Origin of the sequence: Exiguobacterium sp. s127, from assembly GCF_018618695.1 — a bacterium.
Classification (GTDB): Bacteria; Bacillota; Bacilli; order Exiguobacteriales; family Exiguobacteriaceae; genus Exiguobacterium_A; species Exiguobacterium_A oxidotolerans.
The window spans coordinates 1-54,852 of the sequence record NZ_JACSMO010000009.1; the positions used below are offsets into that span (position 1 = coordinate 1).

Sequence of the window (54,852 nt, forward strand, 5' to 3'; positions counted from 1 at the left end):
ATGCCGAACACGGAAGTTAAGCACTTGAACGCCGAAAGTAGTTGGGGGCTTCCCCCTGTGAGGATAGGACGTTGCCAGGCAATTGAAAAGGACCGATCTGCATCTTGCAGGTCGGTCCTTTTTCTCTTTAACAGACAGGCAATTCGCTACTCATTGTCTGCTAGGACAAAGTCGATAGGAAGGAAAAAAGAAAAAGATTACTATGTTGTCTACATGCTGAATCAAGCTGACAGCTGCTTAATTAAAAGCAAAAAGAGCATTTTCTGAGTTATTTCAAGAAAATATTTAAATAAAATTAATGAATTCCTTGTAATTCACGAAACGACATGTTATATTAATATCTGTCGAAACGTTATATCATCGCGGGGTGGAGCAGTCTGGTAGCTCGTTGGGCTCATAACCCAAAGGTCGTTGGTTCAAATCCAGCCCCCGCAACCAATTTTTAAATAATTCAAATCCGAAACGTTTATCGTCGCGGGGTGGAGCAGTCTGGTAGCTCGTTGGGCTCATAACCCAAAGGTCGTTGGTTCAAATCCAGCCCCCGCAACCAATTTTAAACTTAACTTCAACTTTACTACGAAACGTTCAGCGTTTCGTATTTTTTTTTGTCTTTTTTGTTCGGTACAATAGATACAATAGAGAAAGATGACAAGAGGAGGGACGCAGGATGATAGAACTTGAAATGGCAAATCTAGAAGAGACGACGGCTCTCGCAGTAACACTCGGACACCGTGCCTTCGCGGGGATGGTCATTACATTAGATGGCGATCTTGGAGCGGGAAAAACAGCGTTTACGCAAGGTTTCGCAAAAGGACTTGGTGTGACGCGTAACGTCAACAGTCCGACCTTTACAATCATGAAGGTCTATAATGGTCGTTTGCCGTTATACCATATGGATGTCTACCGTCTAGAGGGATCGGGTGACGACATTGGTCTTGAAGAATACTTGAACGGCGACGGGGTCGCAGTCGTTGAGTGGTCAGAGTTGATTGCAGACGTCTTGCCTCCGGAACGGCTCGTCATCACAATCGAACGGACAGGAGACCATGCACGACGTTTCCGTCTTCAGCCAATCGGTGAGGCGTACATTAAGATATGTGAGGGATTAAGCTTATGAAAATCGTAGCGATCGATACATCAACAAAACAACTTTCTGTTGCGCTGTCGGACGGAACACAAATCATTGCGGAAGCATCGTATGTGACGTCCTTGAACCATGCAACGAAGTTAATGCCGTTACTCGAACGATTGATGCAAGAAGCGAACTGGTCACCTAAAGAATTAACACGCATCGTCGTCGCAGATGGTCCGGGTTCGTATACGGGACTGAGAATCGGAGCGACGACGGCCAAAACACTTGCCTATACACTTGGCATCGAACTGGTTGCCGTCTCGACGCTCGAGCTGATGGCAGCATCAACAGGACGGACGGGACGGGTCGTCGCGATTCAAGATGCACGCCGCGGAACGGGCTTTGTTGGTATGTACGAAAACGGTGAGCGCGTTGGCGACGAACAACACACGACAGTCGCTGACTTTGTTGCGACGTTACCGACAGATACGTTGATGACAGGTGATACGGAAAAATTCGTTAAAGCGCTGCAACCGTTTGAAATCGTTGGGCCTGCGTTTCGGACGCCACGCGCAGGTGTATTGGCTTTACTAGGCGCGACACGTGTCCCGGTCGATGTGCATGCATTTGAACCACGCTATTTACGCCTTGCCGAGGCAGAAGCGAAGTGGATTGAGGCGCAACGTCATGACTGACGCGCGTATTCGTAAAATGACAGTCGCCGATGCACCCGGTGTGCATGCGGTCGAACTGGAGTCCTTTGCGACACCTTGGACGCTCACAGCCTTCATCGCGGAAATGACGCAAAATCCGAATGCCTATTACCTTGTCGCAGAAACGGACGAAATCATTGGCTTTGCCGGACTTTGGCATATCGCGGATGAAGGTCATATCACGAACGTCGCTGTGAAACGTACGGCACGTGGGCTCGGGCTTGGTGAAGGGTTGCTAGAGGAATTGATTGAAGTCGCACGGGAACTCGGTCTGCGGGCAATGACGCTTGAAGTCCGCGTCTCGAATACACCGGCACGTACCTTGTATGAAAAACTCGGTTTTTTATATGCCGGAACACGCAAACGTTACTATCAAGACAATAATGAAGATGCAGCCATCTACTGGTTGGAACTAGAAGGAGACGAGACATGACACAACCATTGATACTTGCTATTGAATCAAGCTGTGATGAGACGGCAGCTGCCGTCGTCCGGGGAGGAACGGACGTCTTATCGAACGTCGTCTCGTCTCAAATCGAGAGCCATAAACGCTTTGGCGGAGTCGTCCCGGAAGTCGCATCACGTCATCACGTCGAGCGGATCACTTATGTCATCGATGATGCTTTGACGGAAGCGAACGTAACGATTGACGACATCGATGCGATTGCGGTTACGGAAGGGCCAGGTCTTGTCGGTGCACTTCTCGTTGGGGTCAGTGCAGCGAAGGCACTCGCTTTCGCGCACGGTAAACCATTGCTCGGCGTCCATCATATCGCCGGACACATCTATGCGAACCGCCTCGTCCAGGAACTCGAATTTCCGCTCGTCTGCCTGATTGCTTCAGGCGGTCATACGGAATTGATTTATATGCCGGAAGATGGTGTGTATGAAGTGATTGGTGAAACACGTGATGACGCAGCAGGCGAGGCATACGACAAAGTCGCACGGACATTGAAATTACCGTATCCCGGTGGACCCCGGATTGACCAATTGGCACAAACAGGACAAGACACATTCCACTTCCCACGGATTTGGCTCGAAAAAGATTCGTATGATTTTAGCTTCAGCGGCTTAAAATCGTCTGTCATCAATGCGGTGCATAATGCAGAGCAACGGGGTGAAGTGATCATCCCGGAAGATTTGGCAGCAAGTTTTCAAGCGAGTGTCGTTGAAGTGCTCGTCGCTAAAGCGATTCGTGCCGTCAAAGAGAAGGGTGGAAAACAACTCTTACTCGCAGGTGGTGTCGCGGCGAACAAAGGGTTACGCCACGGATTGACGGAAGCTTGTCAGCGTGAAGGGATCACCCTCGTCATCCCACCGATGCACTTATGTGGCGATAACGCAGCGATGATCGGAGCCGCCGCGATTCATCCCTATCGGGCGCAACGCCAATCGACACTTGCCATGAATGCAGAACCTGGGCTAGATTTAAAGTAAGGAATACGAGAGACATGGGGGAACCAACATGAAAAAAGTCATTATCGTCGTACTTGGTATACTCGTCGTGGTTGCGATCGGACTACAGATTCGCGAAATCGTCGATGCCTATCAAGTCGCTTACAAAGAGGAACTTGTCCCGGATAAGAAAGCAGTCGAAACGAATACGAAACAAGAACCGTTGTACGAAATCGGTCGTGCTGAAGGAGAGCAAACGCGGATCGAGAAGCTGTATGCGTTTGACCGGACGGTAAACGGTAAACTAAAAAATGTCGTTCTCGTCGACCGGAAGTACGGATTGACGAACAAGGCAAGTGACGATTACTTCACGATCGCACCGGGGAAACCGGCGACCGATGCGGAAAAGGAATCCTTCCAGCCGATGGTCGACCGTCTTGACGCGGAGCAAGTACAAGCAGAAGTCATCTCAAAGCACGAAGTAGTCGCAGTCGAGAACAATAAGAAACGCACATTGACGCTCTATAAAGTTTTTTATAAAGATACAGATCAAAAAGAGTACCTCTTCTTCATCGAAAAAGACGGTGGACTGAAGCTAGATCTCTTTAAAAAAGGATATTCGCGTCTTGCGAATTACTAAAAAACAGCCGATTTTCCTCGATGTAACGGAGGAGTATCGGCTGTCTTTTTAATTAACTTCATTTCCATTCGAGCAAACCGTTCAAGTCGTCATAGATGCTGTCGGGGTCGAGGTTCAGTTCTTCGACCGGTAAGCCGGACCGGTTGATCCAGGCCGTCCGGAAACCGAAGCTCTTCGCTCCGGTGATGTCCCATCCGTTCGAGGACATGAACAAGACTTCCTCGCGTTTCAGACCGAGTGTGTTCAGCGCATGCATATAAGCAGCAGGCGTCGGTTTGTATTGTTTGATGTCATCAACGCTGATGATGTGATCAAACAGTGATCCGAGTCCGGACTGTTCGATTAACGGGTCAAGCATATCGTGGGAGCCGTTTGAAAAGACGGCCAATTGTTTGCCGCTCATCTCTTGTAAGACTGCTTCGACTTCGTCGTAATGCGACAGCTCGAGATAGGCCTCCATTAAGGCAGCAATGTTTTCTTCCGTCACATGCAACTTCAATTGTAAGAGGGCATAACGGAGTGCATCACGCGTCACTTGACTGAACGGAACGTATTGTCCATTCAGTTGACGTAAAAAGGAATATTCAAGTTGTTTTTGACGCCAGACTTGGCTGATGTCTGCGCCATGCTCCGGATAGAGTTCTTCTGCTTTGACTTTAACAGCATGAACGTCAAATAATGTACCATAGACATCAAAGACGAGTGCTTTTATTGATTGTGTCATAGTTATCACCTTTCTATTTTCCATGTTATCTTTTAGTAGTTCCCAAAATCGTGAGCGGCTGAAACGCATATTCAATAAATTGCATCAGGTATAAGAAAATCGATTGTTGGGAATTCTATATATACCGCGTTCATATATGCTCAATGAAATGGAGGAAATTATGTCACGCCAACAAAAAGGAGTACGTCTTGCATTCGTGTTACTCGTCATCATCGGTCTGATTTGGTTCAGTCGATCGTATTTAAATGTTAGTCCGACAGACATCAAGGAATGGATTTTATCGTTCGGGATGTGGGCACCGATTCTTTATATCGTCCTCTATACCGTACGTCCGTTGATTTTCTTTCCGGCGTCTGTCCTGTCAATCACAGGCGGACTCGCCTTCGGCGCCTTGATGGGGACGGTCTATACCGTCATCGGTGCTACACTAGGAGCAGTCGTCGCCTTCTTAGTCGCAAAAAAACTGGGTAAGGGATTTATTAAGAACGGTGCCGGAAAAGTCGATCAAATCCAGCAACAGCTCGAAAAAAATGGGTTCATCTATGTCTTAATTTTTCGGTTGTTGCCGATTTTTAATTTTGACTTGATCAGTTACGCAGCTGGACTCTCGAAAGTTCGTTTATTGCCGTTCTTCTTAGCTACGCTGATCGGAATCATTCCCGGAACGTTCGCCTATAACTTTTTAGGGAGCAGTATCGTCTCGAAAGACCCACGAATCATCATTGGTGCAATCATTGTCTTTTTAATTTTGACAATCGTGCCGTGGTATCTTCAAAAACGCTGGAAAGCGAAAAAGAATCTTGGTTAAGCATTACATCACGGGACTCTTCCGACATCGGAAGAGTCCTCTTGTCTGTATAGCGATTGCTTCTTGAATGCGTTCTTTGTTAAAGCGTTAGTTCATGACAAGCTGTTCGACGTGCTTGAAAAATTCTTGTGCAAATGACCGGCAAGCCTGTTGTTTGTCGGCCGTATCCGGGTCAAATTCAATCTTTAGACCAGGTAAGACGACTTGTGCACCAGCTGACGTCAGAGCTTGTTCAAGCAGATCGACGGCCGCACAATATTTCGGATAATCGCGGTCACCGGAACCAAAGGCAGCAGCCGGAATCGCGATTGAACTGGCAGCGAGCTCATCGACGAAGTCTTCTGCTTCATAGGGGAGATCACCGTCGCCCCACGTGTAAGAACCAAGCAGGACGGCATCATACTGCGCTAAGTCGCTTGGATATAGTTGATCGAGTTCTTCCGTCTGCACCTGGCAGCCGTTTTGCTCGAGTTCTGATTTAAGTAAGTGCATGATGTCTTCCGTGTTGCCAGACATGCTGACGAAACCGATCATGATTTTCATGACGTGACACATCCTTTCATGGTAGGACACGACTTCATTCTAAATGAAAAGGATTCTCAATGCAAAAAAGAATAAAAAAAGACACCACATGCCCAACATGGATGTCTTCTTTTCAGTCAATCTTGTAACTCAGCCCATTCTTCGATCGAACGAATTACAGGCTCAAGCTGACGACCTTTGTCTGTCAAACTGTATTGAATTTTTATCGGACGTTCCGGAATGACGGTCCGGGCTACGATACCTTCCGCCTCAAGTTCCTTCATGCGTTCCGTTAACATACGACCAGAGAGCTCGGGAATCGCATCTTGAATTTCATTGAAACGACAGGTCTTCGTCAAGAGATGACGTAAAATCAAACCCGTCCACTTCTTGCCCAATATTTCAAAGGCATGTTCGACTTTCGGACAAAGGGCCGTCGGAATTAGTGTATTCTCCATCAGCGCTCATCCTTTCTTATATATGTAGTATACCCACTTTGACGCTAAAATACGAATTATTTTACTTATAGTAATAAAAATAACGAAAACAAATCTATTTACTTTTAGTAAGTGATAGTTTAGTATCGATATTAAGTTACTAATAGTAATTAAAAAACATTAAGTAAAAAGAGTTTTATACATGATGGATTTAGGATTATTTCTGATTCGGTTGATTATCGGCTTAACATTTGCGGCACACGGAACACAAAAATTATTTGGATGGTTCGGTGGACATGGTATCGCAGGGACAGGCGGTTGGTTTGAGTCCATCGGGATGAAGCCAGGGAAAACACTTGCACTGATGGCAGGGATTGCTGAACTGGTCGGAGGATTATTATTCGCCGGTGGATTATTCCTGTGGATTGCAGCCCTCCTGATCATCGGTTCGATGATCGTCGCAATCGTCAAAGTGCATGGGACGAATGGTTACTGGGTGACGCAAAACGGGTACGAATACAACATGGCACTGATCGTCATCGCCTTAGGCGTTGCGATGATCGGAGCTGGAGACTATTCACTCGCAGCACTTATCGGGTGATCGAAAAGGACGGTTTTTATGAAATTTGATGCAGCAGACTTAAGTCCAAAAGAAAACTATAAATTGTTGATCGGCAGCATCATTCCACGGCCCATCGCTTTCGTGACGACGAAAGGGGCAGATGGAGTCGTCAATGCGGCGCCATTTTCCTTTTTCACGGTCGCTTCAAGCAACCCGCCGCAACTGGTCATCGCCGTCCAGCAGACGGAGCAAGGGCAAAAGGATACCGCAAAAAACATCTTGCTGAATCAGGAATACGTCATCCATATCGTCAGTGAAGAAATCGTCGAGGCAGTCAATGAAACCGCGGCACCACTCGCATATGGTGAAAGTGAACTCGAACGGACGAATTTGACGTTGGTCGATAGTGATTTGATCGATGTTCCGGCTGTCGCAGAAGCGAAGATCCGCTTTGAATTGAAGCTGACGAATCATCTCGAACTCGAAGGGGCCAACCTCTTGATTGGGGAGATCGTCCGGTATCACGTCGCGGATGAACTCGTCGAGTCGTTCCGGATTGATCCGGATGGTTTAAAAGCGATCGCCCGTCTCGCAGGTAACGACTATGCGAAAGTCGGAGACATCTTTACGATTGCCCGACCGACGAGCTGAAGGCGGATCGACGAGTAGGACTAGTATTTTTTAGAAGCAAAAAGGCACGTCCCGAACGCGGGACGTGCCTTCAGCGTATAGCCAAACTCTTATAAATCACGAAAATTTTACATGAGGATGCTGTCAGTTCACGCTTCCCTGTCTCGCCTCGTCTTCAAAGCGGCAATCTTCCGCGCCGCTACAGCAGAGCTGCAGGGTCGCGACCGATTGCTTTTCGCTTTAAAAGCGATTCGAGACGGATTGCGCTCTAAACCGTCTACAGTCTAAAAAGCGTCACGTTTCGTTGACTCCTACGGGAAAAAGTGCGTTTTTAACGCGACTTGCCAGAAGCAGGCAAGACCCTGCTCGTTGTCCGCTAGGATCAAGGAGCAACGGCTTGCGCCTCGCCCGAGGTAATCAACGAAAACAGACGCTTGATTGTGATAGTACCTTGTCTACAGTCTAAAGGCACGTCCCGAACGCGGGACGTGCCTTTTTATGTCGGACAACTGAAGAAGTTACTCTGCATGGTGACGTTTTTCGTACTGGAAACCATCGAGTAGAAAAAAGAGAATCGCCAGTGCCCAAATCCCGAGACAGCTGATCAAAAAGGCGACGAGCGGTGAAACGGCTCCGTAATAGCTGATGATTAACGGGTCATTCAGTTCAACGAACATCTGGGTCGTCAGCAACGTACAGATTAATCCGGATAAGAGGCTGATGAAGAGACCACTCCACGTCTTAATCACGAGACCAATCATACACGAGATGAGGATGAACAACAGGACGACGGCATTAAAGGCATCCGGCCGGATGAAGGCCGACACGTAGTCGGCATACATCGGAACGAAATAGAGCACCCCGGACAATAACCCTTGAACGAGGTTGATGACATAACTTTTCGAGCGCATTAGTGGAAACTCTCCCATCGTTCCATCAGTTCGAGGAGGTCCGTATCAATCTGATCCCGTTCTGCCGACAGCGCCGTCGCCTTCGGAATATCGTTGAAGACTTCCGGTTCGCAAAGCAGTTGTTCGATTTCAGTTGATCGAGTTTCCAGCCGTTCGATGTCTTGTTCGAGTTGTTCGAGCTGTTGTTTCTTTTTTCGTTCTTCTTTTTGCGCATCTTTGTCGATGCTTTTCGAAGCAGCGACTTTGATTGCTTTTTCTTCCTCTGCTTCGAGGCGGGCGATTTCTTCTTTCTCGGCCTTCTTCTCCATATAGTAAGAGTAGTCGCCGAGATAATCCGTCACACCGTCCGGATTCATCTCGATGACGCGTGTCGCAACCCGGTCGATGAAGTAACGGTCGTGGGAGACGAACAGGAGCGTGCCTTCATAGTCGACAAGCGCGTTCTCAAGCACCATCTTCGAATCAAGATCGAGGTGATTGGTCGGCTCATCGAGAATGAGGACGTTCGTTTTGCGTAATTTTAACTTCGCGAGGGCGAGGCGTCCGCGCTCGCCGCCGGATAATTCATGAACGAGCTTGAAGACATCATCACCACTGAACAGGAATTGACCGAGGACGGACCGGACTTGTTGTTCCCGCATCAACGGCCACTCGTTCCAAATTTCATCGATGACCCGGTTGCGGTCGTTGAGCTCGGCTTGCTCCTGATCGTAGTAACCGACGGAAACGCCGGTCCCGAAACGATGTTCACCGAATAACGGTTTAATCCGGTTGACAAGAACTTTCAGTAACGTCGATTTTCCGATTCCGTTCGGACCAACGAGGGCGAGGGATTCGCCACGTTGTAAGCGGAACGTGATGCCTTTTGAGACGGCTTCTTCATAGCCGACCGCGAGTTGCGTGACTTGTAACACATCGTTCCCACTTTGTTTTTCAATCGGGAACGACAGGACGGTGCTGCGTTCATCCCCATCCGGACGATCAATCCGGTCGACTTTTTCAAGACGTTTGCGGACGCTTTGTGCGCGTTTCGTCGTCGTCGCCCGTGCGATGTTACGCTGGATGAAGTCTTGCATCTTCGCGATGTCTTCCTGTTGCTGTTCGAACTGCTTCATCTCTTGTTCATACAGTGCTGCCTTTTGTTCCAAGTACTTCGTGTAGTTGCCGGTAAACTTCCGGCAGACGTTGCGTGACAGTTCATAAACGACGTTGACGACCTGGTCGAGGAAGTAACGATCGTGGGAGACGATCAAGACCGCTCCACGGTAACCAGCCAGGTAACTTTCGAGCCAAGAGAGTGTATCGATGTCGAGGTGGTTCGTCGGCTCATCAAGAATCAACAGCTCAGGTGCCTGAAGCAACATCTTCGCCAGTGCGAGTCGCGTCCGTTGTCCACCGGATAGCGTCTGGATCCGGCGTGAATAATCGTCCGGATAAAAACGCATCCCGTGCAGGACGGAGCGGATGTTGGCTTCGAACTGATAGCCGCCGGCGTCCGAGAAGTCATGTTGTGCCTGATCGTATGTTTTCAACAGACGGTCGTAAGCAACAGCATCATTCAAGATATGGTCCATCCCCATCTCAATCTCCATCCGACGGAGCGAACGTTCCTGCTCTTGCAGGTGTTCGAACACGGTCAACATTTCATTCCAAATCGTTTCATTCGACTCAAGACCACTGTCCTGGGCGAGGTAACCGATTTTCACTTCCTTACTCTTCATGATCTCACCAGAGTCATGACTGAGCTCTCCGGCGATGATTTTTAAAAGTGTCGATTTTCCGGCACCATTTCGTCCGACGAGCGCAATCCGGTCTCGCTCCTGTACTTCGAGTTTAATATTGTCTAAAATCGGCTCAACACCGAATGATTTTGATAGTTGGTTCACTTGTAAGAGAATCATAAAAACATCCATCCTTCCACCCTTTAGTCTATCATGAAAAAAACGCAGGAGTCCCGTGGAATATATTATTTGTTAGTCTATGTGAAGTGGTTTACAATCAAAGAGAATAGAATTCTTTGCATTGATTTGGGTGCCACGTCAGAACGTGGCCGAAGGGGGAACTGCAGTATGAATGGGCCAGACACAAAAATACCACAAGCGACGGCGAAACGACTGCCGTTATATTATCGTTTCATTCAGAGTCTTTATAACTCAGGCAAGCTGCGCGTCTCTTCAGCAGAGCTCAGTGAAGCGGTCAAAGTCGATTCAGCGACGATCCGCCGCGATTTTTCCTACTTTGGGGCGTTAGGGAAAAAAGGATACGGTTACAACGTACAACATCTATTGACGTTTTTCCGAAAGACACTGAATCAGGATGAAGTCACGAATGTGGCACTTGTCGGGGTCGGACATCTCGGAACGGCGTTTGCAAATTATAACTTTTTAAAGAATAATAGTACTCGGATAGTCGTTGCGTTTGATGCGGACGAAAACAAGGTCGGAACAACGACGCAAGACGTTCCTATCTATCATGTCTCTGACATGAAAGAGCAAATCGAAGCGAACAAGGTTGATGTCGCCATCTTGACGGTCCCATCCCAGTTCGCACAGTCAGTAGCGGATGAGTTAGTTGAGTATGGTGTGACCGGAATCCTGAACTTTACACCGGCGCGGTTGAACGTACCGGCCCATGTTCGGGTCCATCACATCGATTTGTCGATCGAGTTGCAGTCACTAGTTTATTTCATGAAGCATTATTCGCAATCAGCTGAAGGAGTGAAATCATAATGGAAAACCTTATTCCATCAACCATCGCGTTCATCGGACCAGGAAGCATCGCCTTGATCGGTGCCGTCGCCTTGATTATCTTCGGACCGAAAAAGTTACCGGAGCTCGGTCGTGCTGCCGGTCAGACGTTAAAAGAGTTCAAGAGTGCGACACACGGCATCATGGACGATGATAAAGACAACAAGGATGAATCGAAAGAGAAGTGATTAAATTATGGCGATTGATCAAGAACAGAGTGTGACATCGCATCTAGACGAGTTGCGCAAGCGGATCGTCTGGTCACTCATCATCGTCGTCGTCTTGTTCGCCGCGGCCTTTCCGCTCGTCCGACCGCTCGTGCGTTTTCTGCAGTCGGACCTGAAAGAGCTCGGCATCGGATTGAATGCCTTTAATGTGGCCGATCCCCTGATGTTGTACTTGAATTTAGCGTTCATCATCGCGGTCGTCCTGGCTTCACCATTTTGGATGTACCAGCTATGGGCGTTCATCCGACCTGGTTTATTCGAACAGGAACAAAAAGCGACCTTGACGTATATTCCGGTCACGTTTTTCTTATTTTTGTCCGGGATCGCGTTCTCTTATTTTTGGTTACTTCCGTTTCTACTCAAAGTATCGACGGAACTTGGGCAAGAGCTCGGCATCGAGCAAGTCATCGGGGTCGAAAACTATTTCAGTTTCTTAATCCGGCTGACGATTCCGTTCGGTATCTTGTTCCAACTGCCGGTCGTGACGATGTTCTTGACTCGTCTTGGACTCGTGACGCCATTGTTCATGCGGAAAAATCGGAAATATGCGTACTTTGCGCTGTTTGTCATCGCGGCTTTAATCTCACCACCGGATGTGACGTCACATCTGATGATTTCGGTACCGTTGTTCGTCCTCTATGAAATCAGCATCATGATTTCAGCCCGGACGTACAAAAAAGTACTGATTCTTGAGCAACAAGCGGAGCTTGAGAGACAAGCGAATTTGATGCGTGAGTTGAATAAGTAACAGTCTCCTCTCGGTCGTTTCGGCGACGGAGAGGTTTTTGTTTGGAAGCGCTCTTTTTATATTGAAAAAGTGAATCGATATGGTTTATACTGATTACAAGAATATGAGGGGGCTTAGCTCAGCTGGGAGAGCGTTTGGCTGGCAGCCAAAAGGTCGTCGGTTCGAGCCCGATAGTCTCCATATGTACATCACTTGGCATTTGCCGAGTGGTGTTTTTTGTTATAGTGGTGGCGGCAAAACAGAAGCTTACAGCCTGGATGATGTTGATGAACCGATTGAAGTCGTTTTCTGTGTTTATCCTTTTGAGGGAATGGGAAATTTCTTAATAGGTAATCAAGAGGGGGAAGCATTATGAATCCATTTACGACGTTAATTGCCTTCATCGTCGGCTGTCTTGTTCTGTATCTCGGAATCCGTGATAAGAACGGTTGGTTGATTGGTGTGGCACTGATTCCGTTAGCAATTGTTGCGTATAGCGTCATCTATCTCATCATTCAAGTTTCAGCCTAGAAACTCCTTTTTTAAGGAAGTTTCTTTTTTTTTGAAACATAAATGGTAAACTGTAAGTATATGACAGTATAGACAGTTGAAACGAGGGAGGGCATTTCAGGATGGAACAAACGCTCCGAGAGGAACGATTACAGGCGTTGACGGTTGCTTATATCGAAAAAAATCAATTGCAGAATAAGAGTTGGGTCATCGCTGCCTTGATGGCGACAGCAGGAACGTTCACGGAAATCTTCAGCACGACCATGTATTTGAGTCTGTTACCGCTTGTCTTTCTCGTGTTTGATCTCCCGTTTCGACTCGAAAAACGAAAAATCCTGGCGCGCTATCTCTCAAGCGACCAAGTGACGAACCAATCGTTGCTGTGGCTCGGGACTCAATTCGTCCTGTACGGTTCGCTGTACACCGTGATACTTGAGACGAAAGAGATGTCAATCTGGAAAATTGCCCTTTCGATGCTGATCATCCTCGCACCGGTCTATTACGTTACGGACTGGTTGTTTAAAAAGATTGCCCGGTCAGGCGATCCCGACTTCGTCAGTGATAAAGAAATTCATGCGAATGTTAAAGAAGTGGAGGAGTGACAGGGTGAGTACATTGATTGAAAAAAATACACGGTTGAAATTACTCGGACCGCCATTAAAAAGGATTCAGCATCTGGTGCCGGTTCCGGTTCTGCTGCTTGCGCTTGCTGGTTGGTTCATCCCGGGTTTTCGGGAAACAGGGCTGTTCTCCTTATTTGCGATTACGGTATTCTGTTTGGCTAACGCACTTAGAGAAATCATTCGTCTGCGGATTTTAAAGCAACGCCTCGCGAAGGACGTCTATAAAAAGACGGTCTTGAAAGTGGCACGTGTGTCGATGATCGGTTCGTTCATCCCGATCCTTACACTTTATGTGGGGACTGTTTTTCCACAATACGCCGGTATTTCTTTTACGGTCTTTCTTGTGTCGATCATCGTCGCCTATTTGATTGTGTCCCAATTGAACAAACAAGCGAAACAACTGGATCCGGCATTCGTCACGATGCGTGAGATTGAGCGTTACCGTAAGTAAGCGAAACACACAAGAGGAGTGAACGGATGAGAAACACTTTAAGCACGTATCAAAAATGGACAAAAATCAGCCGACAAATCCGGACGTATGTAATTGCGGGCGTATTTTTTGCGGTGCTGTTCTTCTCCGGAAGCGGGCACCTGACGGATTCAGCAGTTGGATTTTTGATTCTTACGCCGTTACTCGCCTATAATGGCATGCAGCGAGTGATCCAATCCGTTCTGTTAGTTCGGTCGAAGGTACAGGCGCGATCAGTCAGTCTAATGTTTGGTGGGATCACTTTACTCGAAGCGGTCTTTATTGCGGGTGCCGCAGTTGTCGCCCCGCACCTTGGACAGTGGGGCTATCTGTTTCCGCTAATGTTGTGGATTTCAGGGATGCTGCAATTTCAAAATTGGACGGACCGGACGGTAACGAAGCTCGATAAAATGGATTTGCTTGAGACACCGGACCGAAAAGGAATCGAACACCGTCATCCGACGGGCGAAGGAATCGGGATGTAACGAGGAGGCAGACGATGGAGAGCATGCAACGCGAGCGGAAAATGGATTATATCCGATTTTCAAAACAGGCACGTTACATTCAAACGGTCTTGTTTGGACTGGTATTGTTTGTATTTCTCTTTTTAACAGACGATTGGCATCTGACAGAATCATCGTTTCAGTATTTTTTGTTAGTCCCTTTGTTGTCCTATCAATGGATCGTCCGATTCCTGAAGTACCGCTATTTCAAGAAGCGGTTTGACGGGCTTGAGGCCTGGGATCATCTCGGACTACCGTATATATTGATCAGTATCATCGAAGTACTGGTCGTCGTCCTGGGGCAAATCATCACGCCCTACGTAGCGCGTCCCGAATACATCGGACCGTTCCTTGTCTTTTTCCTAACGGTGCTGTCATTGGACCGAATTGTCGATAAACGGATTAAACGACTCGATCCGACACACTTATCAGAACAGGAATTGATCCGGGCGGAACGGGAAGAAAAACGAATCAAATATTGACTGGTCATCTTAGAGCAACAAAAAAACGCAAGAAGGCGGCGGATTCCGGATTCGCCTACTTCTTGCGTTTTTAGTTGTGACCGCATCATGTAGAGGTTATTTTTTTGACAGCAAATAAATGAAGTAAGGAGCACCGATGATCGCAACGACGATTCCTGCCGGGATGCCTTGCGGGTCAGCGACGTTCCGACCAATCGTATCGGCGAGGACGAGTAACCATCCGCCAATCAAAACGGCGATCGGTAAGAACAGTTGATGCCTTGGACCGACGAGGGCGCGCGCGATATGGGGCGCCATCAAACCGATGAAGGCGATCCCGCCTGTTACAGAAACGGCGGATGCAGCGAGTGCGACAGCGGCGAGTAACAGTTGGATGCGCTCCTTTTCAATCGCGACGCCGACGCCGATCGCAACCGGTTCATTCAGCGCCAGAAGATTGAGTTTGTTTGCCTTATAAAACGTAAACGGTACGAGAATAAGCAGCCAAGGCAATAACGCGTAGACGAATGTCCAGTCCGTTCCCCAGATGTTCCCGGCGAGCCATTTGGCGATGAAGTCGACCTTCTCACGGCGCGCGGATGAAATCAGGACGACCATGATGCCGGATAACGCCATCGAGAATCCGACCCCGGTCAAAATCAGACGAATCGGTTGCAGGCCACGGACACGGTCATACGATAAGGCATAAATGGCAATCGCTGTGATCAATGCCCCGATGAAGGCAGCAACCGGTAACCCATAGATGAACGCACCGACATCGACCGGGAAGTAAAGGAAGAAGGCGGCGATGGCGACACCAGCACCTGTATTGATACCGATGATGCCGGGATCTGCGAGTTCGTTGCGGGTGATGCCCTGAAGAATCGCACCGGATAAGGCGAGTGCCATGCCGGCGAGTACCGTGATTAAAATCCGCGGCAGGCGGAGTGAGAACAAAACAAATTCTTCTTTGAACGAGCCTTGACCGAACAGTGTCGGCAGAAGCCGGTCGTACGAGAGGGAGGCGGGCCCAAGCCCGATACTGATGATGATCGTTCCGAGCAATAACAGACTAAAGACGATAAAGATCAACCGCTGACGGCGGCGGAGCGATGTTTCGATCATGAGAACGCACGACCTCCTTTGCGGACGATGAGTAAGAAGAACGGCAGCCCGAGCATCGAGACGATCGCAACGACCGGTGTTTCGTATGGAGCATACAGTGTCCGGCCAATCGTGTCCGCGAGTAACATGAACGTCGCACCGAAGACGGCGGTCATCGGGAGGATGAAGCGGTAATCGGTGCCGACGATTGCGCGGACGATGTGCGGAATCATCAAGCCGATGAATGCCATGTTACCGACTAAAGCAACGGCGGCCCCGGCGAGCAGGATGACGACGACGTAGAGTACACCTTTAATCCGGGTGATGTTTTGCCCGAGCCCGAGTGCGACTTCTTCTGATAAGCTTAAAATCGTTAATTGACGTGAGAAGATCATCGCAATCGCGATGCCGATCAGGATGACGGGGGTGATGATTTGCAGTTGCCCCCAGGTCGTTCCAATCAGCCCGCCGGATGTCCATTGCGAGACGTCTTGAGCGATTTTGAAGTAAATGCCGATCCCTTCTGCGATTGCGTATAAAAAAGCAGAAATCGCGGCCCCGGCGAGGACGATTCGAAGTGGTGAAAACCCGCCACGTTTTGAGGCACCGATCCCGAAGACAAGTAGGGCACCGGCTGCTGCTCCAAGGAAACACGCGAGCATGATGCCATAGTAATTGATACCGGGAATGAAGACGAGCGCAAGAGCAAGGGCCGCGTTCGCGCCTGCCGTCAGCCCAAGCAGTCCGGGATCGGCAAGGGGATTACGTGTCATCGCCTGCATGATCGCACCGGAGACACCGAGTGCAGCCCCGACCAGCATCGCAGCGACTTCGCGCGGTAATCGGATTTCCTGAATGATTTTTGCTTTACCGTTCAAGGGACCGAACGTCAAAGCGTTCCAGACCTCACGTATCGTCGTGTCGGCGGCACCGAACGTCATCGAGATCCAGAACATGACGACGAACAGGAGTAAACCGAACGTGATTTTCAGTCCGAACGGGAATCGACCGGATGACATAGTTATCGTCTCACTTTCATTAGATAGTCAAAAAGGAGGGACCGAAAAATCGGTTCCCTCCTTATTTTTGTTACGCACCAAGGAAACTTTTCTTGAAGAACTCGAGCTGACGTTCGAGCGTCAATGGATCATTGAAGTAAAATTCTTTCGAATCGACTTCGAAGACGTGGTTGTTTTTAACAGCAGGAATATTTTTGTATGTGTCTGTTTCTGTGAACGAGTTATCTGCTTCTGCCGTCTTACTGAAGATGAGGTAATCCCCTGCATATTCAGGTAAGACTTCCGGTGATAGCGCGTAATAGCCGTCTTTTAAGGCCATTTCCGTAACTTTTTCCGGCATCTTTAATTTCATTTCCTGGTAGAGGATTTCTGTACCGCGTCCCCAGTTGTCGCCGAAGACGTAAAGCTGTTTATCGAAGCTTTCGATGACAGAGACCGTCGCATCGTCACCGATTTTGGCTTTAATCTCTGTTCCGGCGTCCGCTGCGCGTGTTTGGAAGTCTTTGACCCAATCGCGTGCTTCTTGTTCTTTATTGAGCAATTTACCGATTTCGATATGTTGTGTCAAATAGTCGACTTTGCCGTACGTGTACGTGACGGTTGGAGCGATTTCTTTAAATTTATCGATGTTTTTTGTTGTATTGTAGCCGATGATGAGATCGGGTTCGAGTTCGATGACTTTTTCGACGTTTTCTTCTGATACTTCCTGGACGTCTTTCAAATCAAACTTCGGATTCGATTTTGACCACGAATCGACACCGACGAGTGGGACGTCGAGTGCCATGACGTTTCCGGCGAAACCGGCAAGGACGACGACGCGTTTCGGATCAGCCGGGACTTCGACGTCACCTTCTTCCGATTTATAGGTGATCGTTTCTTTTTTCGTATCGGAAGACGTATCTTCTGTTTTATCTGTATTGCCGCAGGCGGCGATGACGAGTGCTAAGAGTAATAAAATCGGTAAGAGTACTAGTTTCTTCATGTGGTTAATCTCCTTTGATTAAGTTGTAGGTGACACACATCGGCTTATTCGTCCGTGGATCACGACCGATTTCGGCATCGATATGAAATACTTCTTTTAAGACGTCATGCGAAATGACTTCCTCGCACGTTCCGGCTTTGACGACTTCGCCTTCTTTCATCGCGATGATGTAGTCGGCGAAACGGGCGGCCTGATTTAAATCATGTAACACCATGACGATCGTCCGGCCTTCCGTCCGGTTGAGATGCTCGAGCAGCTCGAGGACTTCGAGCTGGTGGGCGAGATCAAGGTAAGTCGTCGGCTCATCGAGGAAGATGATATCCGTTTCCTGCGCCAGCGCCATCGCAATCCAGACGCGTTGCCGTTGACCACCGGACAAGGCGTCGACCGGACGGTGTTTGAATGCCGTCGTATCCGTTGCCTCTAACGCCCAGTCAATGATCTCGTAATCATGTTTCGTTAAGCGACCAAATCCTTTTTGATAAGGAAAACGACCGTATGAGACGAGCTCTGCGACCGTTAGACCGCTTGCACTTTCCGGTGTCTGAGGCAGGATCGCCATTTTCCGGGCAAGCAGCTTTGTACTTTCCTTCGCAATATCGAGACCGTCAAGCAGGGCACGACCAGACTGATGGGGGATGATTCGGGTCATCGCTTTCAATAAGGTCGATTTACCGCAACCATTCGCACCGATGATTGTCGTGATTTGCCGATCCGGAATCTGAACCGTCAAGTCTTTGACGATGGTACGATCTCCGTATCCGATACTGATTTCTTCTGTTGCTAGACGTACCATACGCAGAGGCTCCTTCTCGTTTAAAGTTGTTTTCATTGATAATGATTATCACTATCGTCTCCCTAACCATACCAGTCTCATAAAAACGCTGTCAACATTTTTTCTTGTCTTCAAGAGATGTTCACGTTATCATTGGAAATGAGAATGATAATCAGTCGTAGTCGAGAGCGAGGAGTGAGTGAGATGGAACAGCAGGAATTGTTTGATGTAACGGTAATTGGTGGAGGCCCGGCCGGGTTATACTCGACTTTCTATAGCGGATTACGCGGGATGAAGACGAAAATCATTGAATACCAGGCAGAGCTTGGTGGCAAGATTCATGTTTATCCGGAGAAGATGATTTGGGATGTCGGGGGACAGCCACCCATTACCGGAGCGAAGCTGATCGAGCAACTCGTCGAACAAGGCTTAACGTTTAATCCGTCCGTGCACCTGAATGAAAAAATCATTTCGATCGCAAAAGACGTATTCGGAAACTTCGTCCTCGAAGCGGAGTCGGGAGAAATTCATTATTCGAAGACAGTCATCGTCGCTGTCGGCGGCGGGATACTCAATCCCCAAAAACTGAAGATTGAAGGGGCCGAACGGTACGAAGTGTCGAACTTGAACTATACCGTCAAATCGATTGAGCGGTTTAAAGATAAGACGGTCCTGATTTCAGGTGGCGGTAACTCAGCGATCGACTGGGCGAACGAGCTCGAACCGATTGCGAAAAAAGTTTACGTCACATACCGGAAAGACTGTTTCACAGGTCACGAGGCACAAGTCGACCAACTCGTCCGAAGCTCAGCCGTCTGTCTCCTCAACACGACGATTCATAAGTTGATCGCAAGCGACGATCACCACCGGATTGCGTCCGTCGAATTGATTGATTGTGCGACGGACGTGACAAACATCGTTGACGTCGATGAAGTCATCATCAACCATGGCTACGAACGGGAAGCAGAGTTGCTCGCGAACTCGGAACTCGACATCAAACAAGTCGACGACTTTTACATCGCCGGTAACGCGTCGAGCGAATCAAGTGTACCGGGATTGTATGCAGCAGGAGATATTTTGACGCATGACGGAAAGGTGAACTTGATTTCGGGTACATTCCAGGACGCGGCAAACGCCGTCAACCGGGCGAAGCAGTTCATTGAACCGGATGCTGCCAAAGTCGCGATGGTCTCATCCCACAATGAAGTTTTCAAAAAACGGAACCGTGAATTGATTCAAGAAATGGTCAACGAAAAGTAAAAAACACCTGTCTTAAAGATCGCCCCTCGTCACATGGACGTCGGTCGTCTTTAGAGCAGGTGTTTTTTTGTTTAAGGATTAATCTTCATCTTCATCTTCATCTTCATGCTCGTCGTCCGAGTCATCATCTGAATCATCATCTTCGTCCTGACCTTGATCATCGTCTTGCTCGTCTTCTTCAACGTGACGGTGCTCTGATTTCGTTTCTTCGTGATCGAAGTACTCGAGTTCAATCTCCAACTCGTAAGAACCAGAGAGAGCGAATAAGCTGACGAATTGTGCCCGTAATTCCTCTTCCGTCATCTTCGGATGTGACTCGATGAACTGAATCAATTGGCGGACACGGGTTTCATCGACCGTTGCGTCATTCGTTTTGACACGCAGCTGACTCTTCTTCTTTTTAAACTGGTATTTAATCTGACTTTGCGTCGTCTCTGTCGCGAGAGCAATCTTCATTTTTTTCAGCATATCTTCATAGCGGTGACCACCCTTGTTGCGTTCTTTGCCATCGAGAATTCCATCACCATCAGAATCCCGTTTGTATGGTTTTGTCCCAAGCTCGAGTTCGATGGCGTTAGTTAAGCCATCACGGTCCGTATCTTCATGTGCGTCGCTGATCTTATCGCGGTCGCTGTCTTTCTTCCGTGGATTGAGTTTGAGCTTATATTCGGTGTAGTTGCTTAAGCCGTCATGGTCCGTATCTTGCTGCGCAAGTTTTTTCCCTTTAAGCTTGTACTTCTTTTCCCAGCTGTCATGGATTCCGTTCTTGTTGCGGTCATGCTTCGATGTTTTACTCTTGGCATCGATTGAGCCGAGCGGCGTCAGCATCAACGCACAAGCGAGGCCGGCAGTAACGACATAATTGATTTTTTTCATGTGAACGTAGTCTCCTTTTGTGAACTTCGGTAACTGGCAAGCATAGCTTGAAGCGGTAGCCCCTATAGTTTTGCGTCACCACATTTCTGTGGGTTTGCCCGTTCGATTCCGGTGAAGAACCGTATATTCAGTATAAGTGATTTGTTTCTATGGATAGATAAGGGTTTTCGATAATGAGTCAGTAAAATATAAATTATTTGAAGTGAGATAATAAATATATTCTAAATCACTTTTTTTAATAAAAGTAACTATTTTTAAAACAATATTTAAATTAAATTAAACTATGTTGACTTTTTATTTAATATAATTCATATTTGGATTATATTAAATAGAAGTGGGGTCTAGTTTATGGGGAGTTTATCGATTGCGATTGGTGTTATTATTTTCATGGTTGGACAATTTTATTTATCTAGGAAAAATGGAAAACTCGCGTGGCTATTACCGGTACTGATTGTACTCGCTGGGATCTACATCTATTTCTATGGAGGCGTCTGGTCTGAGGACAAAAAATCTTTAATACAAATCGGTACAATGATTAGTACTTCGACGTTGATTGGTATTGGATTGGATGGGGAAAAAGCGCGTAAAAAACGTTTGAAGCAGGAAAAGGATCGACTCGAAGTGCAAGATTTGTAACGTAAAAATAGATAGAGGAGTACACTACAATGGACAGAAATGAAGTTCCTCCATGGGTATTGGCATTAGAACAAGAACATCTTGAATTCATACGGAAGTTTGTTTTAAATTCAGGATCGCTTAAAGATATGGCAGTTGCGTATCAAGTCTCGTATCCGACGGTTCGAACGAAGCTGAATCAACTCATTCAACGGATTGAGTCAGTACAGGAAGATGATGTCGAATTCGTTAACATGATTAAGAACCTTGTCATCGATGAGCGGATTAGTTTAGATGTCGCGAAAGTAATCATTGATAAGTATCGAATGGATAAATCTCATTAAAAGAAAACAAGCGCGTCTTCGAATAGCGAAGGCGCGCTTGTTGATGAAAATACTTACTTATTCTTTATCATTTTTTTTGTTTTGTTCCTTCTCAATCATCTTCTTCGCAGCCATCCGGAAGCGGAAAATCAGATAGAGACGGTAAAAGTCGATCGCTGCGAACAGTGTCAACAGAATCGTCCAAAAGTTAAAGACGGTTCCTGCCTCGATCGAGTTGCTGTACGCGAGGTACATGAACAGAATACCGAACAGGGCATAAAATAATGCCATGAAGTTTGAGCCTTGGCGCATGAAAACACTACCTTTCGTAAGTTAAGTCATTGCATAGAGTGCGAGTACGACAATTCCGTTATTGAAAACGTGAATCGCAATCGGTGCTATGATGCGGCGCGTTTTGACGAAGACGAGTGAGAAAACAAAACTCATCGCGACATAAATCAAAAACTTGTTGTCTCCGTGGATGAACCCGAAGATAACACCACTGAGAACGAAGCTGAAGACGAAGTTCAGTTTTGTCGACAAGTTCCCGAACATAATGTGACGGAATAAAAATTCTTCCATGATCGGTCCGAGTAAGACGACCATCAGCTGTAAAATCGGGATGACTTGGATTGCTTTCATGATGTCATCCGTATTTTGTGATTTCGCGACGTTTTCGAGTCCACCAGACATCCAGGCATCAAGCAGGTTGACGCTAATCAGTAAGGCGTAAAGCAACACGATTCCGATCCCGATCCACTTTAATGTGTCAATCGGATCCGTCTGATTGCCCTCTGCTTTCCACTTCTGCCAGTCAGGACGAAGACAGAAGAACGAGACGATGACAGCAACGGTAAAGCCAATCGCAAGCCACCAGCCGAGGACACCCGGAATTTGGCTTTTTGAGAGAAAGCTCGGGAATGTTGCCGGTACGAGCTGGACGATCAAATAAATCACAATCGGAATGATGTGACGGATTTGCCACTTATCAGCCATGTTGAACGGCAGATTGACGGAATTTTTCATCGGTCGGGACACAACTCCTTTGTATTGAAGGTACTGTCCCGATTGTAACAAACAAACCGGCCGGGCGCACGAATGGTGATGGTTCAAAGATGGCGATTTCGGGAAAACGGATAAGGGTTCAGGGTTGAATTTCAATCGAAAACCGTTTAAGATAAAAATATGTTAGCACTCCGTTAAAGTGAGTGCTAAAAAACAGTCATTTTCAAGGAGGATGTTTCGCATGTTAAAACCACTTGGTGATCGCATCGTGATCGAAGTCGTTAAAAAAGAAGAAACAACACTCGGAGGAATCGTTCTTCCTGGGTCAGCGAAAGAAAAGCCACAAGAGGGTAAAGTCATCGCTGTCGGTACAGGCCGTGTGACAGAGCAGGGTGTACGTGTACCACTTGAAGTGAACGTCGGCGACCATGTCATCTACGCGCAGTATGCCGGGTCAGAAGTCAAGGTCGATGGCAATGAATACTTAATCTTACGCGAAAGCGATATTTTAGCAGTAGCACAATAATAAAAGGGGGATTTCAGTCATGGCAAAAGATATCTTATTCAGTGAAGAAGCACGCCGCGCGATGCTCCGCGGTGTCGACGCATTAGCAGACGCAGTCAAAGTGACGATCGGACCAAAAGGACGTAACGTCGTTCTCGAACGTAAATTCGGTTCACCACTCATCACGAACGATGGTGTGACAATCGCAAAAGAAATCGAACTTGAGGACCACTTTGAAAACATGGGTGCGAAACTCGTCGCGGAAGTCGCGTCGAAAACGAACGAAATCGCAGGGGATGGTACGACAACAGCGACAGTCCTCGCACAAGCGATGATCCGTGAAGGACTCAAAAACGTCACAGCGGGCGCAAACCCGATGGTTATCCGTAAAGGAATCGAAAAAGCGGTCCGCCGTGCCGTCGAAGAGCTCCACGCCATCGCAAAACCGATTGAAGGCAAAGAAGCAATCGCACAAGTTGCGGCGATTTCTGCTGCTGACGAAGAAGTCGGTCAATTGATCGCGGAAGCAATGGAACGTGTCGGTCAGGACGGTGTCATCACGATCGAAGAGTCACGCGGCTTCACGACAGAACTCGACGTTGTTGAAGGGATGCAGTTCGACCGTGGATATGCGTCACCATACATGATTACGGATTCCGACAAGATGGAAGCGGTGCTTGAGAACCCGTACATCTTAGTCACAGATAAAAAAATCTCGAACATCCAGGAAATCTTGCCAGTCCTTGAGCAAGTCGTCCAACAAAATAAACCGCTCTTAATCATCGCGGAAGACGTCGAAGGCGAAGCACTCGCGACACTCGTCGTCAACAAACTCCGTGGTACGTTCAACGCGGTTGCGGTGAAAGCACCAGGCTTCGGTGACCGCCGTAAAGCGATGCTCGAAGACATCTCAATCGTCACAGGGGCAGAGTTGATCACAGAAGAGCTCGGTCTTGATTTGAAAGAAACACAAATCATGCAACTCGGCCGTGCGTCGAAAGTCGTCGTCTCAAAAGACAACACGACGATCGTCGAAGGACACGGACACAGTGATTCAATCGAAGCACGTGTCGGCGCCATCCGTGCGCAAATCGAAGAAACGTCAAGCGACTTCGACCGTGAAAAACTGCAAGAGCGTCTTGCGAAACTCGCGGGCGGCGTAGCTGTCGTCAAAGTCGGAGCAGCAACAGAAACGGAACTGAAAGAACGCAAGCTCCGGATTGAAGATGCACTGAATGCGACACGTGCAGCCGTCGAAGAAGGAATCGTTGCCGGTGGGGGAACAGCCTTTATTCACGTGACGAAAGCCGTCGAATCGATTCTTGCTGTCTCAACAGGCGACGAAGCGACAGGCGTCAACATCGTCCTTCGTGCGCTCGAAGCACCACTCCGTCAAATCGCGGAAAACGCCGGTCAAGAAGGTTCAGTCATCGTCGAGCGTCTCAAGCATGAAGCGCAAGGAATGGGCTACAACGCCGCGACAGACGAGTACGTCGACATGATTGAAGCGGGAATCGTCGACCCGGCGAAAGTGACGCGTTCAGCACTTCAAAACGCAGCGTCTGTTTCAGCGATGTTCTTAACGACAGAAGCCGTCATCGCCGATAAACCAGAACCAGCCGGATCTGCTCCTGCAATGCCTGATATGGGCGGCATGGGTGGAATGGGCGGAATGATGTAAAATATAAGCATTCAACCCGTTGATTGGTAGAATTAGATTGAAGGATTGCTATTCTACTTTTGATTTTTGGGAAGACCCTTTGTAAGTTCACTGAACTTATAGAGGGTCTCTTTTTTGTTTCGTTAATATAGAATTTTATTGAGAACTGCTTTAAATATCAGGGTTTCAATTGAACTGTATGCGTCTACTTCTGATGGTTTTAGGGATTAGGTAAATTTTTTTGTTAAAATATAATCTGGGAGCAGGAAAATTATATAATTAGAAACCGGATAAACAAAGAATCTATAAAGGAGAAGAAAAATGAAAAATAAAATTCATATCATGGGTGCTTCGGGATCTGGAACGTCAACACTGGGTAAAGCTTTAGCAGAAATTCTTCCCCACAAAATTTTTGATGCAGATGATTACTTTTGGATATCTAAATTTACCGAACAACGACCTATACCTGACAGAATAGAAATGCTAAAGAGTGATTTATCACAATCTGAACAGTGGATTTTATCGGGAGCCACGGTAAACTGGGGAGATTATTTCAAGTCTTATTTCGATCTCGTTATTTTCTTGTGGGTTCCATCGGAAATTAGACTCGAAAGATTGCAGAAGCGAGAAATCGAAAGATATGGGAAAGAAGTACTACCGGATGGGGATAAGCATGAACAATCGCAAATTTTTTTGGAGTGGGCTTCACTATATGATCATGCTGGTCCAGAAGTTAGAAGCAAAGTTCTGCATGAGCAGTGGATGAATGAATTATCTTGCCCGATATTAAGAATTGAAGGTGATTACTCGGTTGAAGAATGTGTGGCGATGGTTAAGGGGTACTTGAGTAAGTCATATTAAAATTAACTCTAAATTGAGAAGAAACTTTCGATATTTAACTGAAGAATTAACTTGGAAAATACATAGTGAAGGGTGAAATTAATGAATCAATCTAAAAAAATCGTGATTCGGCCTTTAACGGAACAATCCATAACTATCATCAACGACACAAATGAATCGTTCCCTATCATTGGTAAAGTCCTTCCTCGTTTTTCTGACGGCATTTGGTCTTACGAAGAACAGTTATACGATACTCTATCAGAAATCCGTTTCCCGGATGACACACTGGATTGGTCTACTTATATCGACAGCAGTGAAAAAATTGTTTTGTTAGCTTTTCATGAGAACGAATGCATTGGGCAAATCCGTCTCGTCAAAGACTGGAATCGTTTGGCCTACATTGAAAATATCGCTGTCCGAAGCAGTTTTCGGAAAAATGGTGTCGGCCATTTGTTGCTTGAAGCAGCCGAAACCTGGGCGAAGGAACAGTCGTTGATCGGCTTATCGCTTGAAGCGCAAAACGATAATCTGATTGCCTGCCGTTTTTATGCCAAAGAAGGATTTGTGCTTGGTGGGGTAGATACGCTGAAACAGTCTGCTAATCCGGAAATTGATATCACGTTGTACTGGTATAAACTGTTTGAGAAGACTAAAGGAACTGACGATGAACAAAGATGAATTGATCGCATTAGCGGGGCAGATGTCGATTGATGAATATGTGTACGATGAAGAATGGGGTTATTCTACGAGTGAAGGGCCGCCGTCTGACTTGGCTTATGAAACAGCACGGCGTTTTCAGGATATTCAAATGCTTCCTGTGTTAATGGACCTGCTTGAACAGACTAAGCGACTAGAAATGAAACAGTATTTCTACTTTATGCTTGGGACAATTGGGATGAATACAGGTGACGTACGTGTTGCTGATTTTCTGTTAGAACGGCTGGCGCAAGAGACGAAGCCGACACTAATTGTCAGCATCCTCGATGAGCCGGCGAAACAGGAACGGGTACATGACGCGACGGATATCATCCAGTATGTCGAGGATTCCCGTTCGGCTATTCGAAATTCGGCGATTGATGCACTCGGCTCCTGTCGGGGGGCTTTAGCAGAAGAGGCGTTAATTCGATTTATTACGACCTCCACCGATTCGTTTGAGATCATGAGTGCGAATTTTGTGTTGGCAACGATCGGGACGGAGCGGGTGATTCCGCATCTGTTACCGCTCCTCGATCATCCGAAAGGTGATGTCCGGCACTCGGCACTCAATGCCATCAGTGAACTAGGAGACGACTCGTTCCTGCCAATGTTTATAAAAGGTTTGGAGGATCGGTCGGTCGACGTCAAAGCATATGCGTTGCTCGGAATTGCGAAACACGGGGATGCATCCTCCATTCAGCCGGTCGTCAAACGGCTGAAGACTATGTTGAAGCGAAAGCGGCAGATTCAAAGCGACGATGGTCTGGTTGCACTGCGTTTTTTGAATCGCTATCGACAATCGGATAAGACGATTCCGGTGTTGTTTGACTGGATCATCACGAAAAGATGGGATGTCCTGTTTGACGAGGAACGACAGTGGTTGAATAAATATCGGACATCTCACTAAATGATCCGTTCAAGATGGATTGACTAAAGCACATAAAAAGAGGAGCCGGATGTTGAGTCCTGCTCCTCCTTTAGTGTTGCAGAAATCATTTGAATCACGCGACTCCTGCAGGAAAAAGCGCAAGGTGACTTGCGCTGTCAGAGACAAACAAGACCCGCTTTCCTGTCCAGAGAGGACAGGAAAACTGGCTTGTGTCTCGCCTGAGGAAAGCGCGTGAAGAAAAAGTGATTTCTTAATTCGTTTATTGTTCCAAGCCGTTCTTCTCAATGATGGCATCCGATAGGCGTAAATCCTTCCGGACATCCGCTTGTTTTTTACATAAATCAAGGTCGACTTCGCTTGTCGTCGAGACGTCATAACAGACACCGTTGCCGGCTTTTTCCGTTAAGTCCGCTTCATAATAATAGTTTTGATAACGGAACGAACCATCACGGAACGCCGTCACGTTCGGTTCATCATCGACGAGCGAGTTGCCCATCATGTAGGATGACTCGAGGTTGAGCAAGTCGACGATCGTCGGAGCAATATCGATTTGTCCGCCGTTTTCTTTGATGATCTTTCCGTCCTGTTGATTCGGTTTCTTGATGAACAGCGGAACTTGCCGGTCAAGTTCGAACAGGTCGACCGGGTTGTCGATTCCGGCTTTCTCCCGCAGTTCGCTGCCTTCGTTCGTCAAGCCGCTGTCGTGGTCACCGTAAAAGATCACGAGGGTATCATCCCACATGTTTTTCGCTTTCAATTCGTCAATCATCAGTCCGACGCCTTGATCGACATAATGAACGGTCTGGTAATACCGTTTCAGCATCGGATCGTCGTACCCTGTTAAGTCGAGTTCGCGTTCGTCTTTTGGAATCTCATACGGCGTATGACTCGTCAAGGCGACGAGGAACGAGAAGAACGGCTCTTGTAACGTCTCCATATGTTCGATCGACTTCGTCAAAAACTGTTTATCATTTAAGGCCATTCCGATTTCTTTGTTGTCCGGATAATCTTTATTACTGAAAAAGTGATTGAATCCGAGGTTGTCGTAAACTTTGTCCCGGTTCCAAAACCCTTTGTCGTAGGCGTGCATTGCGGCTGTGTCATAGCCGCTGTCTTTTAACAGTTGCGGTAAGGCGCCGAACTCATTGTCCGGGAAACGGGTGTAGACCGAGCCCGACTTCAACGGGTACAGCGACGTATTCGTAATGAATTCCGCATCCGACGTCCGTCCTTCGTGCGTTTGGTGATAAAACGACTCGAAGTAGAGCGACTCCTGTTTGAGTTCGTTTAAGTGCGGCGTCAGCTCCTGCCCGTTAATCATCTGTCCGATGACGGACCCTTGGAAGGATTCCAACTGGACCATGATGATGTTCGGTGTGTTGACAGCACCAGCCGTTTCATCCGGTGCGGATTGTTCGAGCCGTCGCCGCTCCGCTTCCGTCAATGATCCGTCCGGACTGATGGCCCGCGTGATTCCACGGGCGAGATCGACACCGTGATATCCCCAAAACCCGAGCTGGTAGTAGTCACGCATGTCGGAGATCGACTGGTCGAGCCGCTGGTCCTGTTTGACGACGGCATAGGTGAGCGGTGCTGCGAACAGCACGATGCCGGCGAGAAAAGCGGCAACCGCCGAACGATGTTGTTGTCGCTTTGCAATGTCAAACCGTTTCTTCCGTAAGAAAATTAAAACGAGTCCGAAGATGATGCTATCTGCGAACAGGAAAAAGTCGGTCGGGACGATCAGTGCCATAAAACCACTGCCCACATCACTCATTTGAAGCATTTGCGACATCAGGGAAACGGACAGTAAATCGTCAAAGTAGCGGTAATACCAAAGATCTGAGACTAACAGGAAACTATGTAGCACTAACAGACCAAGCCAGATCCATCGCCGTTTCTTCCACTGGATGAGTAGCGTCCAGCTCGATAACAGCAACATCCCGGCCAGGTTCAACAGGACGAGCTTGAATGAAACTTCTGTGTTTGTATAAAAGCTGAACAGCATGAACTTGAGCATGCCCAGTAGTAAATAAAATGCATAACCGAATCCGATCATCAAAGCCAACCTCCTTGTCTGTATCATCGTTGTCTAATGCTATTTACCCTATAACAAAAGCGAAGGAACATCACGATGTGCTAAAAATTGTGAAATGGTATATTCGTTTATTTTATAAAATATAAAAAAGGGGTTTGGAATAATTTGGTGAATTTATTCAAAAGAACGATATAGTAGGGGGAATAGCGATGACGAACAAAGAATTAGCGGTACGGTTTCAGACGTTCGCGGAACGCGAGTGTAAGGACTCGAGCCCTTTTTATGAGTACTTATCCCGTCACGTCGCGTGTGACACAGCGATCTTGACAATATGCCAACAGGCACGGGACGGACAACCGGTACCGAACCTATTGTTTGGTGCCGTCCATTATCTGTTACTAAAAGGGGTCGAGCATCCGTTAGCCCGGTATTATCCGAGTGTGACGACGGACGCCGCACCGTTCGATGAGTCATTTCCGGCTTTTCAGGATTTTTGCCGGGTCTACGAAACGGAATTGATTGAGTTGCTGACGACGCGTCTCGTCCAAACGAACGAAGTCCGGCGCTGTACCTATCTCTATCCGGTCTTCGGGATGATTCATCAAGCCGAACAGCGTCCGCTCGCGTTACTTGAGATCGGTACGAGTGCCGGTCTGCAGTTGCTGTTCGACCAGTACGCATATGACTACGGAACGGGGGAGACGTTCGGAAATCCGGCGTCGCGTCTTCGTTTGACGTCGACGATTGAAGGTGAGCATGTCCCACCGCTTGCACGGACAGCACCGCCGATTGCCGAGCGAATCGGGCTTGACTTGAACACCGTTGATTTGACGGATGACGACGAACGATTATGGTTAAAGGCCTTGATTTGGACGGAACACCGTGAGCGGCTTGAACTGTTTGAACAGGCGGCACGTTACGTCGCCGAACATCCACTCGAACTGATTGAAGGGGATGGGATTCAACTCCTTGAACCATGTGCCGAGCGAATTCCGACAGCGCATATCCTCTGTATTTTCCATACCCATGTCGCAAACCAGTTACCGCTTGCACTGAAAAAAGAACTGCTCCACGTCGTCGAGCGGATTGGACAGACGCGTGACGTCTATCACCTGTACAATAACGTCCAGGACCGTTATTTGCACCTCGATCTGTACCGGGACGGGGCACTCCATGAACAGACGATTGCTGAAACGGACGGGCACGGACGTTGGTTCAAATGGTTGTTGCCGACTGCATCCGTTCTTCCGAACTAAGAAAAAAAGAGAAGCAGGCATCGAAGTTCAGTCACAAAAAATCTTAGGATCAAGATAAAGGCGTTTTTTTACAGACAAAATGGGAAAAGATAACCTGTACATCCATTGTCCGTCACTGTCGTAGAAAAGGAGCGATTCCATGTCTAATGTGAAATTAGCAGTCATTTACTACAGTTCGACCGGTACCAATCATCAACTCGCCACGTGGGCGAAAGAGGCAGGGGAAGCTGCCGGAGCAGAAGTCCGCCTTGCAAAAGTTAAAGAAACCGCACCGGCGGAAGCGATTGCCTCGAATCCACTTTGGCAAAAACATACGGACGCGACACGTGACGTCGAAGAAGCAACCGTCGACTTACTCGACTGGGCGGACGCGATCATCTTTAGTGTGCCGACGCGGTACGGACATGTCCCGGGTCAATTCCAACAATTCCTTGATACGACGGGAGGACTTTGGGGACAAGGAAAACTTGTCGATAAAGTTGTCAGTGCAATGTCTTCTGCACAAAACCCGCATGGTGGTCAGGAAACGACCGTCCTTGCCGTCTATGCGACGATGTTCCACTGGGGTGCGATTGTCGCAGCACCCGGCTATTCGGATCCGGTGCTGTTTGCAGCAGGAGGGAACCCGTACGGAACGACGGTCACCGTCGACCAGGAAGGGAAGATGGTTGAGTCAGTTGAACCTGCCGTCCGTCATCAAGCAAAACGGACAGTCGAAGTGGCGAGCCGTCTCCTGAAGTAAGAGCGCAAATTCAAGCAATCAAAAAAGGACGATCGATAGCGTTTATCGAGCGTCCTTTTTGTATGAAGTGTGTAGTTGAAATCAAGCATTCGGATGGCGCAATGGCAAGTCGACGGTGAAAGTCGATCCTTCACCTTCGATGGATTCGACGTGGATTTCGCCGTCATGAGCACGGGCGATTTCGCGACAGATCGATAGACCCAGTCCAGTCCCGCCGATTTTGCGTGTATCCGAGTTATCGACCCGGTAGAATTTTTGGAATAATTCACCCATCGCAGAAGTCGGAATTCCGATTCCGTGGTCACGAATCGCGACGGAAGCCTGCGTATCAAGAACCGCCAATTCGATATCGATGGCTCCGCCGGCCGGTGAATATTTGATGGCATTGTTGATTAGGTTCCCGAACAATTGGCGGATTTTTTTCGCATCGCCTTCGATTAACAGGTGCGTTACATCGTGTGAGACAGTAATCACATGAGTCGTCGAAGAGAGACCGTGGAATTGTTTCAGGTCTTCAATCAGTTCGATTAAATCAAACGATTCAAACTCATATTCCTGCCGGTCTGCTTCCATCCGTTGTAAATCCAGGAAATCGTTAATCAGCAGAGATAAGCGTTTTGTCTCCGAGTGAACAGCTTCGAGGTAAGTCTTTTGCCGCTTCGGTGACAGCTCACGTTCGATCATCAATTCGGTAAATCCGTAAATCGATGACAAGGGTGTCCGTAATTCGTGCGAGATCGTCGAAACGAGTTCATTTTTTAAACGATCGATTTCGACTTCATTCGTGACGTCACGCATGACGAGCATGATGCCACGGAACTGACCACCATAGTGGATTTTTTCAGAATATGTTTTGATAAAACGTTTTTCCTGATCGATCGAGAACAGGATACCTTCACCGATTTCGTGCTCAATAAAGGTTTGATGCAAATAACGCTCAAACTCAGGCAGTTGGTCAACCCGGTATTTTAAATTGACGATTGATTCATCAATATCAAGCAACCAGTCGACTTCCGAATCTTGTTCGATTGAATGGTTGAATAGATCAAGTAACGGCCGGTTAATTAACTGATTGGAGCCGTCCAGTTCAATGTAGACGACGGATTCTCGGATGGAGTTTAGAAGACGGGATGTCTTCTCACGTTCACGGTCGATCTCATCAAACGTTCGCATCCGAAGCAGGGATAGGGCGAGTTGACGTGAGAAGGTCGCAAGTTCTTCTTGTTCTTGTTTGTTGAAGGCCATGTCTAAACGCATTAAATAGATATAGGCAATGATTTCATCCGTGCTCGGATCAAGAACCGGAGTAACGGCTAAGGCGCGTTCAGCATTTTGTGCCGTATGCGGTATCTTATCACGGCGCGCTTGACGGATTAATGGTTCAATCGTCGCGATCAAGGTGTCCTGTTCTTGATCTGTCATCGCGTGCGAGATGATATTGGTTACAGTCGTTCCTTCTTTAAAGATAAGTGATCCATGCGTCGACCCTGTAATTTCAACCATTTTTTCGATGACAGCAGGATAAGCCGTCACGGAGTCACGGGAAGCAAGCGTCTCTGTCAGTTGGTTCCGTATTTTTAGTAATGCTTCATTGCGTAACGTCACTTTGAGTGCTTGTTCCAAGTTATCGTTCGTCGACATCAGGCGATGCTTGTTATCAATCAGGGCGGATGCCATCTGATGAAACGATTTACTAAGTTCGCCGATTTCGTCAGAGCGTTCAATCGGAATCAGTGGTGCTGTATGTTGTCCTTGCGCGAGCAATTTACTTTCTTTACTCAGCAGTTGGATTTGACGCGTCGTCCGTTCGATGAAAGGACGAACGAGGAGTAACACGACGAGAAACAGGACTGCTAGGTTGATTAACCAGATCCAACCGGCGTATTTCGTCTGTTGAACGAGTTGGTCTTTTGCTGTTGCTTCCTTTGCGTTTAAGCTGTTTCGGTAACTCGTAAAGACACTTTCCATCGTGTTGACACTCGTGCGCATCGTTTCGCTATCGGAAGCATCCATTTTAAATTTCCGGTCAGGGTCTGACGGAATGTCTGGCATCATTGCTTTTAAACTCGGCATCTCAAGAAACGTTTCATCAATCGCTCCTGACTGTTTCGCTTGGACGTAACGGATGAGACTCGGCATGACGAATTTCGTATACGACGTATAGAGCGATCGGATGTCAGTCGCATAAATTTGATCAGCTTCATAAATCCGATTTTGTTCGAACCATTTCGTCTGGCGCTCGAGTGATGCTTGTTTCGACTCGATCACATCCATGACGGCGTCATCTCCGAAGACGACATAGCCCCTGACTTCATACTGAAGCGACTGCCATGTATCCCAGAGCTTCGTCGCGCGGTCTTCTCTGGTGCTGATATCGTCAATCCTACTTTCGGCATTAGCGACTTGATGATTTGTATAAAAGTAAGCAGCAATCGAGGTCGTTGAAAGTACAAGTAAGATAAGATAAAAAGCGAACATGATTTGCCGACTGATTTTTTTATTTAACCATTTATTCATATAATTTTTAAATGCTCCTTTACGTCAGCGTATATATGCATTAGATGTAACTTGTGTACATATTTTTCTTATCATAATCGTACATTTTTTAGACTTAAAAATATAGAAGAAAAATTAAAATATCTTTAATATGAGAAATTAACATTAGAAAAGACATACTGATTGACAGTATGCCTGAGCGTAGAATTGAACTTAGTTAAGTTAGTGTTTTACTTGAATGGCTTGGGTGAAGTGACCGGATCATGCTTCTGCGACGACGACCTTCCCAATCGTCTTCCCACTTTCGACGAGACGATGGGCTTCTTTTAAGTTTGCTGCATTGATGTCGGTCAAGGTTTTCGTGACCGTCGTTTCTAACTCCTCTGCATCGAGCCACGCCGCGACTTGCGTCAAGATATCGTGTTGGCGCATCATGTCAGGCGTTTGGAACAGGGACCGGGTGAACATGAATTCCCAGACGAAGTTCGCACTTTTCTGTTGCAGGGCACTTAAATCAAGCAATTTGTCGGTTTCGACGATGCTGCAAATACTTCCTTGCGGCGCAATGACATCGACCATCGCTTCAAAATGCTGATCGGTCGCATTCAAACAAAAGATGTAGTCAACATACGAATAACCGAGTGCTTCCAGTTGCGGGCGGAAGTCTTCGTGGTGGTTGATCGTATGGTGTGCCCCGTGTGCTTTTGCCCAGTCGATCGTTTCACTGCGCGAAGCCGTCCCGATGACGGTCAGTCCGGCTTTGTTCGCGAGTTGCGTCGCGATGGAACCGACACCACCGGCTGCACCGACGATTAAAATCGTCTTGTCGAGGTTCGACTTGGCGTCAAACGAGATATGGAGGCGATCGGTTAATGCTTCGTATGCCGTCAGTGTTGTCAACGGCAACGCCGCCGCTTCAGCGAACGTCAACCGTTCCGGTTTTTTCGCGACGATTCGCTCGTCGACGAGTTGGAACGTACTGTTTGATCCCGGACGATTGATGGCACCGGCATAATAGACTTCGTCACCGACTTCGAACCGCCCGACGTCATTCCCGACTTCGACGATGATTCCGGCAGCATCGTAACCGATGACTTTCGGTTCTGTTTCATCTTGACCATGTGCCCGGACTTTCGTATCGACCGGATTGACGGAAACGGCTTTGACTTCGACGAGTACATCATGACCAGTCGCTTCCGGACGTGGCAGTTCAAGATCAATCAAACTATTCTCTTCTGTAATCGGCAAGTGTTGGTGAAATCCAACGGCTTTCATCTGTGTCATCTGTCGTCATCCTTTCCTGTTTCAGGTATCTCTTCAAAATGTTCCACCGTGTAGCTGAAATGAAACGTCTACAGAAAGAAGGAAACACTAACGCTTTGAATGCTAATTGTGCGTCAACAAAAAAAGCCCCATCGATCAGACGACGCATTTAAAGATGCGCAGCCGTGTGAGTAAGGGGCTTTTTGAATGAGTATTATAATGCAGGTGTTTTTGTCGGGGCGACTCCAGTAGTTGCGTAAGTTGCATCGATGTCTTGGCGGATTTTTTTGATCGGTGTTCCTTGTTGGTAGGCGACGATGGATTGTGCCGCGATATCGAGACATGTCCCGCATGTGATGCCGTGTGTCGTCCACGTCGTTTCACCTGCTGCTGTCTGATCGGCGATGAAACAGTCATAGTTACTCGTATGACCGGCTGTCTCACCGCATCCGCAGTAACACGGCATCTTTTCAAGTAAGTCTTGATGCTTGGCGACGGCAAGATAAATCGTTTGGATCGATTCATCGGTTTCTTTTAAGAAAGCGGGTGCAATCGTCTTGGCACTCGTTTTTTCGAGTTGATCCCCTGCACCGTGCGTCTCGTGCTCTGCATGTTCTGTGCTCATCTGCTTGTCTGTATGTTGTTCCGCTGGGGCACAAGCGCCGAGCGCTAGACTTGCCGTCAACGTTAGTGTAAACCAACGTACTTGTCGTTTCATGAACTTCCCTCCAAATCGATTTCCTCTATCAGTCAGTATACCGTGTCGTTTAATCGATTTGAGAGGGGGATGATGACGATTTAATGACTAGCTCATTTCAATTGTTGTTCAATCGTATCGAAGTTCGCTTCCATCATCGTCAAATAGGTCGATCCGTCTTTTCCTTCGGCACCGAGTGAATCGGTGTAGAGCGTACCACCGATCGGGACGCCGGTTTCACGCGAGACAGTTTCCATGCTCCGACGATCGACGCTCGTTTCGACGAACAGGACGGGAATCTCTTGTTGTTTAATCAAGTCGACGACGCGGCGAACTTGATCCGGCGTCCCTTGGTTATCTGAATTGATTTCCCAAATGTAATCGGCTTTAAAATCGTAAGCATCGCTAAAGTATTTAAAAGCACCTTCGCTCGTAATCAGGTGACGTTGTTCTTCCGGTATCCGGGCAAAGCGTTCTTTTGCTCGCGTATCGAGTGTTTCAAGTTCTTGAATATAGGACGATGCATTTTTTTCATAATCAGCTTTATGTTCCGGGTCTTCTTTAATGAGACCGTCTTTGACATTTTCGACATACTGAATTCCGTTTTGAAGATCGAGCCATGCATGGGGATCGGTTTCCTGTTCTTTCCCTTTAGATGTCAGGTACTTCGGATCGACACCTTGACTCAGTTCATAGACAGGAGCATCTTTATCGTCTTTGTTCGTACTTGAACGTAATTTGTTGAACCATGAACCTCCAGCTTCAAGGTTGAGTCCGTTGTAAAAGACGACATCGGCATCTGCCATTTTTCGAACATCCGTCGGAAGTGGGTCATATTCATGCGGGTTTGCTCCGATTTTGACCATACTATGGACCTCGACGTGTTCACCGCCGACGACGCGGGCCATGTCCTCTAAAATCGAATAGGTCGTGACGACCTGAAGTTTATCGTTGTCTGTTGATTCACTTGAACATCCAGCGAGTAGCGCGCTGAGACCGACGAGTGGAATGAGCGTTTTTAATTTCATGAAGCAACCTCCTTTGTTGATGTTTTCCATTTCCGCATCAAACCGTGGCGCGGGGAAAAAATGAAGACGAGCGCAAACAATGCGGTTGCGACGAGAACAATCGACGCACCGGAAGACAGATTGTACGTGAAGCTCAAGTAAAGACCGATGATGGCGGAAATCGTTCCGAAGCTGGCCGACAGGAAAATCATCCGTGAGAGCCGGTTCGTCAACAGATAGGCTGTCGCAGCAGGCGTAATCAGCATCGCGACGACGAGAATGATGCCGACGGTCTGTAAGGAGGCGACCGTGACGAGCGTCAACATCATCATCAGTAAATAATGGATGAATCGTGTCGAAAGACCGTAGGCAGCTGCCATCGTCGGGTCGAACGAGGTCACGAGTAATTCCTTGTAAAAGAGATAAATGCCACCGAGGACGATGATACCGATGATGAGGGTCATCCACATATCACTCGGACGGACGGCGAGCACGTTACCGAACAGGATGTGGTACAGGTCGCTGCTACTGCGTAAAAATGAAATCAGGATAATCCCGAGAGCGAAGGCGGACGTGAAGAGAATGCCGATCGCTGTATCATTCTTGATACGACTGTTTTGGCTGACGAATCCAATCCCGAGTGCCGTCAGCAGACCCGTTGCGACCGCTCCGATGAAGAAGTTGATTCCAAGCAAGTAGGAAATCGCGACACCGGGTAAGACGGCGTGCGAAATCGCGTCGCCCATCAAAGACATGCCGCGCAAAATGATGAAACATCCGATCACGCCGCAAATCACACCGACCATGATGGACGTGATGAGTGCTTTTTGTAAAAAATCGTATTGAAAAATCGCTTCGATGAAATTCATGAGGAGACCTCCGCTTTCTTCAAGAAGGCAAGTGGATTCCCGTAAGCCCCTTCAATCGTATCTGCTTGCAAGACCTCTTCCGGTCGACCGTACGCGATTACCGTCTTGTTAAGGAGTAATAATTCGTCAAAATAATCAGCTGCCTTACTCAAATCGTGATGGACGACGATGATCGTTTTGCCTTCGTCACGCAACGTGCGCAGGAGATCGATGATGACACGTTCACTGACGACATCGACACCAACGAACGGTTCGTCGAGTAATAAAAGTTCAGCTTCCTGTGCGAGCGCACGAGCTAAGAAGACCCGTTGTTGCTGTCCACCAGACAGTTCACCGATTTGGCGGTCGGCGAACTCACTCATGCCGACGCGTTCAAGACAAGCACTCGCAAAAGCGCGGTGGTGTTTGTTCGGTCGTTTGAACAACCCGAGCTTCGGATAACAACCAATCAGTACGGCATCGAGGACACGAATCGGAAAATCCCAATCGATGGCACTCCGTTGTGGGACATAGGCGATTTGAGTTCGCGTCGCATCAATCGTTTGTCCGAGCAGGGTGATTTTTTTAGCTTGCGCAGGAATCAACTCCATTAAGGCTTTGATGAACGTTGATTTCCCGGCCCCGTTCGGACCGATGATGCCGACGAGCTGACCGGATAAAATGTTTAACGACACATCTTCAAGTGCCGTCGTCTCAAAATAGGAGACAGATAAGTGTTCTACTTCTATCGCGTACATCGTACATGCTCCTTTCAAATTTTAATGAAGGTATAAAAAGTTTCCTTAGGGCAAAAAAAGAACTAAAAAAATTAGATTGCATAAAGTCATGTATCATTCGTTAAACTATAAATGTTTCCTTAGGGCAAACTTTAACGGGTTTGTCTGCAAATGTCAACTGGATTCAAAGGGGGGAGCTTTTGAACATCTCATGCTAAGATAAAGAAGGAGAAAACGTGGGGGTGGTAACGTGAGTCAGTCGAATGAACAACAGTGGAAGTTATTATTGCTGGATGCGCTGTTAAAAGAGCGTCGTGAACAAGCACAACAAGCGATTGAGGAAGTCTATCCCTATGACTTAGCAAAGCTTTATGTTGAGCTAGAACCAGTCGAGCAAGAACGGCTGCTTCGTTATCTCGATCACGAGCGTTTAGCAGATGTCATTGAGGAACTTGAGCTTGAACAACAATTAGAAGTCTTGCGTCGACTCGATGTCGAACATGCAGGTCACGTAATGGACTTGATGGAAAACGATGATTTAGTTGACCTCTTAGAAGAGCTGCAAGAAGAGGAAGTCGACCGCCTTCTGTCCGGTATGCGTCAGGATGAAGCGCTCGTCGTCCGAAACCTGCTGACCTATCCAGTCGAGACAGCCGGTCGCTTGATGACAAACCGTTTTATTTGGGTCCCGGAAGACTTCACGGTCGGAGAGACCGTCGAAAAGATGCGTGACTATATCGAGTATTCGGAAACGATTAATTATGTCTACGTCGTCAATCAGTTGAGTGAACTCGTCGGTGTCATCTCATACCGGAATTTAATTCTTGCGAATAATGCCGAGCAGATTGGTGACGTCATGGATCAAAAAGTCATCCGTGTATCGGCTGAAACCGATCAGGAAGATGTCGCGAAGATGTTCGAACGCTATGACCTCGTTTCGTTACCTGTCGTCGAAGGCGATGTACTCGTCGGTCTGATTACGGTCGATGATGCGTTAGATGTTTTACGGGAAGAAGCGAATGAGGACATCGAGAAGCTGGCAGCGTCCGGTAAGTCGATTGATTTTGAGACGAAACCACTGATTGCCGCAACACGTCGGTTGCCTTGGTTGATTTTATTACTGTTCATCGGCCTCGTTTCCGGTTCGATCATCAGTCAGTTTGAGGAGACACTATCGAAAGTCGTTGCGCTCGCCTTCTTCATGCCGATGATTGCCGGGATGACCGGAAACACAGGAACGCAATCACTTGCGGTCGTTGTCCGGGGGTTGATTACACGGGAAGTCGACAAAAAGGTCGTTACGCGTTTGATTTTACGGGAATTCCGCGTCGGTTTAATCATCGGGGTGACGTGTGGAATTTTAATCGCCATCATTGCCTATGTCTGGCAGGGAAATCCGATTCTTGGTCTCGTCGTCGGTAGTTCGTTAATCATCACGTTGATTTTCGGAACGCTCGCCGGGACAATCATTCCGCTGATTTTGCACCGGTTGAAGATTGACCCGGCGATTGCCTCGGGTCCACTCATTACGACGCTCAATGACATCTTGTCGTTACTCGTTTATTTCGGGATTGCGACTGCCTTTATCAATCATTTGATGTGAAACATTGAAGAAGCACGCCTGACGATTTGTCAGGCGTGCTTCTTTCGTGTAGACAAAGTTGTAGTCGTGAAAGGAGAGCGTCGTTCATTTCGTTGCTTTCCCCGCAGGAGTCAACGAAACATGATGCTTTTTAGGCGTGTCGCTTTGAAGACGAGAAAGCGCTATAAGGCAGTATACCTACATGAACTCTTCGACCTCGATAAGCGATACATCGCCTGAATCAAGGCGTCATCCGTGTCCAAACAGCGAGCGGACCGATATCATCAAATCCGGCTTCGAGTGCTGTGATCAGTTGATCGCCATACTCGTAGCCGACGATTCGTTGCCCGGGAAAATGGGCTGAACTGAGCCGAATGACATCGTCCCATAAGCGCTCGTCTAGATAATCCGATGTTAAATGCGAAAGTCCCGTCGTCTGTCCGTTCGAAAAAGCGATAAAGGCAGCTTGTTGTTGATCGGAGAAAAACAGGCGGACCTCTTTTCGATTGAATAGGTCACGTGGTAAGTCATGGACGTCGACGAGTTTGAAAAACTGTTCTGCAAGCCGCACGTTTGTCACGACCGTCCAGTCAGGCGGCAGGGCCCGACGATCATAAATCGGTTGGCGTGCAATCCACTCTGCTGTAAAGAGATGAGTCAGACCGTCTTTTGAAAAATCATAGCTCGCCGTACAATCTTTGATACTGCTTGCTGTATCGAACGTCAAGTGTTGATGGGGCGTCCGAATCATCACTTCTGGATACAGTGCAGGCACGTCTCCGGTCGCAATCCATTGATCGTCCGTTTCCTTTACGGTACAGCCGTGGAGCTTACAGATGAGCCGACACCAGTCGAAGTTGTTTTGAATCGCGGCTTGTCGCATCGGACGTTCTCCCTTCATCAATCTTCGTCGGGTTGCTTAATCAATACGTACGAGAGGGTAGCAATCAAGGTCAGGAACAGACCGCATCCAATCGTAATGTAGGCCATCGTGAAGATTTTACTAAGTGTCGTCGTCGGGACGAACGTCGGGTGACCGATCGTACTGAGCGTCGTGATGCAGAAATAGAGAGCATCGACGATCGACAAATTTTCTTCGGTGCTATAGAAAATTGTTCCGGAAACTAACGTCAACAAACAGAGGAACAGGAGTCCCTGGAAATAAGAAATCTGAAACGCTCGTCGAATGCCTTTGAACAACCGTGAAAAAATCGCTAAAAATGAAATCATACAAATCTCCTTAATGCTGACGCAATGTTTTGTCCATCGTATCATGAATCCGGTAATCATTTTTACCGTTGTTTTTGACGTCATACATCGCCTGGTCTGCATGGTGAATCAATGTATCAAGGTTGATCCCGTGGTCAGGTGAGAAACTGATCCCGATACTCGTTCGGATGTCGATTAATTCTTCAGCTAGCGTGAAAGGATTGACTTGGAACCGCTCGAGCAAGGACGTCGCGAAGTGGTGCAGCTGTTCTGGTGTCTGGTCATAGAGCAATAAGAAAAATTCATCGCCTCCGACACGTGCCGCAAATCCGATTTCTGCAACATGTTCTTCTAGCAGCTGTGCGATGTGAATTAAATATTCATCACCGATTTGATGACCGAACGTATCGTTGATCGCTTTGAATCCGTCGAGATCGACGACGGCAATCGAGCAACTCGCGTGTTGTAAGAGTTCCGCCGCGGCTGTTTCGTAAAAGCTGCGTCGGTTCGGAATCTTCGTCAAGGGATCGTTATAGGCGAAGAAACGAATCGCTTGTTCCGCCTCTTTCGAAGCTTGAATGTCACGAATGAGCAACATCCCATGCAGTTCTTGTTCGATGAAAACGAAATCCCCATCCATGACGACATACCGTTCCTGTTTTTGAATCGTCGCGACTTTCGTTTCGTATTCGATGAATTGATTAGAAGAGTCAAAGTGGTGTGTGTAATGTTCGAGCCAGTCCGTTCGCTTGTTTTGCGGCAAGTAATCAAGGAACGACTGTCCGACGAGTTCCGTTTCTTCGAGCAGTTGATAGGCGGCCGGATTAGCACTTTCGATGACGCCACTGCGGTCTAGAAGAACGATGGCTGACGGGTTCAAGTTGTAGAGTGTCGCGAAGCGTGTTTGATAAGAAGCCAAGAAATCAAATCGACGCATTGACATCGTGATGGCAGCCGCCCAAAAGAGTCCGCCATACATATACGCATACGGTGGGATCTTGCCGTAAAACGAAAAGTAACCGAACAAAATGTTCCAGATGAGTGTGAGCGAAGCAGCGAAAATCAGTAAGGTGATAATCCCCCGCCGCGCATCGTTTAATTGTTTGCGTGTATAAACAAGTAACGTGAAGACCAAGGTGTGAAACACGTTTCCGACGGTGATTGTAATTAAATAAGATGAATTGAATTCTGGGTAGATGAACAGACCGACTTGTTCAAAACGTTGGCTGTTGATGACATTCGTTTGAAAGAGATAAGTTACGAGGACGATGAGCATCGGTGCATAAAAAATCCCGGGATACAAAAAACGGGGGATTTTTTTTCGAAGATTTGAGACACGAAAGATAAAGTGAAGAGACGTACTAAATACAAGTAATCCGGCATTTCCGAACCAGTACGTCACGAAAGCCGGACTCATTTCAATCGGCGAAGCATTTCGGAAAAATTCGCCTAAGAACATCATCCCGTAAGCAAATGTGAACAGACTTAACAGGCGGTGTTCCGCTCGTTTCGGGTTGCGTAAGAAAATGTCGACGGACATATAAAACATGATGAACGTGGGTAGTAGATAAACCGCGGTAAACAAAAATAATGTCGTCATGACAAGACCGCCCTTTCTAAGCTGTAGGTATATAGTCTCAGTATAGGACGTCTGACGAGAGGATGACGGCGTTTTTTTTACAAGAGGGAAATCATTCAAGATTTAATGTCAATTGACGTGTCTTCATGATACCGATTAATCCAGACGGATCGGCAGATGTCTTATGCGCGACGAAAGCCTCGTCGACCGGTGTCGTGCGGACGCGCAACGGTTTTGGTTCTTTCATGTGGACGAGGGCATAAACCAACTCAGCGATTTCACGCGATGCTTGGCGCGTCGCATGGTGTTTCCGGTACAGACGTAAATAATTTTCGACGATTGGTTTAAAATCATCCTCATGCAAGCCGCCTGACTGCTCGAGCTGGTCAAGAACGTTTGCCGTGAAGTTCGTCTCGACGGCACCGGGCTCAATCAGTGTCACATCAATTGAAAAGAACGGTTTGTAATAGGTCGCGAGGCTTTCGAGTAAACCTTCGACGGCAAATTTGCTCGCACAATAAATTTCATTGAGTGGTTGTCCGACGAGTCCGCTCGTACTTGAAGTCGCGAGCAAGTGACTCCCGTGCGGTGCCGCTTTTAACAGGGGCAGACACTGTTCAATCGTTCGCATCACGCCAAAGACGTTCGTCTCAAACAGTTGGTTGATCTCATAACTCGTCGCCTGCCCGATTGCCCGCAGTAAGCCTTGGCCGGCATTACAAAACAAGACATCGAGATGACCGACCTCTTGTTCGATTTGGTGAGAAGCTGCTTTCAAACTTTTCGTATCCGTGACATCAAGTGTAATGAAGCGAAGGTGAGTAGAACTAAAGTCTTCAAGTGTTTCCGTTCGTTCGCGTACCCCCGCGTAAACTGTCCATCCGGATTCAGCAAAGCGACGAGCTGTCGCTAATCCGATTCCTGACGAGGCACCCGTAATTAACATGGATTTCATATCGTCGTCCCTCCTTATCTAATGTGGCATTAGTTTCCTTTACCCGAATCTGGATACGTTTTATTTGCATTAAAATTGCAATTTTTAATGAAAAAAATTAAAATAAAGGAAAGAATTGAATATAAGGAAGGTGCTTTATGGGTCAAGCAGAACGATTACAAAAGATGCGTGAATGGATTAAGACGACGCCGGAGCTGACGCTCGATCAACTGGTCGAAACGTATCAAATTTCGCGGGATACAGCACGGCGTGACATCATTCAACTGGAAAGTGAAGGCGATATCATTCGCATCAAAAACGGGCTTGTTCGTGCGGGGGCGAAGCGCACCTTGAAGTACGATCAACGGACGGAGCAACCAGAGAAGGAACGGATTGCAAAACGGGCCTCGATGCGAATCAAGCAGGATGACCGGATTGTACTCGATGCGGCGACGACGGTCGCGAAGATGACGGCGTATATTCCGTTCTATTCCTTACAGGTCATCACCAATTCACTCGAAATCGCGGAGCAGATCGGCGAACGGGCAAACGTCGACTTGTATGTCACGGGTGGCAAGTTCGATCCGCATGCGAAGAGTCTCGTCGGTATCAAAACAGCGGATGACATCCTGCATTATCAAGTCGACCGCGTGTTCCTCGGAGCGTGCGGACTGACAAGTGAAGGGGTGTTCGCAGAAAATTTAGAAGAAGCGATCGTCAAAAAGGCGATGATTCGGAGCGGGGCAGAAGTGATTGTCTTAGCCGACCGGACGAAGTTTGACAAACGTTTTTTCCATAAAGTCTGTAGCTTAGAACAACTCGATGTTCTGATTACGAACGAGCGCCCATCTGCGGATTGGGAAGAACGACTACATCAAGCAGACGTCACGATTGAAGTGGCGAAGGAGGAATTGACATGACACCGATTCAAACCACGATTGTCGGATTCGGCTTTTCAGCTGTAACGTTCCATGCCCCGTTACTCGAGGCGTTACCCGAATTCCATGTGCGACAAGTCGTCTCACGTGACGCAGGAAAAGTCCACCGTGTCTTTCCGGAAGCGCGTGTCGTTAAGACGCTCGACGAGGCCTTGCACGATCAAGCGACAGAGCTCATCGTCATCACGACACCGACAGGTCTTCATTTCGAGATGGCGAAGCAAGCAATCGAAGCAAACAAACATGTCTTACTCGAAAAACCGGCCGTTGTTACGATTGAGGAAGGGGAGGCGCTACTGGCACTTGCCGAACAACATCGGGTGCATGTCGCCGTGTATCACAACCGTCGCTATGACGGTGACTTCCTGACGGTCGAGCAATTGATAGAAGCCAATGAAATCGGTGATTGGCAACTTCTCGAGTCACGTTTTGACCGTTACCGTCCGGTCGTCCGTGACCGCTGGCGGGAGAAGCAGGGAGCGGGTTCCGGCATCTTGTTTGATCTCGGTTCCCATTTGATTGACCAAGCGCTTGCCTTGTTCGGTGAACCGGACGAATTGACGGGTGACGTCTTGATACAACGTGACGGGGCAGAGACGGATGACGGCTTCCATATCACGCTGCACTATGGCAAACGCCGGGTGATTCTTCGCTCGACATCGTTCGTTCAAGGACCGACACCACGTTTTGAGTTGCACGGTACGCGGGGAAGCTATGTGAAATACGGGATGGACCCGCAAGAAGCGCGACTTGCTTCAGGGCGGGAAGCGGACGGGACATTAGGTGAGGACGACCCGGAGGACTTTGGTCATCTGCAGCTGGCAGAACAGGCAGCAGAACGGCTGGAAACGCTATCCGGAAACTACCTCGGCTATTACCGCGACTTAGCGGACGGGTTAGCGACAGGGCGACTGCCGGTCGACTTGCATGATGCTTTGAAGACAATGAAGCTGATCGAAGCCGTCCGCAAAAGCAGTGAAGATGGACGGACGATCTGTCGGAAGGAGTGGGACAGATGAACATCGAAACTTTACTCGAACAAGAAAAACAGCTCGTCTTGACGAGTTTGACGAATCAAGAGGCGATTGCTGCCGGACAATACGTCATTGAGCGGGCACTGCGCGAAGAGTTAGCGGTTGCCGTCGAAATCAAACGCAATGGGCAACGTCTCTATTACGCGGCACTCGAAGGAACGGCTCCCGATCAAGAAGAATGGATTCGCCGTAAATCAAACGTCGTCACCCGTCACGGACATAGCTCGCTCTACATGCGTGTCTACAATAAACTGAAACAACGGTCCTACCATACGATGTACGCCGTTGCGCCAGGCGATTATGCGGATGCGGGGGGATCGTTTCCGATTCGGGTCGCAGGCGTCGGGATCATCGGTACACTGACCGTGTCAGGGTTGTCGCAAGAGGCCGATCATCAATTAGCGATCGATGCGTTGACTTTTTTAAAACAACGAATGGCGTAAGGAAAAACCGTGTCCCCGATTCAGGGAACACGGTCTTTTCGATTGTTAAAAATAAAAAATGTTTCTTATATCTGTTTCCGATTGTTCGATTTTACTAGTTCGTGGGTGACTTTCTCACCGGATGCAGGTACGAATCCGAGGCGCCGATAAAAACCATCTGCGGCATCAGAGAAGAGTACGAGCCGGTCGTAACTTAAGAAAGCTTCCCGAATCATTTTCTCGAGTAAGCTCGTTCCGACTCCTTTGGACCGTGCTTCAGGTAAAACATAGACGTGGCGAATCCGGCCGGTCGAAGCTTCGTGCGGTTGTTTCGTATAACCACCACAGGCGATGGGTTGCCCCATCGGCGAAAGAACGATGAATAGCGCCTCACCGGTCTCTTGAAAGGTTTCATCGCGACGATTTCGTAACATGTACTCAATAAATTGAAATCCTTCCTGCGAGCTTTTCGCAAGTAAAGGCAACCAATTATAGCTGTCAAAATCGTTTACTCGTTCAACAGTCATCTCCATCGTCAATTCCTCCTTCTTCTCCCTCCATTATTCCTTTTTTAGTGAGGACAGAAACACAAAAATGAAGCAAATTAATCTTTTTTCGAATAGAGACTGGATTTTTAAAAGCCATTTTGCGTATAATGAGAAGTAATGGATTGAACGCAAATGAAAGGAAGTGGCCGTCACAATGAGCCTCAGCCGTTTGAGTAAAGAAAAAATTACTGAACTTTCACTGATTGAATTCGTCAATGAAATGCTTCAAGAAGCTGGCGAACAGCCAATCACTTTCGATGACATCACGAAAGAAATTGAAAAGTATCATTCGTTTACAGGTGAAGAAGACAAGTTCGAGAAACTTGCTCAACTCTATACAGACATGAACATCGACGGAAACTTCGTTAACGTCGGAGCAAACCGTTGGTCACTCCGTGCTTGGTATCCGTTTGATAAATCAGACGAGGATCTCGTCATCGAAGCACGTCAACGTGGTGAACTCGATGAGTTCGAAGAAGAGTTCAACTATGACGCAGAAGAAGATGAATTCGAGACGATCGAAGATGACCTCGATACATTTGCGAAGACAGCGGACTATGATTCAGCTGACGACACAGAAGACGATTCTTTCAAGAAAGTTGCAGCAATCGACGATCTTGAAGATGATTTAGAAGAAGACGATCTCGAAGACTTCGAGGACGATGAAGAAGAAGTATAAACAACCGTACAGCTGCGATTTCGAGTAAGAAATCGTAGTTTTTTCATTGACGGCTGACTAAGGACGAAAGATTTTTATTTGTTAAAAATCTGCTTGACGAAGTTTTCGGAATGACGTAAGTTAGTCATGGGCTTCTTTAAGCAACGTGCTTAATTTCAGCAAAAGTGTCTCCTGCAAATGGGGGCACTTTTGCTTTTTTTATTTTATTAGACCTCTGCTAGATTTTTGGACTTGAGAAGGGAGCATTTTATTCATGACAAAGTATATTTTCGTAACCGGTGGGGTAGTATCTTCGCTTGGAAAAGGAATCACGGCTGCTTCACTCGCACGGTTGCTCAAAAACCGTGGTCTGAACGTCACGATTCAAAAATTTGACCCATACATCAACATCGATCCAGGTACGATGAGCCCATATCAACACGGTGAAGTATTCGTAACGGATGATGGCGCTGAGACCGATCTTGATTTAGGTCACTACGAGCGTTTCATCGACATCAACTTGAGCCAAAACGCAAACGTGACATCCGGTCGCATCTATTCGACAGTTCTCAAAAAAGAGCGTCGCGGTGATTACAACGGTGGAACGGTTCAGGTCATTCCGCACATCACGAATGAAATCAAGGATCGTGTCTTCCGTGCCGGTAAAGAGACAGGCGCAGATGTCGTCATCACGGAGATTGGTGGAACAGTAGGGGATATCGAGTCGCTTCCGTTCATCGAAGCCATTCGCCAAGTCAAGAACGATATCGGAAAAGAAAACGTCATGTATGTTCACTGTACGCTCGTCCCGTATCTTGCAGCAGCAGGTGAATTGAAAACGAAACCGACACAACACAGTGTCAAAGAACTCCGCAGCTACGGAATTCAGCCGGATATCATCGTGCTTCGTTCAGAGCATGCGGTCCCGCAAGAAATGAAAGATAAAATCGCACTCTTCTGTGATACACGTCCGGAAGCCGTCATCGAAGCACAAGATGCATCGACATTATACGAAGTACCGCTCAACTTGCAACGTCAAGGCATGGATCAACTCGTTTGCGATTACTTCAAGTTCGATACACCGTCAGCTGATATGACAGCGTGGAAGCAACTCGTCCATACGGTGACGCATCTTGAGAAGAAAACGAAGATTGCACTCGTCGGAAAATACGTTGAGCTCCGTGACGCGTACATCTCAGTTGCTGAATCGCTCAAACACGCCGGTTTCGCCTTCAATAGTGACATCGACATCGACTGGATCAATGCAGAAGACGTGACGCGTGAAAACGTCGCCGAATTACTTGGTTCAGCAGATGGAATTCTCGTTCCAGGCGGATTCGGAGAACGCGGCATCGAAGGAAAAATCGAAGCGACGCGTTTCGCACGTGAAAACAACGTTCCGTTCTTCGGCATCTGTCTCGGCATGCAGCTTGCAACAGTCGAATTCGCACGTAACGTCTTGAACCTCGAAGGGGCACACTCGGCTGAAATTGACCCGTCGACACCATATCCGATCATCGACTTGCTCCCTGAACAAAAGGACATCGAAGATCTCGGTGGAACGCTTCGTCTCGGTCTGTACCCGTGTAAGCTTGAAGAAGGTTCAAAAGCACGTGCGGCGTATTCGAGCGAGCTTGTCTACGAACGTCACCGTCACCGTTACGAGTTCGGGAACGAGTTCCGTGAGCAGTTCGAAGCGAACGGCATGATTTTCTCGGGTACGAGTCCGGACGGCCGTCTCGTTGAAATCATCGAGATTCCAGAACATAAATGGTTCGTCGCGTGTCAGTTCCACCCGGAATTGATTTCACGTCCAGAACGTCCGCAAGCACTCTTCCATGACTTCATCCGAGCGTCACTTGGAGAATAAGAAGTAGGACGAGCAAATCAACCCCCTGTCTCCAAGCGGAAACAGGGGGTTTTGGCGTGTAGACAAACTCTTATGAAGCGTCAAGAGTCTGCATGAGCTTGCTGTCATGACAAGCTTTCCTGTCTCGACTCGTCTTCAAAACGTCTGCATCACTTGTCTTTCCCTACGATATTGCCTAAAAAGCGTTTTTTTTCGTTTTTGCCGCTGCTAGCGCGAAATCGCATCTTTCCCTGTAGGAGTCACAGGCTACGAATCTATGATTGTGAAGGGGACATATCTCTAAAATTTCAATGATTCCGTAGTTTAAGGACGCTTTTTAAATTTATCTGCTATAATGATAGCGAATTCATTCCTACAAATTTAAGTGGAAGGTGTAGATAGCGATGACCGCCAAGTATAAGCAAGTTGCAGAACAAATCGAGACGGATATCGTAAATCACGTCTATCAACATACAAACAAGTTGCTCACAGAAGACGAATACGCGACAAAATATGGAATCAGCCGTAATACTGTCCGAAAAGCGATTGAGATTCTTGTGAATAAAGGATATGTCTATCAAGTACAAGGGAGTGGGGTGTTCGTTCGGGATCATTACAACAGCGATTATGTGAATCTCGAAAAACTCCAAGGATTGACTAGTGACTTTAGTGGACGGAAAGTCGAGACGCGTGTCCTTGCGTTTGAGCAGACGACAGCAAACGAAGAAGTTGCAGAACGAATGAAGTGTCCGGTCGGAACCCCCGTTTATTACGTCAAGCGTCTTCGTCTGGTCGACGATCATCCTTTTTCAGTCGAGGATTCCTATTTTCGTAAAAGTTTAGTCATTTACCTTGATGAAAACATCATTCAGAAATCAATTTATAACTATTTACGTAATGATCAAAAACTCGCGATTGGCTTTGCTGATCGCGTCATCTATGCTGATTTTTTGAAATTAGATGACGCAGTATTACTCGAGCTGAAAGAAGATGATCCAGCCTTGCTCGTCGACAACACTGTGTATTTAACGAATGGTCAAATCTTTGACGTATCACGTGCTACACATCATTTTCGACATGTCAAAATGCTTAAAGTCTCCAATATTAAATCATGAACGTAGGCGAGAGAGTCATCTCGCTTACGTTTTTTTGTTCACATTTTATTCAATAAGAAAGGGTTTACATAAAATTTAACGCGTGCTATTATCAACTTGTAGAATTTGTACCTATGAATTTTAGTTATCCATACAAAAAGGAGAGATACAATGGTTTCTGAAACGATTGACATTACACCGGAAGATATATTTGGTCTCATCGCCCTCTCGGGAGACGCGAAAGCCAGTTACCACCAGGCAATGCTCCTCATGCAAGAAGGGAAAGTCGCGGAAGCGAATGAAGCGGTCAAGACAGGGGATGCAACATTAAAAGAAGCGCACGGCATCCAAACGAAATTCGTCACGCTTGAAGCGCAAGGGAAAACAGCTACAGTAGGTGTCTTGATGGTACATGCTCAAGATCATTTGATGAATACGATTCTTGTAAAAGAAATGCTCGGATACATGATGAATATGCAAAACGAAATCAACCAACTGAAGGGAATGGATCAAAAATGATGAAAATCGGACTTTTCTGTGCAGCAGGTATGTCAACAAGTATGTTAGTGGAAAAAATGAAAGCGGTTGCTACTGAACGTGGTCTTGAAACGGAAATCGCAGCGTACCCGGAATCGGAAATGGAAACGTATGTGGATACAATCGATGTTGCGCTCCTTGGACCACAAGTCAAATATTTACTTGCGAAAGGTAAACAAATCTGTGAACCAAAAGGTGTTCCGATTGATGTCATCAATACGGTTGACTACGGCATGATGAACGGAACAAAAGTACTGGACCATGCGATCAAACTCGCAAATAAATAAACGGGGTGACGACTTTGAAAATGCCTAAAAATTTCTTGTTTGGTGCTGCTTCTGCCTCTTATCAAGTCGAAGGTGCATGGAACGAGGACGGGAAGGGTGTCTCGAACTGGGATGTCTTCTCGAAAATTCCAGGAAAGACATTTGAAAATACAAACGGTGATGTCGCGATTGATCACTATCACCGTTACAAAGAAGATATCGGACTGATGGCTGAAATGGGACTCGAGTCATATCGTTTCTCCATCTCTTGGCCACGCATCTTCCCGAATGGCACGGGGGAAGTGAATGAAAAGGGATTAGAGTTTTACAACAACGTCATCGACGAGTGCTTAAAACACAACATCGTACCATTCGTGACGCTATACCACTGGGATCTTCCGCAAGTACTTGAAGAACGAGGCGGCTGGCGGAGTCAGGAGACGGTCGCTGCGTTCGTCCGTTTTGCCGAGACTTGTTTTGAGGCTTTTGGGGATCGCGTCCGCAACTGGATCACCTTTAACGAGACGGTCATCTTTTGTTCGCTCGGCTACTTGTCAGGTGCACACCCACCAGGAATCGAAGGAGATGCAAAGGCGTATTTCCAAACGACGCATAACGTCTTCGTCGCACATGCGCGCACGATCGAAAGCTTTAAGCAGGCGGGTTATGAAGGTGAGATTGGCATCACACATGTGTTTAATCCAGCGTTCAGCATCGATAATGAGGCGGATAATAAGTTTGCTGAGATGCATGCGAATGAATTTTCGACACACTGGTTCTATGATCCAATTTTAAAAGGAACATATCCGGAATATGTCGTCAAACAATTGGACCAACAAAATCTTCTTCCTGACTGGACGGAAGAGGAGCTCGACTTGCTCAAACGGACAGCTCCGATGAATGATTTCATTGGTCTTAATTATTATTGCCCGCAACGTGTCATGAAAAATGATACAGCACTCGTCATGGCAGGCGGCCGTGAAAATTCGACAGGTCGCCCTGGGAATCCGTCGTTCGATGGTGTTTACAAGACGGTCTTGATGGATGATAAAGTGTATACGAAGTGGGGCTGGGAAATTGCACCGGATGCTTTCCTCGAAGGAATGCGGATGCTAAAAGCCCGTTATGGCGATGTCAAAATCTACATCACAGAGAACGGACTTGGTGACGTCGATCCAATCGTCGGCGAAGAAATCAAAGATACACCACGAATCGAATACATTGAAGGTCATTTACGTGCGGTGAAGCATGCCGTTCAAGAAGGGATCAACGTCTCGGGTTACTATGCGTGGTCGGTCATTGATCTTCTGAGCTGGCTGAACGGCTATAAAAAACAGTACGGCTTCATCTATGTCGATCATGTAAATGGTCTTGCTCGTAAAAAGAAACAGTCGTTCCATTGGTATCAAGAAATCATCGCCACGCGCGCTGCAGACCTATAAGGAGGTTTCCGAATGAGCCGTCTAGAAACCGCATTCGAAAAAGTCACACCAGCTTTTGCTCGTTTTGCGAATGCAAAACCTGTTCTCGCTATTAAAGATGGATTTATTTTGACAATGCCGATGACTATCATCGGATCACTTTTCCTACTGATTTTGGCACTTCCGATTCCGGGGTGGGCAAATTTCATGTCAGGGTTATTTGGGGCAGATTGGACGTTACCGCTGACGCAGGTCGTTGGAGCGACATTCGACATCCTCGCTTTGATTGGTGTATTCGGGATTGCCTATTCCTACGTCAAAAATGAAAAGATTGAGGGGGTGCCGGCTGGTATCCTTGCAATTATCTCGTTTTTAATCATTACTCAAGCTTCAGTCCTTTCGGAATCAGGAGAAGTCGTAAACGGGGTCGTGCCAAAAGTTTGGACAGGCGGACAAGGGGTCATGGCAGCGATTCTTGTTGGATTAGTTGTCGGGTTCGTTTATTCGCAGTTCATCAAGCGTGGAATCAGTATCAAAATGCCGGATGGCGTCCCACCAGGTGTGGCCAATTCGTTTTCAGCGCTCGTACCGGGATTAGCTGTCATCACACTGTCAGTTGTGACGTTTGCGGTATTCCAGGCGTTCGCTGATCGGACGTTCACGGAAGTCATTTATGACGTGCTTCAAGCACCGATTCAAAACTTAACAGATACGCTTGCCGGAGCAGTGCTCATCATGGTCTTGATGTCTGTTATGTGGTGGTGCGGCATTCATGGTGCGGCAATCATCATGGGGATTATGGGACCATTGTTGACAGCAAATGCATTGCAGAACCAAGCGCTCATCGACTCGGGGAAAGAACTTGTCGTCGGAGAGAATGCAAAGATCGTTACGATTCAGTTTCTTGATGTATTTACGAAACTTGGAGGTACTGGAATTACGATTGGTTTCATCATCGCCACGCTTATGGTTGCGCGTTCAGCTCACTTGAAGCAGCTCGGTAAATTGTCACTTGCACCGAGTCTGTTTAACATCAATGAGCCAGTCATCTTTGGGATGCCGATCGTCTTCAATCCGGTCATGTTTATCCCGTTCGTCATTGTTCCGGCGATTGCATCATTCATGGTCTATTTCACGATTTTGTGGGGATGGGTCGAACCGTTTAATGCCTTGCAAGTTCCGTGGACGACTCCGCCAATCATCTCAGGGTTCTTGATAGGAGGATGGCGGGCAGCACTCTTACAGATTGCGACGATCGCTATGTCCGTTGCGATTTACTTGCCTTTCGTTCGAATGCAGGATCAAATCTCATATGGAGAAGAAGTCAAAGCACAGGAAGATCAAGCTTCGGCATAAAACCGTGCTCATAGAAAAACCGATCGATTCCTCTTTTGAAACAATAGGGGAGTCGGTCGGTTTTAATTGTTTTGTATGGAACCATGTATTTTGTGCGCCACCCATCGAAAGAGGACGACATGAAAGAGTGATACCCGGTTAAATTTTTGCAAAGATCGTATCTAGGATTCAGCAGTCATTATTATAGAAGAAAAGCGTCAAGCCCACTCTTCCGTCATCTCTTGCAGTTGCGTCAAGATATGTGTCAGCAAAAAGGCTCCGAGGGCAAGACTTGGCAACCCGTGACGCGAGCCGTCTTCAGCCGGGAGCAACCCTTTATTGAATTTTAAGGCGAGTGGTGCGATGGAGCGCTCGAGCGTCTCTGTTACATCTCCAAGCGTGACAATTGCATACGGTGTATGCCACGAGTCATAGCGGGCGAGTGATGCTTGGAAGTCGGGGCGTTCCGTATCCGGTGTAAATATGAGAATCCGGTCGACGGCATGGAGTGTTTTATGATTTTTAATCTGTGAGACACGTTTCATTTGGTCCGGACCTTCGGACAACATCGGATAAAGACCTTCGAATTCGCCGTAAGCATCAACATAAACGGTACCCTCTCCGACGAGCGCTTGAGCCAGCAAACGGACGACATCGAACAATTCATCCTCTTGTTTGACGAGACTTTGCAGTTTTCCGTTGAATTGAGTCGCTAAAATTTTCATCATGGGTGAACATCCTCTCTAAATTTCTATCACAGACAGTATATAGCAAGTTTTACTTTAATGTAGAATGGAAATAACTAGAGGGGGAGTGTGAAAGATGAAAGGGAGACTACTCATCGCGGAAGATGAGCCGGGCATTCGGAATTTATTGGCACAGTTATTCAAGGCGCAAGGGTACATCACGGATTTAGCGGTCGATGGAATCGAGACGATTGAACGATTACGCGAAGCGGATTACGATCTGCTGCTGATGGACGTCAACATGCCTGGGAAAACAGGGATTGAAGTGTTGCGTCATCAAGACCAAATCGGACGTCCGATCCGGACGATTTTAATGACGGCGCTCAGTGAAAAAGAAGCGATGGAAGAAGCGAAACGACTCGGTGTCGTCGCCTTCTTCGGAAAGC

At 47.4% G+C, this 54,852-nt stretch carries 64 protein-coding genes, 3 tRNA genes, 1 rRNA gene and 1 riboswitch (1 of these 69 only partly in view); of the genes, 43 read left to right on the plus strand and 25 right to left on the minus strand.

What is annotated here, in order from left to right; all coding sequences use genetic code 11:
• From rrf to KNP98_RS11665, 8 genes are all read left to right on the plus strand, one after another.
• Positions 1-80, plus strand: a 5S ribosomal RNA gene (gene rrf, locus KNP98_RS16340); the annotation flags it as partial.
• A 281-nt stretch (positions 81-361) separates the two neighbouring features.
• Positions 362-438: transfer RNA gene (locus tag KNP98_RS11635), tRNA-Met, on the plus strand.
• A 35-nt stretch (positions 439-473) separates the two neighbouring features.
• Positions 474-550: transfer RNA gene (locus KNP98_RS11640), tRNA-Met, on the plus strand.
• A 117-nt stretch (positions 551-667) separates the two neighbouring features.
• Positions 668-1,117 carry a tRNA (adenosine(37)-N6)-threonylcarbamoyltransferase complex ATPase subunit type 1 TsaE gene (gene tsaE / locus KNP98_RS11645; protein ID WP_088838055.1) on the plus strand — a complete coding sequence of 150 codons (450 nt, stop codon included), beginning with the start codon at positions 668-670 and terminating at the stop codon, positions 1,115-1,117.
• A complete protein-coding gene (gene tsaB / locus KNP98_RS11650) occupies positions 1,114-1,767 on the plus strand; it encodes a tRNA (adenosine(37)-N6)-threonylcarbamoyltransferase complex dimerization subunit type 1 TsaB (protein ID WP_214767870.1) in 654 nt (217 codons plus the stop codon). The genes tsaE and tsaB overlap by 4 nt, the downstream gene beginning before the upstream one ends.
• A complete protein-coding gene (rimI, locus tag KNP98_RS11655; RefSeq protein WP_029331901.1) occupies positions 1,760-2,218 on the plus strand; it encodes a ribosomal protein S18-alanine N-acetyltransferase in 459 nt (152 codons plus the stop codon). The genes tsaB and rimI overlap by 8 nt, the downstream gene beginning before the upstream one ends.
• A complete protein-coding gene (tsaD, locus tag KNP98_RS11660; protein WP_088838051.1) occupies positions 2,215-3,222 on the plus strand; it encodes a tRNA (adenosine(37)-N6)-threonylcarbamoyltransferase complex transferase subunit TsaD in 1,008 nt (335 codons plus the stop codon). The genes rimI and tsaD overlap by 4 nt, the downstream gene beginning before the upstream one ends.
• Positions 3,223-3,250: 28 nt before the next feature.
• A complete protein-coding gene (locus KNP98_RS11665) occupies positions 3,251-3,820 on the plus strand; it encodes a hypothetical protein (RefSeq protein WP_214811487.1) in 570 nt (189 codons plus the stop codon).
• A 58-nt stretch (positions 3,821-3,878) separates the two neighbouring features.
• Here KNP98_RS11665 and KNP98_RS11670 read toward each other — a convergent pair whose 3' ends face one another.
• A complete protein-coding gene (locus KNP98_RS11670; protein ID WP_088838048.1) occupies positions 3,879-4,544 on the minus strand; it encodes a haloacid dehalogenase type II in 666 nt (221 codons plus the stop codon).
• Between the two features lie 160 nt (positions 4,545-4,704).
• Here KNP98_RS11670 and KNP98_RS11675 point away from each other — a divergent pair, with 160 nt between their 5' ends.
• On the plus strand, positions 4,705-5,352 hold the full coding sequence (locus KNP98_RS11675; protein WP_088838046.1) for a TVP38/TMEM64 family protein: 648 nt from the start codon (positions 4,705-4,707) through the stop codon (positions 5,350-5,352).
• Positions 5,353-5,439: 87 nt separating this feature from the next.
• On the opposite strand, the gene KNP98_RS11680 is transcribed toward KNP98_RS11675, so the two are convergent.
• Positions 5,440-5,895: a flavodoxin gene (locus KNP98_RS11680; protein ID WP_088838045.1), complete on the minus strand. Its 456-nt coding sequence runs from the start codon at positions 5,893-5,895 to the stop codon at positions 5,440-5,442.
• A gap of 116 nt (positions 5,896-6,011) precedes the next feature.
• Positions 6,012-6,332: a winged helix-turn-helix transcriptional regulator gene (locus tag KNP98_RS11685; RefSeq protein ID WP_029331888.1), complete on the minus strand. Its 321-nt coding sequence runs from the start codon at positions 6,330-6,332 to the stop codon at positions 6,012-6,014.
• 181 nt (positions 6,333-6,513) lie between these two features.
• Here KNP98_RS11685 and KNP98_RS11690 point away from each other — a divergent pair, with 181 nt between their 5' ends.
• The 3 genes from KNP98_RS11690 to KNP98_RS11700 all read left to right on the plus strand — a co-directional run bounded on the left by KNP98_RS11690 (position 6,514) and on the right by KNP98_RS11700 (position 7,791).
• Positions 6,514-6,912, plus strand: coding sequence for a DoxX family protein (locus KNP98_RS11690; RefSeq protein ID WP_029331885.1), 399 nt, complete (start codon positions 6,514-6,516; stop codon positions 6,910-6,912).
• 18 nt (positions 6,913-6,930) lie between these two features.
• A complete protein-coding gene (locus tag KNP98_RS11695; protein ID WP_088838043.1) occupies positions 6,931-7,524 on the plus strand; it encodes a flavin reductase family protein in 594 nt (197 codons plus the stop codon).
• Between the two features lie 117 nt (positions 7,525-7,641).
• The gene (locus KNP98_RS11700; RefSeq protein ID WP_157898499.1) at positions 7,642-7,791 is read left to right on the plus strand and encodes a hypothetical protein; all 150 of its coding nucleotides are present in this window, start codon (positions 7,642-7,644) and stop codon (positions 7,789-7,791) included.
• Between the two features lie 230 nt (positions 7,792-8,021).
• On the opposite strand, the gene KNP98_RS11705 is transcribed toward KNP98_RS11700, so the two are convergent.
• Both KNP98_RS11705 and KNP98_RS11710 read right to left on the minus strand, forming a co-directional pair.
• Positions 8,022-8,414 carry a hypothetical protein gene (locus KNP98_RS11705; RefSeq protein ID WP_029331882.1) on the minus strand — a complete coding sequence of 131 codons (393 nt, stop codon included), beginning with the start codon at positions 8,412-8,414 and terminating at the stop codon, positions 8,022-8,024.
• On the minus strand, positions 8,414-10,315 hold the full coding sequence (locus tag KNP98_RS11710; protein WP_088838041.1) for an ABC-F family ATP-binding cassette domain-containing protein: 1,902 nt from the start codon (positions 10,313-10,315) through the stop codon (positions 8,414-8,416). The genes KNP98_RS11705 and KNP98_RS11710 overlap by 1 nt, the downstream gene beginning before the upstream one ends.
• Positions 10,316-10,483: 168 nt before the next feature.
• On the opposite strand from KNP98_RS11710, the gene KNP98_RS11715 reads away from it, so the two are divergent.
• The 9 genes from KNP98_RS11715 (at position 10,484) to KNP98_RS11755 (ending at position 14,702) form a co-directional block, all read left to right on the plus strand.
• Entirely contained in the window at positions 10,484-11,143 is a 660-nt protein-coding gene (locus KNP98_RS11715) for a redox-sensing transcriptional repressor Rex (protein WP_088838040.1), read from the plus strand.
• Complete coding sequence (locus KNP98_RS11720; RefSeq protein ID WP_214770921.1) at positions 11,143-11,349, plus strand: twin-arginine translocase TatA/TatE family subunit; 207 nt, start codon at positions 11,143-11,145, stop codon at positions 11,347-11,349. Before KNP98_RS11715 ends, KNP98_RS11720 begins: the two co-directional genes overlap by 1 nt.
• Before the next feature lie 7 nt (positions 11,350-11,356).
• Positions 11,357-12,136, plus strand: coding sequence for a twin-arginine translocase subunit TatC (tatC, locus tag KNP98_RS11725; RefSeq protein ID WP_214811489.1), 780 nt, complete (start codon positions 11,357-11,359; stop codon positions 12,134-12,136).
• A 107-nt stretch (positions 12,137-12,243) separates the two neighbouring features.
• Positions 12,244-12,316 (plus strand) — tRNA-Ala (locus KNP98_RS11730).
• A 171-nt stretch (positions 12,317-12,487) separates the two neighbouring features.
• Positions 12,488-12,646: a hypothetical protein gene (locus KNP98_RS11735; RefSeq protein WP_034801002.1), complete on the plus strand. Its 159-nt coding sequence runs from the start codon at positions 12,488-12,490 to the stop codon at positions 12,644-12,646.
• A gap of 101 nt (positions 12,647-12,747) precedes the next feature.
• The gene (locus KNP98_RS11740) at positions 12,748-13,227 is read left to right on the plus strand and encodes a hypothetical protein (protein WP_214802951.1); all 480 of its coding nucleotides are present in this window, start codon (positions 12,748-12,750) and stop codon (positions 13,225-13,227) included.
• Positions 13,228-13,231: 4 nt separating this feature from the next.
• Positions 13,232-13,699 carry a hypothetical protein gene (locus tag KNP98_RS11745; protein WP_214811491.1) on the plus strand — a complete coding sequence of 156 codons (468 nt, stop codon included), beginning with the start codon at positions 13,232-13,234 and terminating at the stop codon, positions 13,697-13,699.
• 26 nt (positions 13,700-13,725) lie between these two features.
• Positions 13,726-14,202 (plus strand): hypothetical protein, encoded by a 477-nt coding sequence (locus tag KNP98_RS11750; protein WP_214811493.1) that lies wholly within the window; start codon positions 13,726-13,728, stop codon positions 14,200-14,202.
• A gap of 14 nt (positions 14,203-14,216) precedes the next feature.
• Entirely contained in the window at positions 14,217-14,702 is a 486-nt protein-coding gene (locus KNP98_RS11755) for a hypothetical protein (RefSeq protein WP_088838035.1), read from the plus strand.
• Positions 14,703-14,798: 96 nt separating this feature from the next.
• Here KNP98_RS11755 and KNP98_RS11760 read toward each other — a convergent pair whose 3' ends face one another.
• From KNP98_RS11760 to KNP98_RS11775, 4 genes are all read right to left on the minus strand, one after another.
• Positions 14,799-15,806 (minus strand): FecCD family ABC transporter permease, encoded by a 1,008-nt coding sequence (locus tag KNP98_RS11760; protein WP_088838034.1) that lies wholly within the window; start codon positions 15,804-15,806, stop codon positions 14,799-14,801.
• Entirely contained in the window at positions 15,803-16,804 is a 1,002-nt protein-coding gene (locus KNP98_RS11765) for a FecCD family ABC transporter permease (RefSeq protein ID WP_214770930.1), read from the minus strand. Before KNP98_RS11765 ends, KNP98_RS11760 begins: the two co-directional genes overlap by 4 nt.
• Before the next feature lie 70 nt (positions 16,805-16,874).
• Positions 16,875-17,786, minus strand: a complete 912-nt coding sequence (locus KNP98_RS11770; protein ID WP_029331865.1) for an iron-hydroxamate ABC transporter substrate-binding protein — start codon at positions 17,784-17,786, stop codon at positions 16,875-16,877.
• Positions 17,787-17,790: 4 nt separating this feature from the next.
• Positions 17,791-18,582, minus strand: a complete 792-nt coding sequence (locus tag KNP98_RS11775; RefSeq protein ID WP_029331864.1) for an ABC transporter ATP-binding protein — start codon at positions 18,580-18,582, stop codon at positions 17,791-17,793.
• 183 nt (positions 18,583-18,765) lie between these two features.
• On the opposite strand from KNP98_RS11775, the gene KNP98_RS11780 reads away from it, so the two are divergent.
• On the plus strand, positions 18,766-19,821 hold the full coding sequence (locus KNP98_RS11780; RefSeq protein WP_088838031.1) for an NAD(P)/FAD-dependent oxidoreductase: 1,056 nt from the start codon (positions 18,766-18,768) through the stop codon (positions 19,819-19,821).
• A gap of 78 nt (positions 19,822-19,899) precedes the next feature.
• Here KNP98_RS11780 and KNP98_RS11785 read toward each other — a convergent pair whose 3' ends face one another.
• Positions 19,900-20,697 carry a hypothetical protein gene (locus KNP98_RS11785; RefSeq protein ID WP_214802929.1) on the minus strand — a complete coding sequence of 266 codons (798 nt, stop codon included), beginning with the start codon at positions 20,695-20,697 and terminating at the stop codon, positions 19,900-19,902.
• A 25-nt stretch (positions 20,698-20,722) separates the two neighbouring features.
• Positions 20,723-20,806: riboswitch (cyclic di-GMP riboswitch) on the minus strand.
• Positions 20,807-21,045: 239 nt separating this feature from the next.
• Between KNP98_RS11785 and KNP98_RS11790 the strand changes: the two genes are divergently transcribed.
• Positions 21,046-21,333 (plus strand): hypothetical protein, encoded by a 288-nt coding sequence (locus KNP98_RS11790; RefSeq protein WP_214811496.1) that lies wholly within the window; start codon positions 21,046-21,048, stop codon positions 21,331-21,333.
• Between the two features lie 29 nt (positions 21,334-21,362).
• Positions 21,363-21,656 (plus strand): DUF2089 family protein, encoded by a 294-nt coding sequence (locus KNP98_RS11795; RefSeq protein WP_214811499.1) that lies wholly within the window; start codon positions 21,363-21,365, stop codon positions 21,654-21,656.
• Positions 21,657-21,713: 57 nt separating this feature from the next.
• On the opposite strand, the gene KNP98_RS11800 is transcribed toward KNP98_RS11795, so the two are convergent.
• Positions 21,714-21,947, minus strand: a complete 234-nt coding sequence (locus KNP98_RS11800; protein WP_029331862.1) for a DUF4305 domain-containing protein — start codon at positions 21,945-21,947, stop codon at positions 21,714-21,716.
• A gap of 21 nt (positions 21,948-21,968) precedes the next feature.
• Positions 21,969-22,661 (minus strand): CPBP family intramembrane glutamic endopeptidase, encoded by a 693-nt coding sequence (locus tag KNP98_RS11805; protein WP_088838027.1) that lies wholly within the window; start codon positions 22,659-22,661, stop codon positions 21,969-21,971.
• A 220-nt stretch (positions 22,662-22,881) separates the two neighbouring features.
• Between KNP98_RS11805 and groES the strand changes: the two genes are divergently transcribed.
• The 5 genes from groES to KNP98_RS11830 all read left to right on the plus strand — a co-directional run bounded on the left by groES (position 22,882) and on the right by KNP98_RS11830 (position 27,248).
• A complete protein-coding gene (gene groES / locus KNP98_RS11810; protein WP_029331860.1) occupies positions 22,882-23,166 on the plus strand; it encodes a co-chaperone GroES in 285 nt (94 codons plus the stop codon).
• A gap of 19 nt (positions 23,167-23,185) precedes the next feature.
• A complete protein-coding gene (groL, locus tag KNP98_RS11815) occupies positions 23,186-24,826 on the plus strand; it encodes a chaperonin GroEL (RefSeq protein ID WP_159173269.1) in 1,641 nt (546 codons plus the stop codon).
• 300 nt (positions 24,827-25,126) lie between these two features.
• Entirely contained in the window at positions 25,127-25,666 is a 540-nt protein-coding gene (locus KNP98_RS11820) for a P-loop NTPase family protein (protein ID WP_214811502.1), read from the plus strand.
• 81 nt (positions 25,667-25,747) lie between these two features.
• The gene (locus KNP98_RS11825) at positions 25,748-26,323 is read left to right on the plus strand and encodes a GNAT family N-acetyltransferase (RefSeq protein WP_214811505.1); all 576 of its coding nucleotides are present in this window, start codon (positions 25,748-25,750) and stop codon (positions 26,321-26,323) included.
• Complete coding sequence (locus tag KNP98_RS11830) at positions 26,310-27,248, plus strand: HEAT repeat domain-containing protein (RefSeq protein WP_214811508.1); 939 nt, start codon at positions 26,310-26,312, stop codon at positions 27,246-27,248. Before KNP98_RS11825 ends, KNP98_RS11830 begins: the two co-directional genes overlap by 14 nt.
• Positions 27,249-27,489: 241 nt before the next feature.
• On the opposite strand, the gene KNP98_RS11835 is transcribed toward KNP98_RS11830, so the two are convergent.
• On the minus strand, positions 27,490-29,289 hold the full coding sequence (locus KNP98_RS11835) for an LTA synthase family protein (protein WP_214811510.1): 1,800 nt from the start codon (positions 29,287-29,289) through the stop codon (positions 27,490-27,492).
• Between the two features lie 188 nt (positions 29,290-29,477).
• Between KNP98_RS11835 and KNP98_RS11840 the strand changes: the two genes are divergently transcribed.
• Together KNP98_RS11840 and wrbA are read left to right on the plus strand one after the other, a co-directional pair.
• Positions 29,478-30,524, plus strand: a complete 1,047-nt coding sequence (locus KNP98_RS11840) for a DUF2332 domain-containing protein (RefSeq protein ID WP_214811513.1) — start codon at positions 29,478-29,480, stop codon at positions 30,522-30,524.
• A 139-nt stretch (positions 30,525-30,663) separates the two neighbouring features.
• A complete protein-coding gene (gene wrbA, locus KNP98_RS11845) occupies positions 30,664-31,266 on the plus strand; it encodes an NAD(P)H:quinone oxidoreductase (RefSeq protein ID WP_088838019.1) in 603 nt (200 codons plus the stop codon).
• 81 nt (positions 31,267-31,347) lie between these two features.
• Here wrbA and KNP98_RS11850 read toward each other — a convergent pair whose 3' ends face one another.
• The 6 genes from KNP98_RS11850 to KNP98_RS11875 form a co-directional block, all read right to left on the minus strand.
• Positions 31,348-33,783, minus strand: a complete 2,436-nt coding sequence (locus KNP98_RS11850; protein WP_214811516.1) for a HAMP domain-containing sensor histidine kinase — start codon at positions 33,781-33,783, stop codon at positions 31,348-31,350.
• 240 nt (positions 33,784-34,023) lie between these two features.
• Positions 34,024-35,046 (minus strand): zinc-binding alcohol dehydrogenase family protein, encoded by a 1,023-nt coding sequence (locus tag KNP98_RS11855; protein ID WP_214770946.1) that lies wholly within the window; start codon positions 35,044-35,046, stop codon positions 34,024-34,026.
• 193 nt (positions 35,047-35,239) lie between these two features.
• Positions 35,240-35,743, minus strand: a complete 504-nt coding sequence (locus tag KNP98_RS11860; RefSeq protein WP_088838016.1) for a PCYCGC motif-containing (lipo)protein — start codon at positions 35,741-35,743, stop codon at positions 35,240-35,242.
• Positions 35,744-35,835: 92 nt separating this feature from the next.
• Positions 35,836-36,750: a metal ABC transporter substrate-binding protein gene (locus KNP98_RS11865; RefSeq protein ID WP_088838015.1), complete on the minus strand. Its 915-nt coding sequence runs from the start codon at positions 36,748-36,750 to the stop codon at positions 35,836-35,838.
• Complete coding sequence (locus KNP98_RS11870; protein ID WP_029331835.1) at positions 36,747-37,598, minus strand: metal ABC transporter permease; 852 nt, start codon at positions 37,596-37,598, stop codon at positions 36,747-36,749. The genes KNP98_RS11865 and KNP98_RS11870 overlap by 4 nt, the downstream gene beginning before the upstream one ends.
• Complete coding sequence (locus KNP98_RS11875) at positions 37,595-38,335, minus strand: metal ABC transporter ATP-binding protein (protein ID WP_214811519.1); 741 nt, start codon at positions 38,333-38,335, stop codon at positions 37,595-37,597. The genes KNP98_RS11870 and KNP98_RS11875 overlap by 4 nt, the downstream gene beginning before the upstream one ends.
• Positions 38,336-38,564: 229 nt before the next feature.
• Here KNP98_RS11875 and mgtE point away from each other — a divergent pair, with 229 nt between their 5' ends.
• Positions 38,565-39,917, plus strand: a complete 1,353-nt coding sequence (mgtE, locus tag KNP98_RS11880; protein ID WP_088838012.1) for a magnesium transporter — start codon at positions 38,565-38,567, stop codon at positions 39,915-39,917.
• Positions 39,918-40,137: 220 nt separating this feature from the next.
• Here the strand turns inward: mgtE and KNP98_RS11885 are convergent, their stop codons facing one another.
• From KNP98_RS11885 to KNP98_RS11900, 4 genes are all read right to left on the minus strand, one after another.
• On the minus strand, positions 40,138-40,779 hold the full coding sequence (locus KNP98_RS11885; RefSeq protein ID WP_214811522.1) for a hypothetical protein: 642 nt from the start codon (positions 40,777-40,779) through the stop codon (positions 40,138-40,140).
• A 17-nt stretch (positions 40,780-40,796) separates the two neighbouring features.
• Complete coding sequence (locus KNP98_RS11890) at positions 40,797-41,126, minus strand: potassium channel family protein (protein WP_029331830.1); 330 nt, start codon at positions 41,124-41,126, stop codon at positions 40,797-40,799.
• A 10-nt stretch (positions 41,127-41,136) separates the two neighbouring features.
• Positions 41,137-42,705 carry a GGDEF domain-containing protein gene (locus tag KNP98_RS11895; RefSeq protein WP_088838010.1) on the minus strand — a complete coding sequence of 523 codons (1,569 nt, stop codon included), beginning with the start codon at positions 42,703-42,705 and terminating at the stop codon, positions 41,137-41,139.
• A gap of 91 nt (positions 42,706-42,796) precedes the next feature.
• Entirely contained in the window at positions 42,797-43,639 is an 843-nt protein-coding gene (locus KNP98_RS11900; protein ID WP_214767814.1) for an SDR family NAD(P)-dependent oxidoreductase, read from the minus strand.
• Positions 43,640-43,776: 137 nt separating this feature from the next.
• On the opposite strand from KNP98_RS11900, the gene KNP98_RS11905 reads away from it, so the two are divergent.
• Genes KNP98_RS11905 through KNP98_RS11915 form a run of 3 tightly spaced genes read left to right on the plus strand, consistent with a single transcriptional unit; the run spans position 43,777 to position 46,033 of the window.
• Positions 43,777-44,538: a DeoR/GlpR family DNA-binding transcription regulator gene (locus tag KNP98_RS11905; RefSeq protein ID WP_088838008.1), complete on the plus strand. Its 762-nt coding sequence runs from the start codon at positions 43,777-43,779 to the stop codon at positions 44,536-44,538.
• A complete protein-coding gene (locus KNP98_RS11910) occupies positions 44,535-45,575 on the plus strand; it encodes an oxidoreductase (protein WP_214811525.1) in 1,041 nt (346 codons plus the stop codon). The genes KNP98_RS11905 and KNP98_RS11910 overlap by 4 nt, the downstream gene beginning before the upstream one ends.
• On the plus strand, positions 45,572-46,033 hold the full coding sequence (locus KNP98_RS11915; RefSeq protein WP_214811528.1) for a heme-degrading domain-containing protein: 462 nt from the start codon (positions 45,572-45,574) through the stop codon (positions 46,031-46,033). The genes KNP98_RS11910 and KNP98_RS11915 overlap by 4 nt, the downstream gene beginning before the upstream one ends.
• A 65-nt stretch (positions 46,034-46,098) precedes the next feature.
• Here KNP98_RS11915 and KNP98_RS11920 read toward each other — a convergent pair whose 3' ends face one another.
• On the minus strand, positions 46,099-46,545 hold the full coding sequence (locus KNP98_RS11920; protein ID WP_088838005.1) for a GNAT family N-acetyltransferase: 447 nt from the start codon (positions 46,543-46,545) through the stop codon (positions 46,099-46,101).
• A gap of 169 nt (positions 46,546-46,714) precedes the next feature.
• On the opposite strand from KNP98_RS11920, the gene rpoE reads away from it, so the two are divergent.
• The 7 genes from rpoE to KNP98_RS11955 all read left to right on the plus strand — a co-directional run bounded on the left by rpoE (position 46,715) and on the right by KNP98_RS11955 (position 53,741).
• Positions 46,715-47,239 (plus strand): DNA-directed RNA polymerase subunit delta, encoded by a 525-nt coding sequence (rpoE, locus tag KNP98_RS11925; RefSeq protein ID WP_029331815.1) that lies wholly within the window; start codon positions 46,715-46,717, stop codon positions 47,237-47,239.
• Between the two features lie 253 nt (positions 47,240-47,492).
• Positions 47,493-49,088, plus strand: a complete 1,596-nt coding sequence (locus tag KNP98_RS11930; protein WP_029331814.1) for a CTP synthase — start codon at positions 47,493-47,495, stop codon at positions 49,086-49,088.
• A gap of 383 nt (positions 49,089-49,471) precedes the next feature.
• Positions 49,472-50,182 (plus strand): GntR family transcriptional regulator, encoded by a 711-nt coding sequence (locus tag KNP98_RS11935; protein ID WP_088838004.1) that lies wholly within the window; start codon positions 49,472-49,474, stop codon positions 50,180-50,182.
• Positions 50,183-50,332: 150 nt separating this feature from the next.
• The gene (locus KNP98_RS11940; protein WP_029331812.1) at positions 50,333-50,680 is read left to right on the plus strand and encodes a PTS lactose/cellobiose transporter subunit IIA; all 348 of its coding nucleotides are present in this window, start codon (positions 50,333-50,335) and stop codon (positions 50,678-50,680) included.
• Positions 50,677-50,985: a PTS sugar transporter subunit IIB gene (locus tag KNP98_RS11945; protein ID WP_029331810.1), complete on the plus strand. Its 309-nt coding sequence runs from the start codon at positions 50,677-50,679 to the stop codon at positions 50,983-50,985. The genes KNP98_RS11940 and KNP98_RS11945 overlap by 4 nt, the downstream gene beginning before the upstream one ends.
• A gap of 14 nt (positions 50,986-50,999) precedes the next feature.
• Positions 51,000-52,406 (plus strand): glycoside hydrolase family 1 protein, encoded by a 1,407-nt coding sequence (locus tag KNP98_RS11950; protein WP_214811530.1) that lies wholly within the window; start codon positions 51,000-51,002, stop codon positions 52,404-52,406.
• A gap of 12 nt (positions 52,407-52,418) precedes the next feature.
• Entirely contained in the window at positions 52,419-53,741 is a 1,323-nt protein-coding gene (locus KNP98_RS11955) for a PTS sugar transporter subunit IIC (protein ID WP_088838002.1), read from the plus strand.
• A 197-nt stretch (positions 53,742-53,938) separates the two neighbouring features.
• Here KNP98_RS11955 and KNP98_RS11960 read toward each other — a convergent pair whose 3' ends face one another.
• Positions 53,939-54,448, minus strand: coding sequence for a DUF2529 family protein (locus tag KNP98_RS11960; protein ID WP_088838001.1), 510 nt, complete (start codon positions 54,446-54,448; stop codon positions 53,939-53,941).
• 94 nt (positions 54,449-54,542) lie between these two features.
• Between KNP98_RS11960 and KNP98_RS11965 the strand changes: the two genes are divergently transcribed.
• Positions 54,543-54,852, plus strand: the 5' portion of a protein-coding gene (locus KNP98_RS11965; protein ID WP_088838000.1) for a response regulator. Its footprint extends 65 nt past the window's final position; 310 of the gene's 375 nt are visible here — the first part of the coding sequence; its start codon is at positions 54,543-54,545; its stop codon lies beyond the right edge, outside the window.

Excerpts from the sequence above, each read along its gene's own strand:
- tsaE (WP_088838055.1), top strand. The coding sequence starts at position 668 with ATGATAGAACTTGAAATGGCAAATCTAGAAGAGACGACGGCTCTCGCA.
- tsaB (WP_214767870.1), top strand. The coding sequence starts at position 1,114 with ATGAAAATCGTAGCGATCGATACATCAACAAAACAACTTTCTGTTGCG.
- rimI (WP_029331901.1), top strand. The coding sequence starts at position 1,760 with ATGACTGACGCGCGTATTCGTAAAATGACAGTCGCCGATGCACCCGGT.
- tsaD (WP_088838051.1), top strand. The coding sequence starts at position 2,215 with ATGACACAACCATTGATACTTGCTATTGAATCAAGCTGTGATGAGACG.
- KNP98_RS11665 (WP_214811487.1), top strand. The coding sequence starts at position 3,251 with ATGAAAAAAGTCATTATCGTCGTACTTGGTATACTCGTCGTGGTTGCG.
- KNP98_RS11670 (WP_088838048.1), bottom strand. The coding sequence starts at position 4,544 with ATGACACAATCAATAAAAGCACTCGTCTTTGATGTCTATGGTACATTA.
- KNP98_RS11675 (WP_088838046.1), top strand. The coding sequence starts at position 4,705 with ATGTCACGCCAACAAAAAGGAGTACGTCTTGCATTCGTGTTACTCGTC.
- KNP98_RS11680 (WP_088838045.1), bottom strand. The coding sequence starts at position 5,895 with ATGAAAATCATGATCGGTTTCGTCAGCATGTCTGGCAACACGGAAGAC.
- KNP98_RS11685 (WP_029331888.1), bottom strand. The coding sequence starts at position 6,332 with ATGGAGAATACACTAATTCCGACGGCCCTTTGTCCGAAAGTCGAACAT.
- KNP98_RS11690 (WP_029331885.1), top strand. The coding sequence starts at position 6,514 with ATGATGGATTTAGGATTATTTCTGATTCGGTTGATTATCGGCTTAACA.
- KNP98_RS11695 (WP_088838043.1), top strand. The coding sequence starts at position 6,931 with ATGAAATTTGATGCAGCAGACTTAAGTCCAAAAGAAAACTATAAATTG.
- KNP98_RS11700 (WP_157898499.1), top strand. The coding sequence starts at position 7,642 with ATGCTGTCAGTTCACGCTTCCCTGTCTCGCCTCGTCTTCAAAGCGGCA.
- KNP98_RS11705 (WP_029331882.1), bottom strand. The coding sequence starts at position 8,414 with ATGCGCTCGAAAAGTTATGTCATCAACCTCGTTCAAGGGTTATTGTCC.
- KNP98_RS11710 (WP_088838041.1), bottom strand. The coding sequence starts at position 10,315 with ATGATTCTCTTACAAGTGAACCAACTATCAAAATCATTCGGTGTTGAG.
- KNP98_RS11715 (WP_088838040.1), top strand. The coding sequence starts at position 10,484 with ATGAATGGGCCAGACACAAAAATACCACAAGCGACGGCGAAACGACTG.
- KNP98_RS11720 (WP_214770921.1), top strand. The coding sequence starts at position 11,143 with ATGGAAAACCTTATTCCATCAACCATCGCGTTCATCGGACCAGGAAGC.
- tatC (WP_214811489.1), top strand. The coding sequence starts at position 11,357 with ATGGCGATTGATCAAGAACAGAGTGTGACATCGCATCTAGACGAGTTG.
- KNP98_RS11735 (WP_034801002.1), top strand. The coding sequence starts at position 12,488 with ATGAATCCATTTACGACGTTAATTGCCTTCATCGTCGGCTGTCTTGTT.
- KNP98_RS11740 (WP_214802951.1), top strand. The coding sequence starts at position 12,748 with ATGGAACAAACGCTCCGAGAGGAACGATTACAGGCGTTGACGGTTGCT.
- KNP98_RS11750 (WP_214811493.1), top strand. The coding sequence starts at position 13,726 with ATGAGAAACACTTTAAGCACGTATCAAAAATGGACAAAAATCAGCCGA.
- KNP98_RS11755 (WP_088838035.1), top strand. The coding sequence starts at position 14,217 with ATGGAGAGCATGCAACGCGAGCGGAAAATGGATTATATCCGATTTTCA.
- KNP98_RS11760 (WP_088838034.1), bottom strand. The coding sequence starts at position 15,806 with ATGATCGAAACATCGCTCCGCCGCCGTCAGCGGTTGATCTTTATCGTC.
- KNP98_RS11765 (WP_214770930.1), bottom strand. The coding sequence starts at position 16,804 with ATGTCATCCGGTCGATTCCCGTTCGGACTGAAAATCACGTTCGGTTTA.
- KNP98_RS11770 (WP_029331865.1), bottom strand. The coding sequence starts at position 17,786 with ATGAAGAAACTAGTACTCTTACCGATTTTATTACTCTTAGCACTCGTC.
- KNP98_RS11775 (WP_029331864.1), bottom strand. The coding sequence starts at position 18,582 with ATGGTACGTCTAGCAACAGAAGAAATCAGTATCGGATACGGAGATCGT.
- KNP98_RS11780 (WP_088838031.1), top strand. The coding sequence starts at position 18,766 with ATGGAACAGCAGGAATTGTTTGATGTAACGGTAATTGGTGGAGGCCCG.
- KNP98_RS11785 (WP_214802929.1), bottom strand. The coding sequence starts at position 20,697 with ATGAAAAAAATCAATTATGTCGTTACTGCCGGCCTCGCTTGTGCGTTG.
- KNP98_RS11790 (WP_214811496.1), top strand. The coding sequence starts at position 21,046 with ATGGGGAGTTTATCGATTGCGATTGGTGTTATTATTTTCATGGTTGGA.
- KNP98_RS11795 (WP_214811499.1), top strand. The coding sequence starts at position 21,363 with ATGGACAGAAATGAAGTTCCTCCATGGGTATTGGCATTAGAACAAGAA.
- KNP98_RS11800 (WP_029331862.1), bottom strand. The coding sequence starts at position 21,947 with ATGCGCCAAGGCTCAAACTTCATGGCATTATTTTATGCCCTGTTCGGT.
- KNP98_RS11805 (WP_088838027.1), bottom strand. The coding sequence starts at position 22,661 with ATGAAAAATTCCGTCAATCTGCCGTTCAACATGGCTGATAAGTGGCAA.
- groES (WP_029331860.1), top strand. The coding sequence starts at position 22,882 with ATGTTAAAACCACTTGGTGATCGCATCGTGATCGAAGTCGTTAAAAAA.
- groL (WP_159173269.1), top strand. The coding sequence starts at position 23,186 with ATGGCAAAAGATATCTTATTCAGTGAAGAAGCACGCCGCGCGATGCTC.
- KNP98_RS11820 (WP_214811502.1), top strand. The coding sequence starts at position 25,127 with ATGAAAAATAAAATTCATATCATGGGTGCTTCGGGATCTGGAACGTCA.
- KNP98_RS11825 (WP_214811505.1), top strand. The coding sequence starts at position 25,748 with ATGAATCAATCTAAAAAAATCGTGATTCGGCCTTTAACGGAACAATCC.
- KNP98_RS11830 (WP_214811508.1), top strand. The coding sequence starts at position 26,310 with ATGAACAAAGATGAATTGATCGCATTAGCGGGGCAGATGTCGATTGAT.
- KNP98_RS11835 (WP_214811510.1), bottom strand. The coding sequence starts at position 29,289 with ATGATCGGATTCGGTTATGCATTTTATTTACTACTGGGCATGCTCAAG.
- KNP98_RS11840 (WP_214811513.1), top strand. The coding sequence starts at position 29,478 with ATGACGAACAAAGAATTAGCGGTACGGTTTCAGACGTTCGCGGAACGC.
- wrbA (WP_088838019.1), top strand. The coding sequence starts at position 30,664 with ATGTCTAATGTGAAATTAGCAGTCATTTACTACAGTTCGACCGGTACC.
- KNP98_RS11850 (WP_214811516.1), bottom strand. The coding sequence starts at position 33,783 with ATGAATAAATGGTTAAATAAAAAAATCAGTCGGCAAATCATGTTCGCT.
- KNP98_RS11855 (WP_214770946.1), bottom strand. The coding sequence starts at position 35,046 with ATGACACAGATGAAAGCCGTTGGATTTCACCAACACTTGCCGATTACA.
- KNP98_RS11860 (WP_088838016.1), bottom strand. The coding sequence starts at position 35,743 with ATGAAACGACAAGTACGTTGGTTTACACTAACGTTGACGGCAAGTCTA.
- KNP98_RS11865 (WP_088838015.1), bottom strand. The coding sequence starts at position 36,750 with ATGAAATTAAAAACGCTCATTCCACTCGTCGGTCTCAGCGCGCTACTC.
- KNP98_RS11870 (WP_029331835.1), bottom strand. The coding sequence starts at position 37,598 with ATGAATTTCATCGAAGCGATTTTTCAATACGATTTTTTACAAAAAGCA.
- KNP98_RS11875 (WP_214811519.1), bottom strand. The coding sequence starts at position 38,335 with ATGTACGCGATAGAAGTAGAACACTTATCTGTCTCCTATTTTGAGACG.
- KNP98_RS11885 (WP_214811522.1), bottom strand. The coding sequence starts at position 40,779 with ATGCGACAAGCCGCGATTCAAAACAACTTCGACTGGTGTCGGCTCATC.
- KNP98_RS11890 (WP_029331830.1), bottom strand. The coding sequence starts at position 41,126 with ATGATTTCATTTTTAGCGATTTTTTCACGGTTGTTCAAAGGCATTCGA.
- KNP98_RS11895 (WP_088838010.1), bottom strand. The coding sequence starts at position 42,705 with ATGACGACATTATTTTTGTTTACCGCGGTTTATCTACTACCCACGTTC.
- KNP98_RS11900 (WP_214767814.1), bottom strand. The coding sequence starts at position 43,639 with ATGAAATCCATGTTAATTACGGGTGCCTCGTCAGGAATCGGATTAGCG.
- KNP98_RS11905 (WP_088838008.1), top strand. The coding sequence starts at position 43,777 with ATGGGTCAAGCAGAACGATTACAAAAGATGCGTGAATGGATTAAGACG.
- KNP98_RS11910 (WP_214811525.1), top strand. The coding sequence starts at position 44,535 with ATGACACCGATTCAAACCACGATTGTCGGATTCGGCTTTTCAGCTGTA.
- KNP98_RS11915 (WP_214811528.1), top strand. The coding sequence starts at position 45,572 with ATGAACATCGAAACTTTACTCGAACAAGAAAAACAGCTCGTCTTGACG.
- KNP98_RS11920 (WP_088838005.1), bottom strand. The coding sequence starts at position 46,545 with ATGGAGATGACTGTTGAACGAGTAAACGATTTTGACAGCTATAATTGG.
- rpoE (WP_029331815.1), top strand. The coding sequence starts at position 46,715 with ATGAGCCTCAGCCGTTTGAGTAAAGAAAAAATTACTGAACTTTCACTG.
- KNP98_RS11930 (WP_029331814.1), top strand. The coding sequence starts at position 47,493 with ATGACAAAGTATATTTTCGTAACCGGTGGGGTAGTATCTTCGCTTGGA.
- KNP98_RS11935 (WP_088838004.1), top strand. The coding sequence starts at position 49,472 with ATGACCGCCAAGTATAAGCAAGTTGCAGAACAAATCGAGACGGATATC.
- KNP98_RS11940 (WP_029331812.1), top strand. The coding sequence starts at position 50,333 with ATGGTTTCTGAAACGATTGACATTACACCGGAAGATATATTTGGTCTC.
- KNP98_RS11945 (WP_029331810.1), top strand. The coding sequence starts at position 50,677 with ATGATGAAAATCGGACTTTTCTGTGCAGCAGGTATGTCAACAAGTATG.
- KNP98_RS11955 (WP_088838002.1), top strand. The coding sequence starts at position 52,419 with ATGAGCCGTCTAGAAACCGCATTCGAAAAAGTCACACCAGCTTTTGCT.
- KNP98_RS11960 (WP_088838001.1), bottom strand. The coding sequence starts at position 54,448 with ATGATGAAAATTTTAGCGACTCAATTCAACGGAAAACTGCAAAGTCTC.